We start from the raw sequence: 56,514 nt of genomic DNA on the forward strand, positions 1-56,514 counted from the left end.
GTGCCTCTGGAGTGGTTCGCGGTGTCCGCGGGGGCGCGCATCTCGATGGACTCGGGCACCGAGAACATGGACTGGGTGGCGCGCGCGCTCAAGCGCATCGTCGCGTTCACCCAGGCCGGCGGCGAGATCAACGTGGTCGTGGCGGGCATCAACGTCGGCGCCCAGCCGTACTGGAACGCCGAGGCCACCATGCTCATGCACACCAAGGGCATCCTGGTCATGACGCCGGACAGCGCCATGGTGCTCACCGGCAAGCAGTCCCTCGACTTCTCCGGTGGCGTCAGCGCCGAGGACAACTTCGGCATCGGCGGCTACGACCGGGTGATGGGCCCGAACGGCCAGGCGCAGTACTGGGCACCCGATCTGGCCGGCGCGCACGACGTGCTGATGGAGCACTACGCGCACACCTACGTCCATCCCGGCGAGTCCGGCCCGCGCCGCGCACGCACGAGCGACCCGGCCGACCGCGACGTCACGGTCTACCCGCACCAACTGGCCGACTCGGGCTTCACCACGGTCGGTGACATCTTCTCGGCCGGCACGAACCCGGACCGCAAGAAGGCCTTCGACATCCGCACGCTGATGGCGGCGGTGGCCGACCAGGACCACCCCACGCTGGAGCGCTGGGCCGGGATGGCCGACGCCGAGACGGCGGTGGTGCAGGACGCGCACCTCGGCGGCATCCCGGTGTGCCTGCTCGGGATCGAGTCGAAGTCCGTGCCACGGCGCGGCTTCCCGCCCGCCGACGGCCCGGACACGTACACCGCCGGGACGCTGTTCCCGCGGTCGTCGAAGAAGGTGGCTCGCGCCCTCAACGCCGCCAGCGGGAACCGCCCGGTCGTCGTGTTGGCGAACCTGTCCGGCTTCGACGGCTCACCGGAGTCGATGCGCAGCCTGCAGCTGGAGTACGGCGCGGAGATCGGCCGGGCGATCGTCAACTTCGCCGGACCGATCGTGTTCTGCGTGGTGTCGCGCTATCACGGCGGCGCGTTCGTGGTCTTCTCCAAGGCACTGAACCCGCAGATGACGGTGCTGGCGGTCGAGGGCTCGTTCGCGTCGGTGATCGGCGGGGCGCCGGCTGCCGCGGTGGTGTTCTCGCGGGACGTCGACGCCCGCACCGCCGCGGACCCGCGCGTCACGGGCGTCGAGGCACGGCTGGCATCGGCGGCCTCGGACGCCGACCGCGCGGCGCTCGCGTCCGAACTCGTCGAGGTGCGCACCGCGGTGCGCGCGGAGAAGCTCGGGCAGGTCGCCACCGAGTTCGACACGATCCACAGCATCCATCGGGCCGTCAGCGTCGGCTCTGTCGACGCGGTCATCGACCCGCACGAGCTGCGCCCGCGGATCATCGCCGCGCTGGAGGCAGGGCTGCGCCGCGCCTGAGCGGCGCCGAACTCACTCGGCCAGGCTCACTCCGACGGGGGAGTGAGCTCCTCGCCGCCGATCGTGTCGGCGAAGCCGAGCGGGTCGTCCAGGTCGTCCGCGGTGGGCAGCAGGTCCGGGTGTGCCCAGATCGCGTCCCGCCCGGCGATGCCGTGCTTCTCGGTGACGCTCCACCACAGCGCGGCCGCCTCGCGCAGCCGGCGCGGGCGCAGCTCCAGCCCGACGAGCGTGGCGAAGGTCTGCTCGGCCGGGCCGCCGGTGGCCCGGCGACGGCGGGACGCTTCGCGCAGTGCTTCCGCGCCGGGCATCCGTTCGCCGGCCGCGGCGGCGACGACGGCGTCGACCCAACCCTCGACGAGCGCGAGCAGCGTCTCCAGCCGGCGCAGCGCGGTCTGCTGTTCGGGCGTCGTCTCCGGCTCGAACAGCCCGCCGGACAGGGCGTTCTGAACGCTCTCGGGGTTGGTCGGGTCGACCTCACCCATCGCCCGTTCGATCGCGGACATGTCCACGGTGATGCCGCGCGCGTAGCTCTCCACCGCGTCCAGCAGCCGCTGCCGCAGCCACGGCACGTGGCCGAACAGCCGCTGGTGGGCGGCCTCGCGCAGCGCCAGGTAGAGGCGCACCTCGTCGGCCGGGCGCTCCAGGCCCTCACCGAACGCGCTGACGTTCTCCGGGACGAGCGCTGCGACTCCGTCCGGCCCGAGCGGGATGCCGACGTCCGTGGCGGCGACCACCTCGCGGGCGAGCGCGCCGAGGCCCTGGCCGACCTGGGCGCCGAACATCAGGCCGCCGACCTGGTTCATGATTCCGGCGAGCGGGTTGCCGCCACCCATCGCCTGCAGCTGCTCGGCCGGGATGGCCGAGGACATCGCGGCGACGACGCGCGAGGCGACCGGGTCGCACAGCGAGGACCACACCGGCAGCGTCCGGTCCAGCCAGTCCAGCCGCGTCCACGACTCGACGGACCGCACGCCGGACGGCAGTTCGGTGACCTCGTCCAGCCACAGGTCGGCCAGCCGGATCGCCTCGGCGATCGCGGCGCGCTCCGCCGGGTCGACCGGCTGGTTCTCACCGTTGAGCGTGGAGACCGCCAGTTGCTTGGCGAGGTCCCAGTTGACGGGGCCGCCGGTCCACGAGAGCAGCTTCTGCAGTTCGGCGAACAGCGGCATCTGGCCGGACAGGTCGTCAGACCCGCCGGCGCCGGGTCCGAATCCGAACGGGGGATTGGTCATGGGGTTCACGGTAGTAGCGACGAACCAGTGCTGCTCGGCGTTCCGCGTTGCGCGCAGGGCGAACACCGCCGCGCCGGTAACGTCGCGCCCATGGCATGGGCGCTGTGGCTGTCGGCACCGGTCGGTGCAACCGTGCTCGCCGCGCTGTGGGCGTGGTGGCGGGCGCGGCCGAAGCGTCCGCTCGACACGGACGCCGCGATGCAGGCACACCGCGACTACCTCGCCGCGCTGACCGTGCCGGCGCGCGGAACCGAACGGGTCGGCCCCGACGATTGATCCGGTGCACAGCCGGATCGGGTGCACAGCCGGATCGGGTGCACAGCCGGATCGAGCAGATAGCCTGATCGGGCGCACAGCCCCGGCCGATAGGCTGCCCCGGTGAGCCGACGCCCCCTGGACGCCCTTCTCGACAGGCCGATTCCGGGGATCCGCTGGTTCGTCGCGCTCAGTCGCCGGGTGCGTGCGCTGCTGATCGCGTTGGTGCTGTTCGTGGTGCTGTTCATCCTCGCGCTCACCATGCCGGTGCCGTACGTCGTGCTCTCGCCGGGCCCGACGTACAACACGCTGGGCACCGACGAGGCGGGCAGCCAGATCATCGTGATCAAGGGCACCACCGCGAAGCGCACCACCGGCCACCTGAACATGACCACGGTCGACGTCTCGTCCGAGCCGCTGAGCGCCTTCGACGCGCTCAAGGGCTGGCTGCTGCACGACGAGGTGGTGGTGCCGCGCTCGTCGGTGTACGCGCCGGGCAAGTCCGACAAGCAGGTGAACCAGGAGAACACCCAGGCGTTCGCGCAATCGCAGGACAGCGCGATCGCCGCGGCGTCGTGCGAGCTGGGCTACCCGAAGAAGTTCGGTGTCGTGACGGTGCGCAGCGACGGCGCGTCGTACAAGAAGCTGGAGCCCTCCGACCTGTTCGTGAGCGTCGCCGGCAAGCCGACCACGACCAGTGCGCAGCTGACATCGGTACTCAGCAGCGAGCCGCCCGGCACTGCGGTGCCGGTGGTCGTGACCCGCGAGGGGCAGCGCAAGCAGGTGAGCATCACGCTCGGGCCGGCGCTGAAGGGCCGCACCGGCGGCTCGCTCGGCGTCGAGGTGAGTGAGCAGATCTGCCAGTTGCCGTTCGAGGTCGACCTCGGCCTCGGTAACCAGATCGGTGGCCCGTCGGCCGGTCTGATGTTCGCGCTGGGGATCATGGACAAGGTCGGCACGGTCGACCTGACGCACGGTCGGTTCATCGCCGGCACCGGCACGATCGATCCCGCCGGCACGGTCGGCCCGATCGGCGGCATTCAGCTCAAGATGATCGCCGCGCGCAGGGCCGGCGCGACGGTCTTCCTGGCGCCTGCGGCCAATTGCGCGGACGTGCGGGGCGCCGTCCCGGGCGGGCTGCAGGTGATCAAGGTGAGCAAGCTGCAGGACGCCGTGCAGGACCTGCAGGCGCTCGCGGCCGGCACGGCTGTCCCGCACTGCTGATCGTGCTCGTGCGCGGTGCGTAGTCGATCGCTCGGCTTCTTCGCTCGGCGCCGGTGCAACCGTCCGCACGAGCACTGGCTAGGTCTTGAGCGGGTAGCTGGGCGTGGGGTCGTGTGCGGTGTTGCGGATGGGGGTTTGGTTGCCTGTCCAGGCGGGTGGGATCCAACGCGACCGGAAGCGCGACCCCGACCATGAGCTGACCTGCCGCCGTCGGTCCGCCTTTCACCACGGCAGAAGGCGACCCAGGCAACGGGACGAACCGTCACCGTCGGTCGTCTCTGGTCCCGTGCGGAGGCGACCCGGCAGCGCAAGCACCGCCTGAATCGTGCGCGACCGTCCCTGCGCCAGTCACATAGGACGAGCGTGCGCCCGCCACCACAGGCGAGCGAGCGTCGCCCGTCGCTGTGGGCTGAACGCGATGCCGCGACGCGGCGGTGCCGCGATGCCGTGCCGCGACGCGGCGGTGCCGCGATGCCGTGCCGCGACGCGGCGGTGCCGCGGCCGAGTCTCAGTCAGCCGCGAGGGTGGCGTGCAGAGCTTCGGCGAGGTTGGGTGCCAGGTCGGGGCCGGTGAGCAGGTCGCTGTCGTCCTCGCCGTCGCGCCCGCGCAGCCGCAGCAGTGCCGCAGCAGTGCCGGGCGACTCGCGGAGCACACCTACCACCAGGCGTGCGTCGCGACGCTCGGGGTGCGCGGCGGCCGCAGCGAGGTCGGCTGCCCCGCCTGCTTCGTCCACCTCGTCCTCGGCAGACGGCGGAAGAACCATGATCTCCTGGGCAAGTGCACATCCCGCGACCTCGGCGGGCCAGGCGATCTGGGCCAGCACCTCGTCCAGCGGGCCGTCGGGCAACGGCTCCTGCTCGATGGGGACCAGTGCGTCGTCGCTGGCGGCGTCCAGGCCGAGCCGCTCGGCGGTCGCCGGGTCGTCGGCGGCCAGTTGCGCGGCGCGGACCAGGGCGAACAGCAGGGGCGGCCGGTCCCAGCCGGCAGCCGCGACGTGCGCCTCGATCTCGGCCGTGGTCGCCTCGAGAAGTCCGTGCTGTGGAGCGGTCACGACCCGATCCTGCCGTACGCCCGTCCGGAACCGCGGCGGCGGCCGGTACGTTGACCTCGAAGCTGACCCTTACCGGTAGGAGTACCCCGTGGCCATGCGGCCGCCCATGCCCAGCATGAACCTGTCGCGCCGATCCAAGATCGCGCTGTCGGTCGTGGGCGTGCTCATCGTTCTGCTCATCGTGCTGGTCAAGCTGACCGGGGTGTTCGTCAACTGGCTGTGGTTCGGTCAGTTGGGCTACCGCAACGTGTACAGCAGCGTGCTGTGGACGCGGATCACGCTGTTCCTCGTCTTCGGGCTGCTGATGGCGCTGATCATCGGCGGAAACATGGTGGTCGCCTACCTGTTGCGGCCGCCGTTCCGGCCCATGTCTGCCGAGCAGCAGAACCTGGAGCACTACCGGGTCATGCTCGAGCCGCGGCGCAAGCTGATCCTCGGCTTCGTCATGGCCATCGCCTTCCTGGCCGCCGGAATGTCTGCGCAGGGCGACTGGCAGACGTGGCAGTTGTGGCTGCACGGCGGCAAGTTCGGGGTCAAGGACCCGCAGTTCGGCCGCGACATCTCGTTCTTCACGTGGGACTACCCGACGTACCGGCTGATGCTCGGCTTCGGCTTCACCGCGATCATCTTCGCGCTGCTGCTCTCGATCGTGATGCACTACCTGTCCGGCGCGATCCGGCTCCAGACGCCCGGCCCGAAGGTCACGCCCGCCGCGCGCCGGCACCTGACCGTGCTGGTGTTCGTATTCATGGCGCTCAAGGCCGTCGCGTACTGGTTGGACCGTTACGGGTTGGTGTTCTCCGACCGCAGCAAGTTCACCGGTGCCTCGTACACCGACGTGCATTCGGTGCTGCCCGCGCGGACGATCCTGTTCTGGATCGCGGTGATCCTGGCCCTGGCGGTGCTCGCGTCCCTGTGGCTGCGCAGTGCGCTGCTGCCCGGCATCGGTTTCATCGTGCTGATGGTGCTGAGCGTGTTGATCAGCGGCATCTACCCGGCGATCGTCCAGCAGGTGTCGGTCAAGCCGAACGCCAGCAGCAAGGAAGTGCCGTACATCCTGCGCAACATCGAGGCGACCCGCAACGCGTACGGCATCGTCACGGACAAGAACGTCAAGTACGTGCCGTACACCGCGGCGACGAACCCGCCGGTGTCCGCGCTGACCACTAAGAGCCCCACGATCGACAACGTGCGGATCCTCGACCCGAACGTCATCTCGCCGACCTTCGCGCGGTTCCAGCAGGACGGCAACGTGTACGGCTTTCCGGGCAAGCTGGACGTGGACCGGTACACCGTCAACGGGGTCACGCATGACTACATCGTCGCCGTCCGCGAACTCGACAAGGCGAACCTGACGGGTAATCAGACGAACTGGATCAACCAGCACACCAACTACACGCACGGTTACGGCTTCGTCGCGGCCGAGGCGGACAAGGACGTCACGAACACCGGGAACGTGTCGGACTCCTTTGCCGCCGGCGGGATCCCGCCGACCGGCGCGCTCGATCTGAAGGTGCCGCAGGTGTACTTCGGCGAGCTGCTGCCGGACTACTCGATCGTCGGGGCGAACGGCGCTCCGCAGGAGTACGACGGCAACGGAACCAAGAAGATCCGGTACGAGGGGAGCGGTGGCGTCTCGCTGTCGAACGTCTTCACCCGGCTCGCCTTCGCGGTGAAGTACAAGCAGGGCAACTTCCTGCTGAACGACGCGGCCAGTGCGTCCGGCGCGAAGATCATCTTCGATCGTGATCCGCGTCAGATGGTGAAGAAGATCGCGCCGTTCCTGACCGTGGACAGCGATCCGTACCCGATCGTCGACCAGGACACCGGCCACATCGTCTGGATGGTCGACGGCTACACCACGCTGAACAACTACCCGTACGCCGAGCGGCAGTCGCTGTCGAGCCTGACCAACGACTCGCTGTCGGAGACGGACAAGACGGCGAGCCAGCCGAACGACAGCATCAACTACATCCGTAACTCGGTGAAGGCGACCGTCGACGCGTACACGGGCAAGGTGACGCTGTACCAGTGGGGCAGTGACGACCCGCTGCTCGACGCGTGGATGAAGGTGTTCCCGGGTCTGGTCAAGGCGAACGACGCGATGCCACAAGGGATTCGCGAGCACGTCCGCTACCCGGAGGACCTGTTCGAGGTGCAGCGCGCGACGCTGGCGATGTACCACGTCGACGACGCCGTGACGTTCTACAACGTCGCGGACAAGTGGACGGTGCCGGACGACCCGACCGCGTCCACTGCCGCGCAGCAGCCGCCCTACTACGTGCTGGCCGCGCCGCCGGACGGCAAGTCGAACACGGCCGAGTTCCAGCTGACGTCCCCGATGAACGTCAACAACTCGACGTACCTCGCGTCCTTCGTGAGCGTGAACTCCGACCCGTCGGACTACGGCGCGATCACGGTGCTGCAGTTGCCACACGGCTCGTCTGCGGTGCAGGGGCCCGAGCAGGTCTTCAACAAGCTGAGCAGCAACGGCACGATCACCAAGGACCTGTCGCTGTTCAACACCGCGGGCGGTAACTCCTCCGTCATCCACGGCAACCTGCTGACGCTGCCGATCGGAAACTCGTTCCTGTACATCGAGCCGCTGTACACGCAGGGCACCGGTGGCGGAAAGGGCGTCTACCCGCAGCTGCAGCGGATCATCGCGGTGTACGGCGACAACGTCGGGTACGGCGAGACCCTCGCCGATGCGCTCAGCGACTTCCTGCCCGGCAACTGCACCGGCCACACGCTGGCGAACGTCACGTGCGGCGCGAGCGAGCAGAGTCCGCCGAGCAGTGGTGGCGGTGCCACCACGCCGCCGAACTCGTCGACACCCACGCCAACCGGCTCGTCCACCTCCCCGCCGCCGGCCGGGCAGCAGGCGCTGCTCACCCAGCTGAACACGGCGTACGACGACCTGGTGGCCGCAACCAAGACGGGCGACTTCGCCAAGATCGGTGCGGCGCAGCAGAAGCTGAACGGCCTGGTCAAGCAGTACCTCAGCCAGTACGGCAGCCTGCCCGGCGCGTCGTCGACGCCGAGCCCCAGTCCGTCCAAGTAGGCCGGTTTGGAATGCCGGGTGCCGCCAGGTAGGCTGGTGGTACCGACGCGGGGTGGAGCAGCTCGGTAGCTCGCTGGGCTCATAACCCAGAGGTCGCAGGTTCAAATCCTGCCCCCGCTACAACGCAAGGCAGTAAATTCAAGGGCTCCAGCACTCCGGTGCTGGAGCCCTTGATCATCTGTCCACAATCTGTCCACACTCCGCGGCGCCCGGCATGGCGGTCAGGACGCCAGCCACTGGGCGTATGCCGGTGTGGGGCCACGTGTTCTAGGGCCACCCGTGGGTGAGCTCACCCACTCGCTCATCCACCACGATTGGCTACCGGCGGCGGTGGCGTTCCCGCCGGGCGACTGCATCGTTCACGACCCGCAGCGCCTCGACCACCGCGTCGAGGTCCCGGTCGTAGACGCGGCCGGTGTCGAGCTGCCGGGCGAGGTCGCGCAGCTGGTCGGCCCACTCGCGCCCGCGTGGGTGGACTGGCACCTCCATGACGCGCTCGACCGTCCTCTCGACGCGGACCTCGACAGGCCGCTCGACCACTCGGACGGCAGCCAGCCCGCTGGCAGCCGCGCGACGCTGCTCCCACGCCCGATGGCGACAACCGCTAGAGCAGTAGGTCGGCAGCCGGCCCCTGCCTGCCACGACGATCGCCGTGTCGCACCATGCGCAAGCGACCTCGCGTGCGCGTTGCACGCTCCGTCGCACCTCATCCACGCCACCAAGTATTACGTGCCAACGAATGACGCGGCCAGCTCGCAAGAGGTGTGATCGTTGGACCTTGAGGTCGGAGCGGGCCTCGGAAGCGATCAAGATGCGGCGTCTGGTGCCGATCGCGGAGGGATGGCAGCATCCGTCGGCATGAGGCAGCTCCGGCTGCGGTACGCCGGCGTGTGCCGGGCGTGCGGCGTCGAACTCGATCGCGGTGCGTTCGCCTGGTACGACGCGACAGCCAAGCAGGTCGTCTGCCTCGACTGCGCCGCCGACGCGCCGGCCCACCACGGGGAGGAGGCGCCGTCCACGCATCCGACCCTGTTCGATTCGGCTGCTGTCACCGACGCGGGTAAGGCAGGTGCGTCGGCTCGACGGGAGTACGAGCGGCGGGTTGCCAAGCGCGAGGATCGGATCCGGGCGAGGCATCCGAAGCTCGGTGGTCTGCTCCTTGCCCTGTCAGAGGAACCGCAGAGCACGACGGCGTGGGAGCGCGGCGCCAAGGGGGAGGAGCTACTCGGCCGAAGCCTCGACGGGCTGGCCGATCATGGTGTGAAAGTGCTCCACGACCGCCGGATCCCCGGTACGCGGGCGAACATCGACCACATCGCGGTCAGCCCGGTGGGCGTCTGCGTTCTGGATGCGAAGCGGTACAAGGGCAGACCACACCTGAAGATCGAGGGCGGCCTGCTGCGCCCGCGCACGGAGACGCTGATGGTGGGCACCCGCCGCTGCGACGCCATCGTCGAGGGCATGAACAAGCAAGTACGGCTCGTGGGCGAAGCGCTGGAGTCGGTCATAGCGGACGTCCCGATCGCCGGAATGCTGGTCTTCATCGAGGCCGACTGGCCGCTGTTCGGTGGCGACTTCACCACCCGTGGCGTCAAGGTCCTCTGGCCGAAGAAGGCGCATGATCTCATCCTCAATCCCGGTCCGCTCGACGCTGAGCACATCGACGCGGTCCACCGGCGGCTCGCCGCGACATTCCCGCCCGCGTAGAGCCACCGCGTCCCGATCTACGCCCTCGCGGACTCCTGCAAGAGTTTGCCGCGGTCTTGATCGTGTCGATCAGAGTCTGTACTCGGGATGCACCTTCGGCTCCGGTCGGGCCGAAGGTGCATCGCGCGGGTCGGTGGTCAGGCGGCGTCGGGCGCCTGGGGCGGCTCGAGTTCGGCGAACCTCGCCTTCATCGTCTCGTTGCCACGAGTGAGCTTCTTGACCGTGAGGGCCGTCGCCTTGTCGTTGGCGAGGCGGAGGTTGTTCTCGGATCCGAGGAGCCCCTCCTTGACCTTCTGGAGGCGCTCGATGGCCTTGTCGATGTCGTCGATGGCGGCGTCGAACTTGCGCTTAGCGAGGTTGTAGTTGCGACCGAACGCCGACTTGAAGTCTTCGAGCTCGGCCTCGAAGTTGGTGATGTCGATGTTCTGCTTCCTGACCTGCTCCAGCTCGGCTTTCACGAGGATGGTCTCCTGGGCGGCGTTGCGGAGCAGAGCGATGATGGCCAGGAAGAACTGCGGTCGGACGACGAACATCTTCGGGTACTCGTGCGAGACATCCGTGATGCCCGTGTAGAGCTCGGAGTCCTCTTCGAGCATGGACACGAGGACGGCGTATTCGCAGCCCTTGTCGCGACGGTCCTTGTCGAGCTTGGCAAGGAAGTCGACGTTCTTCTTCTTGGTCGCCGTGGTGTCCGCCTCGTTCTTCATGTCGAACATGATCGAGATGTACTCGACGCCGTCTTCGCTGAAGTCACGGAAGACGTAGTCGCCCTTGGTGCCGCTGGAAGCGTTGTTGTCCTTGCCGAACGCGGCGTTGGGGAACGCCATCGCCCGGACACGGTTAAACTCGGTCTCGCAGTGCTGTTCGAGAGACTCGCCGAGCAGCTTGACGGACTGCTTCGCCTTGAAGTCCCGGTACTGCTCGACCTGTTCCTGCAGGAGCGCGATCTCCTTGGAGTGCGACTCCTTGAGCGAAGCCTCCTTGACCTTCTGCTCGGCCTCCTGGAGCGCGAGCTTGCTCTCGGCCTCGCCAAGCTTCTGCTGGATGGCCGACACAGCCTTCGTGACGGCGAGCTCCTGGCTCGTGCTGGCCTTGTCGAGCTCGCTCCTGAGGCTCGTGATCTCGACGTCCTTCTCGGCCACTTTCTTCTGCGCCGCCTCGGACGCCTTCGCGAGTGCGAGTTCCTGGGCCTGGTCGGCGAGGTCGAGCTCGCTCGTCAGCCGCTGGATCTCGGCGTCCTTCTTCGCTGCAGCCGCCTCGGCCTGCTGGGCGACCTTCGCTTCGGCAAGCTCAATCTCGGCCTTCTTTGCCCGCTCGGCCTCGGCGAGCCGCGCGTGGAGTTCCATCTCGAACTCCGCAGTCCGCACCTGCTGGGCGAGGCCGGCGTAGTCCGCCTCATCGATCTTGAACACGGTCCCGCAGTGCGGGCACCTGATCTCGTGCATGTAGCACCTCCAAGTCGCGACCGTCGCTGCCCGGCGGCCAGGTGCTCAGATCGTCAACGAGCGAGTGTGGCGAGACAAACAACCGCGTGTTTAGCCCCCTAAACGAGAGTCATGTGGGCGCGAGGGAGCATAGGATCTAGATTCTGTGTCGCCAACTTGATGTCTAACGTGGGAGGGAGGAAGCAGTGCAGTCGCTCATCACGATGTCGGAGATCGCCCGTCTCGCGAACGTGACGCGCCAGGCCGTCACGAACTGGCGCCGTCGCCCGGCCAGCTCCCGCTTCCCACCGTCCGTCAAGGTCGTGGCCGGCGTCGAGTACTTCGACCAGGACGAAATCCTCGACTGGCTGGATGAGACCGGGCGCGGGAACAACCGGGAGGCGCGGCTCGACGCGCCGGCGGTGGCGGCGCCCGAGAACCTCGACCTGGACCGCGCGGTGGCGCTGCTCGCGCTGCGTGCGAAGGTCGCTCAAGATCTCGGCCCGCTGACGGCCGGGGAGCGGATCGCGTTGGCCGAGCAGGTCGACCCACACGACAGGTACCTCGTTGCTGAGATCCGGGACGCGGCCGACGACGGTGATCTGGCCGTGTACGTCGACGAGTTGGTCGCCGCGACACGAGGGCCGGGCGAGGCACTCTCGCGGCTGCTCGACAGCCGCCCGGCGCGAGGAGCCCGTGGGTTCGCGCCCGACCTGGTCGCCCTGCTGCAGTCGATCGCGACTGCGTGCCGGACGTACCTCGGCCCGGACGACGTCGCGATCGACCTTCGGCTGGATCCACGCGCGCGCCAGATCGCGGCGGGCTTCGAGTCGGCGGCGCACACCGACAACGCCGACCGATCCATGCTGCGCCACCTGGTCATCGACGGGCTTACCCTCGATGACGTCGACCGGCCACGCGTCCGCGTCGTCTCCTTGCCTGAACGTGACGATTCCGAAGCGCTGCGCCTCGCCGACGATGCGGCTCTCGAGCTTGCCGCTGGACAGGTCGCAGTGATCGTGGGTCCGGCAAGCGCCCTCTGCGACCGGCTCGCCGGCGACCTCTACGACGGCCGACGGAAGACCATCGAGATGGGGGCGCAGGGGGGCTGCGCGCTGATCGCAGCGTTCAAGTTGCCGCGCGGCCTCTGGCGGGAGGCGCACCGTCAGAACCTGGGGCTGTGGGTGCTTCGAGGCGACGTCGCCGCAACGGGGGTCCTGGTCGCCGATCTCTCCGGGCGCGCGGTCGACAACGCCGAGCTTGCCGACGATGTCCTCGGGGCGCTGGAGCAGACGGGAGCCCGCTCCTACCGGTACGGACGCGTCGTCTCGTACAACGAGACGTGGACCAGAGACACGGTCGTCGTGCCGGGCATCGGCGCGGCATCGCCGATCTCGCCCAAGGCCAGGTCACCGCTCGACCGCGTGGTCGAGGCGACCCTGGTGACGCGCGAACCGGTCAACGTGCTGGATCTTCCCGTCTCCGGGCGCAGGATGACCACGCGCCCGGCACCCCGTTCGCTCGGCGAGCTCGTGGATGCCCGGTCCATCAAGATCCAGAACGGATCGCGCGTTGCGGATGAACACTGTGACGCGACGGGCTCGGTGCGGATTCTGTCTGCCGACCCGAGCGCGCCTGCGCGATCGATCGACCCGCTCGTAGCCGTCGACCGCTACTCCCATGCCAACCGAACTGAGCCCGGCGACGTGGTCTTCTTGGCGTCGCCGCCGCGAGCAGTGGTCGACGAGGAGGGTGGCTCACTGGTGGCATCGCCGAGTCGGATCTTGCGAGTCGACGCGCTGCGTGCCGGCATCGGCCCACGCGCACTCGCCGCGGCGATCAACGAGATGACCAGCTCCGAGTGGAGGACATGGCTGATCCCCGAACTCCCGCGCGCAGACATCCAGCCACTGGAGGATGCCCTGGGTGAGATCCGCGCACATCTCGCAGAGCTGCGTCGCCGCGAGGAAGCAGCAACCAACATCATCACCAACTTGATCCAGGGTGTCGCCGAAGGCTCGGTCGCGCTCGGTTCATCGACCACCGAGAGGAAGGCCGGCTGACATGCCACCGCGCAAGAGGACCGATCCCACCGCACCGTCGACCATGAAGGAACTGAAGGACACGCTCTGGAAGGCCGCCGACAAGCTGCGCGGCTCCCTGTCGGCCCATCAGTACAAGGATGTGATCCTCGGGCTCGTCTTCCTGAAGTATGTCTCGGACGCCTACGACGAGCGTCGCGCGACGATCCGAGCGGACCTGTTGGGCGAGGGATACGACGAAGAGCAGATCGCCGACCTCATCGACGACCCCGAGGAGTACCAGGGCTACGGCGTCTTCGTCGTCCCGCCGGAGGCACGGTGGGCCTACCTGTCGGAGAACGCCAAAGGAAAGCCAGCCGCGGCGAGCCAGCCGCAGAAGAGCATCGGATGGCTCATCGATGACGCGATGGACGCGGTGATGCGGAGCAATCCATCGTTGATCGGGACGCTGCCACGCATCTACAACCGCGACAACATCGACCAGCGCCGCCTCGGAGAACTGGTCGACCTGTTCAACAACGCACGGTTCAGCCGGCAGGGTGAACACCGCGCCCGCGACCTGATGGGCGAGGTGTACGAGTACTTCCTCGGCGCGTTCGCCCGAGCGGAGGGTAAGCGGGGCGGAGAGTTCTTCACCCCGCCCTCGGTGGTGAATACGATCGTCGAGGTGCTGGAGCCGGACCACGGCCGCGTCTACGACCCGTGCTGCGGTTCCGGGGGCATGTTCGTCCAGACCGAGAGATTCATTTACGACCACGACGGCGACCCGAAGGACATCGCCATCTTCGGTCAAGAAGCCAACGAGGAGACCTGGCGCCTAGCGAAGATGAACCTCGCCATCCACGGCATCGAGAACAAGGGCCTGGGTGCACGCTGGGGCGACACGTTCGCCCGCGACCAGCACGCCGATCTCCAGATGGATTTTGTGATGGCCAACCCGCCCTTCAACATCAAGGACTGGGCACGCAACGCTGAGGATCCCCGCTGGAAGTACGGCGTCCCGCCGGCCAACAACGCCAACTACGCCTGGATCCAGCACATCCTGTCCAAGCTCGCGCCCCGTGGAAAGGCCGGCGTGGTCATGGCGAACGGCTCGATGTCGTCGAACTCCAACGGCGAAGGCGACATTCGCGCCCAGATCGTGGAGGCCGACCTCATCTCGTGCATGGTGGCACTTCCGACCCAGCTCTTCCGCAGCACCGGTATCCCGGTATGCCTTTGGTTCTTCGCCAAGGACAAGGCCAAGGGCAAGCAGGGCTCGATCGACCGCTCGGGCCAAGTGCTCTTCATCGACGGCCGCAACCTGGGCTACATGGTCGATCGCGCCGAGCGAGACCTGGCGGCCGAGGACATCAAGCGAATCGGCGACACCTACCGCACCTGGCGCGGGACGAAGTCGGCCAAGGGCAAGACGTACGCGGACGTCCCAGGCTTCTGCAAGTCCGCCACGCTCGCCGAGATCAAGGGTGCGAACTACGTGCTCACCCCCGGCCGCTACGTGGGTGCTGCAGAGTCCGAAGGTGACGGTGAAGACATATACGTCAAGATCAAGCGGCTGAGCCGAGAGTTGCTTGTTGCGTTCGACGAGTCCGAGCGAGCGGCGGCGGTTGTCCGCAAACAGTTGGAGTGGCGGTCGTGACCGCGACGTACACGACGCTCAGTGAACTGGCAGAGGTTTTGGTGGGCTACCCCTTCGCGAGCAAGCGGTACGCGGCGACTGGACGCGGCCACCGCTTGCTGCGGGGCGACAACATCGGCCAGGGGGTAGTCCGGTGGGAGAACGCTGTCTGGTGGGATCACGATGCTGATGCACGCTACGAGTTGCAGGTTGGCGACCTCGTACTCGCGATGGATCGGCCTTGGATCGGTGCTGGGCTCAAGTTCGCGAGCCTGCGTGAGGAAGATACGCCCGCGCTTCTGGTCCAGCGAGTCGCGCGGCTCCGAGCGAGGGAAGGAGTGGACCAGAGGTATCTCCACTACCTGATCGGGAGCAAAGAGTTCACTGACTATGTGCTGGCAGTGCAGACGGGCACCGCTGTGCCGCACATCAGTGGCGCACAGATCCAAGGGTTTCGCGCGCCGAAACACTCACCACTTGAGCAGAAGGCGATTGGCGAGGTACTGGGGGCGCTCGACGACAAGATCGCAACGAACGAGCGGGTCGTTCGTCTTTCGGATGAGCTGAGCAGCGCACACTTTCACGCAGCCGCCGCCGGCGGCGACGAGGTGCCGCTATCGTCGCTGGCCCGGTTCGTCAACGGGCGGGCGTACACGAAGGACGCTACGGGGACAGGCCGCGTCGTGGTGCGTATCGCCGAGCTGAACTCGGGGATTGGCGGCTCGACCGTCTGGAATGACATTGACGTTCCAGACGACAACACTGCTCGTCCTGGTGACCTGCTGTTCGCTTGGTCCGGTTCGTTGACCGCTGCGCGCTGGTACAGGCCGGAGGCGATCGTGAACCAGCACATCTTCAAGGTCATCCCCAACGCGGGGACGCCGATGTGGCTGGTGAACCAGGCCGTCCACGAGAAGCTCGCCGAGTTCAAGGCAATCGCTGCCGACAAGGCCACCACGATGGGGCATATCCAGCGTCACCACCTAGATGAACCGGTGCGCATCCCCCCGCCGTCTGAGGTGAAGCGGTTGGACGATCTGATGACGAGTCTCTGGCAGACCGCCTTGACCGCAGAGGTCGAAAACCTGAAGCTCGCCGAGGCTCGTGACGAGCTGCTGCCCCTGCTGATGTCGGGGAAGGTCCGCTTCAAGGATGCGGAGAAGATCGTGGAGGGGGAGCTGCGATGGTGAGCGAGGCCGAGTGGGAGCGGCACGCGCTCGAAGCGCTCTACGAGCAGGGGTGGGTCCCGACGTCCGGCAAAGACCTTGTCCCAGGGGCGGAGGACGGCCGGGAATCGTGGGATGACATCGTCCTTCCCGAGCGGACGCTGACGGCGCTGCGCAAGCTCAACCCGGCCGTGCCCGGCGAGTACCTCATTCAGGCGCTGGCCGAGGTGCGCGCGCCGAAGTCTCAGGATCCGCTTGCCGAGAACTTCCGGCTTCACCAGATTCTGGTGGACGGCTATCGAGGCATCACCTACGTCGATTCCGACGGGGTCGAGCAGAGCCCGACGATTCGGTTCGTCAGCCACAACGTCGACGAGAACGAATTCCTCGCGGTCAACCAGGTCATCATCCGGTCCGCCGAAGTCGAGCGCCGCTTCGATGTCGTGCTCTACCTGAACGGCCTGCCAGTGGTGATCGTCGAGCTGAAGCGTGCGGGGTCGGAGTCCGCAGACATAGCGTCCGCTCACGCGCAGTTGGAGACGTACCTGCGCGAGTTCCCGATGGCCTTCCGGTTCGTCGTGCTCTCGATCATCTCCGACGGAATTATCGCTCGCTACGGCACGCCATTCACCCCGCTCAATCACTACGCGCCGTGGAACCTCGACGACGACGGTCGTCCTTTCACGAAATTGACCTGGGAGAACATGGTCGAGGCCGCGGAGAAGGAGGTCAATCCAGACGACGTCTGGGTCCCCGTGCGGATCGAAATGCTCGACCTGATCCCCGGGGTTCTGAACCAGGAGCGGTTCCTGCAGCTTCAGCGCGACTTCGTTGCTTTCGACGAGGGCGCAGACGGGTACGCGAAGCGGATCGCCAAGCCGCACCAGTACTTCGCCGTCACTAAGGCCGTTGGATCGACTGTCCAGGCTGTCGAGTCCAACGGCAAGGCCGGCGTGGTGTGGCACACCCAGGGCTCTGGCAAGTCGATGGAGATGGAGCTGTACGCCCACGCTGTCGCTCGCCAGCCGAAGCTGAAGAACCCGACACTCGTGGTGGTCACCGATCGCACCGAATTGGACAGCCAGCTCTTCGAGGCGTTCAACCGGTCGCAACTGTTGGCCGAAACCCCCGTCAATGTGACCACGCGCAAGCAACTGCGCGAGGAACTCACCAACCGTGTGACCGGCGGCATCTACTTCACGACGCTGCAGAAGTTCGGTCTGACCGACAGCGAGCGCGGGGCCGGGCTCGACCACCCGCTCCTCACCGACCGCCGCAACATCATCGTGATCGTCGACGAGGCGCACCGCAGCCACTACGACGACCTCGACGGCTTCGCTCGCCACATCCGTGACGCTCTGCCGAACGCCGCGTTCATCGCTTTTACCGGTACTCCGATCTCGACTGCCGAGCGGGATACCCGGGCTGTGTTCGGCGCGGTGATCGATACCTACGACCTCACCCGGGCAGTTGCGGACGGCGCTACCGTGCCGGTCTATTTCGAGCCGCGCCTGGTTGCCGTCAAGCTCGCCGACGACATCACCGACGAAGACCTCGACGCTGCCGCCGATGAAGCCGTTACCGGGCTGGACGAAGTCGAGCGTGAGCGCATCGAGAAGTCGGTCGCGGTCATCAACGCGATGTACGGGGCTCCGGCACGTTTGGAGGCATTGGCCCGGGACATCCTCGACCACTGGGAGAAGCGGTCGGCCGCGATGCTTCCGTTCATCGAGTCGCCGGGCAAGGCGTTCATCGTCGGAGCCACCCGGGAGATCTGCGCCAACCTCTACGAGGAGATCATCAAGCTCCGTCCCGACTGGCATGACGACGGTGTCGACAAGGGCGTCATCAAGGTCGTCTACTCCGGATCCGCTTCGGACAAGGGCGTGGTCGCCAAACACGTCCGCCGCGAGGCACAGAACAAGACCATCCAGAAGCGGCTCAAGGACGCTGAAGATCCACTCCAGATCGTGATCGTCAAGGACATGATGCTCACCGGCTTCGACGCGCCGCCACTGCACACTCTCTATCTCGACCGTCCGATGAAGGGCGCCCTGCTCATGCAGACGCTTGCCCGCGTCAACCGGACGTTCCGCGGCAAGCCCGACGGTCTGATGGTCGCCTACGCGCCCCTCGTCGAGAACCTCAGCAAGGCTCTCGCCGAGTACACCGAGACCGACCAGGCCAAGAGGCCGGTGGGACGCGACATCGACGAGGCCGCCGTGCTCGCCCGCCAACTCATCAGCACCCTCGACGGGCTGTGTGCCGGATACGCCTGGCGCCAGCGGCTCCAAGGTGACACCCGGAGCTGGATCAAGGCCGCCGTCGGTCTCACCAACTACCTGCGTTCACCCGCGACGCCGGGCAACCAGGTGAGCGGTGGCGACGTGGCGCTCGGCGACCGGTTCCGTAAGCTCGCGAACCAGCTTGCCCGGGCCTGGGCGCTCGCCGCCGGTTCGCAGACCCTCGACGACCTTCGCCCCACGGCGAAGTTCTACGAGGAGGTTCGCGTGTGGATGGGCAAGTTCGACGCCCAAGAGCGTCAGGCACAAGGCCGCCCGGTTCCCGAGGAGATCCAGCGACTCCTGTCGAGTCTTGTCGCGACGGCGACAGTGACGGGGGAGGTGGTCGACATCTATGCGGCGGCGGGCATGCCGAAGCCTTCACTTTCGGATCTGGGGCCTGAGTTCGTCACGAAGACCTTGCAGGCCGAGAACCCCCACCTCGCCATTGAGGCTCTGCGCGACCTGCTCACTCAGGAGACGACGAAGGCCACGCGACACAACCTGGTGCGGCACCGGGCGTTCTCCGAGAAGCTTCGCGAGCTGATGAACAAGTACACCAACCAGCAACTGACCTCAGCCGAAGTCATCGCCGAGTTGATCGAGTTCGCCAAGGAGGTCGCGGCCGAGGGTAACCGAGGTTCGCACTTCACGCCGCCGCTCAGTCACGACGAGCTGGCGTTCTACGACGCCGTCGCCGCGAACGAATCCGCGGTCGAGCTACAGGGCGAGGACATCCTGGCTGAGATCGCTCGCCAGCTCGTAGGGGTGATGCGGCAAGACATCAAGACCGACTGGACTGTTCGCGACGATGTGCGCGCCAAGCTGCGTTCATCCATCAAGCGGCTGCTGGTGAAGTACAAGTACCCGCCGGACAAGCAGCCCGAGGCCATTCGCCTCGTCATCGAACAGATGGAGAGCATGGCGCCGCGCTTTGTGGCGTCAACCGCCAGTAACCGTAACGGGGACTACGGCGACGAGGTCAGGAAGGTTCTCGAGGTGTGAGGCCCGCCGACGACATCTGGGAGCCTGTCGAGGTCACGGACTGGGACGCCGAGCTCGAGTCCGATCCGATCTCGGACGAGCCGTTGGGGACCAAGGAGAAGTTTTGGGTTACCGATCCCGGCGGGAAGCGTTGGCTGTTCAAGTTCACTCGTGTGGTCCATGGTGCCGTTCGTGGAGAGGACTGGGCGGAGTGCCTTGTCGCTGAACTGGCTCGGCTCGTCGGCGTGCCCACCGCCGCGGTTCGTCTCGCAACCTGCGGCGGGCGGCGCGGCGTGCTGTCCCGCTCGGTCGTCGGCGAGGGTGAGCGTTTGGAACACGGCAACGAGTTGCTCGCCAGCCTCGATCCCGGCTACGACCGCGAGGCCCCACGCGAGAATCCTGGATACACCATCGAGGCGATCAAGGCTGCGTTGAACGGGATTGCGGCTCCGCGGGACATCCACGAGTTCGCCGACCTGACGGCGTTCGACACGTTCGCCGGCTACCTGATGCTCGACGCCTGGGTCGCCGGCAGAGACAGGCACCACGAGAACTGGGCCGCGATCCGTTCCGAGACCGGCAGGTGGCTCGCGCCGTCGTTCGATCACGGCAACGCCCTCGGCTTCCAGGAGAGCGATGAGAACCGTCGACGGAAGCTGGACGCTCCCGACGGTGTCCGACTCTGGGCGGAGCGTGGCCGCAGCCAGCATTTCGCCGGCCGGCCCCCGCTCGTCCGGCTGGCCGGTGACGGGCTGGCACTTGCAGCGCCCCGCGCCGCCGCCTTCTGGCGTGCGCGGTTGGAGGCAGTCACGGTGGCTGACGTCGAGAATGCGGTGAACTTCGTACCGCAGGAATTATTGTCGGTGGTGGGACGTAGCTTCTGTACGAGGTTGCTGCTCGTGAACCGCGAAAGGTTGCTCCATGTCATCTAGCGCTGTCGCCGAGGCCGTCGCCGTCCCACGGGACGCGGCGCGGCGGCTGCTGCTCATCTGGCAGGACCCGGAATCGCGACGCTTCGTGAAGGTGGGGCAGCTGCACGCATCACCGGGTGGCCGCTTTGAGTTCAGCTACCTTCCCGCCGCCAAAGCGGAGCCGGGCTTCGTCCCGCTTGCCCAGTTCCCACGGCTGGGTGAGGTCTACGAATCGGATGTCTTGCCGGCGTTCTTCGCGAACCGGGTCATGTCGCGCCAGCGCGAGACCTATCCGGAGTACGCGCACCAGTTGGGCTTGAATGACGCGACCGCGACCCCGGTCGAGATCTTGGTCCGCAGCGGCGGCAGTCGCGCCACCGACACCTTCCACATCGTCGACGACCTTCGCTACCACCCCCAGGGCGCCGTAGTCAGCCGATTCCTCGCTTCCGGCGTCCGCCACCTCAGGGGGGCGACCGATCGCATCGCCTCGCTTCGGGCGGAGCAGGAGTTGGTCTTGCGCGACGAGCCGGACAATCCCGTGAACGCGCGAGCGATCCTGATCGACGAGCGTGCGGGAGAGCCAGTGGGTTACGTCCCGGACTGGCTGGCCGACGACGTCCACGAGCTGCGCAGCGCATCGAACGAGGTCCGGATCTTCGTCGAGCAGGCGAACCCCGACGCGCGGCCACACCTTCAGCTGCTGTGCAGGCTGGAAGCGCACGGAGTCCGCACCGACTGAGTAGCAGGGCGCACTCCGGTCGGATCACGGCGCAGTGAGGTGTTTGCTTGCCGCCACCATCGTCGCCAAATCGTCGAAGTAGTTGGCGTGAGTGACCCTCACCGTCTCGAGCGAGTCCGAGCCGATTAGGACGATCTCTATCGTGGGGCTGCCCAAGTTCTCCCGCTCAAGCCTGTCGTACTCGGCGAGGGCGGTGTCGATGTCGGTGCCGAACTCTTGGACCTGGACGAGGCGAGTCAGCTCGCGGTCGAAGACAAGGAGGTATTGCCGGATCCTGCTCACCCGGATCATGCTTCCACCACCGCGGTGCTGAGACGCGAGATACAAAGCGCATCCGCAGCCGCTCGCGTCCATCGCGACCACGCGGTTCACACTGCGCCGAGGCCCTGGATCCGCTCCAGCGCGGCCAGTGCCGTCTCGTCGGCGGTCGGCAGGGTGTGCAGGTACTTGCCGGTCGTGGCGATGCTGGCGTGGCCGAGCCGCTCCTTGACGACCTGCAGGTCGGCGCCGCCGGCGAGTAGCCACGATGCGTGCGAGTGCCGCAGGTCGTGCAGCCGGGGACGCGGTTCGAGGTTCGCGGCCGCGCACGCCGGCGTCCACACCCGCTGCCGGAACCATTGGCCGGGGACGTGGCCGTCGCTGTCACGTACTCGCGGTTGCCGCGGGGAGTCGAGGCCGGCAGCGCGGCGGGTGGACCGGTACTCGGCGAAGGCGGCGCGGCAGTGCTCGCAGCGGCAGCGGCCGGCGGTGTACGCCGAGAGCGTGCCGTGCACGTAGCGGCGCCCCGCCGGGTTCGGTTCGGTCAGCCCGAGCTGGTCGACCGACATCAGCAGGCGTCGCGGCGCGGGGGCAAGGAAGTGCGCCAGGTTGAAGAGCAGCTCATCGTCGTGAATGTCGTACTCGTCGATGTGCCGGACCAGCTCCGCGACGAGCGTGGGGGACAGCTTGAACCTGCGCGGTCGCTTGTTCTTCGGGTACGGCTTGACGAGGAAGCGGCCGCCGTCGGGGTGGTGCGCGGGGTTCAGTTCGACGACGGAGCGGCGCACGGTGAGGATGCCGGACGGCCGGTCGAGGTCCATCGGTCGCAACTCGGTGAGCTCGCCCCAGCGCAGCCCGGACCCGATCGCGGTCTGGATGAGCAGCCGGGCGACGCCCGACGGCAGCGCCTCCTGCAGCGCTCGCATCTCCGCGGGTGTCAGGATCCGGTACTCCTTCACGGGCACCGTGGGTGTCTTGACGCCCTTGCACGGGTGCAGCGCCACGACAAAGTCGTTGAGGGCGGTCGTGAACACCGCCGACAGGATGATCTTCAGGTGACGGATCTGCGCCGGACTCACGCCGGCGTCGCTCAACTCGGTCACCCACTGGCGCACGTGCATCGGCAGGATCTCGCGGATCTTCATCGTCCCGAACCAGGGCAGGATGCGCCGGTCGAGGCAGTAGCGGTAGCTCTCCCGCGTACTCGGCTCGAGCACGTGGTTCGGGAACCAGCGGCCGTTCACGTACTCGGCGAACCGCAAGCTCCGGTCGGCCGCGTCGCCGCCACGCCCAGACCGCTCCAGCGCCTCGGCCGCCTGGATCGCGAGCGTGGCCGCGCGCTTGGTCGCGAACGTGCCTGCCGACCGCTGGTGCCCGCGTGCGTCGCGGTACTGCGCGGTCCAGCGCACTCCGCTGGCGAGCACCCGCTTCTTCGGCGTGGCCACCGCGCTCACCCCTGTCCACGATCTGTCCACAAAACAGCCGACACGAGCCAACATCAGCCGACACGCGCCGACACTGGTGCGGCTCAGAAACCCTTATCGGATAAGGGTATTCGGGAAATGGATGAGCGGCAAGATGAGCGGAAGATCGCGCTCATAACCCAGAGGTCGCAGGTTCAAATCCTGCCCCCGCTACAACGACGAAGGCCCCGGATTCCGGGGCCTTCGTTCATTTCTAAGATCGTCGCAGTTGATCTTGGAATTCCCGATGACCGTCAAACGACCGTCAGCCTTGCGCCAGTTCCGGCCCACCGCGGCCGGTCGACACGCGTCCAGCCGCTCCGCGGGGAAGCGGCAGCAGGCGCACCGACGCCGCCCTTGCGGACCAGCTGTCAAGCAGGGACCCGAGTGACCGGGCGGGTCGCCGATCGGCCCCAAGATCCGTCGATCTGCGCGGGCCGGCACGAGTGATACGCGGCGCGCAGATGAGGTCATATAGGCGGCCCTGACCTGGAACGGCCGTGCACTTCGTCGTCGGAATCCGGTACGAAGTCCTTGGGCGCGGGCCACCAGCGCCGAGCTGAAACAGCCGTCGTTATCGCCTCACCCTCTCCGCGCGGCCGAGCACGCACGAGGCGATCGGTCCAATGACGCTAGCCTGCGGCCAGTGCCGACGCAGGCGCAGGAGCCGAGGGGCAATGTGAAGGACGTACTACTACTGATTGTTGGTGCCGTGCTCGGGGTGGCGGCAACCGAGTTCTGGGCAACGTCGCGCCGGATATCAGACGGGGTGCGGCGTCGGCGCGCAGCTGAGAACCGTCAAGAGCGTGAGGCTCAGCAAAGTCAAGCCATCGTTCAGAGATTCGCGGATGCTGGGGTCGGCCTCTATAGGACCGCGACATTCTCTCGAGCGATCACGATCCCGTTCTTGCATGACGCAAGCCTTCCGATAAGGGGGCCCCTGCCGCCGGATGCAGATCGCTTCCTCACCGTGACGGACCCAAAGCGGACCGATTTTCGTGTCGATCAAAAGACGATCCGCCGTCAACTGCTTGCGGGCGCGAATCTCTGGGACGGGAACGTTCTCTACATGCGCCGACCACCGGACCGAGCGCAGCAGTACCCCCTTCTGGAAGCAGGAGTCTGCAACTACTTCTCGTACGTGACCGAGAAGGACCGGGCGATGCGGCGAACCGGCAACTGCCTAGGGCAGTGCGCGCCAGAATCGCCGGACACGACCCGGTGATTTGGGTGGCTGCCCGCCACCGTAGTGAAACGGATCGCCGTCATCGCCGACCCCGAACACCGCCATGTTTGACGGCAACGGCCCGCCCGTGAGCAGTGGCCGCGGGTCGACACCGTGTTCCATGGCGCGATCGCGACGGTGGTGGTGGTGTTCGAGTGAACCAGTGGGGAACCAGGTACCCGCGTCGCCAGTAACTGCCTTGCTTGCCGCCACTCTTCACGTCGCTGGGTTCGCCCAGCGATGCTGTGGCGGCGCTGTTCAGCATCGCCTTCAACGCGTTCTTGGTGGCGTTGTCGGAGGGATGCCCACCGACGACCAGGAGGTCGAGGTCCTCGGAGAAGCGCCTTATGATGCGCAGCTTCTCCAGGCTCGTCCCTCCTTTGAAGATCACCTCGCCTGGATGCGACAGGGTGATGGCGCGGAGCGCTTCGCAGACCCAGTAGTCCTTCTCGACAGCGAGAGGCAGGACGCCGAGCTGCTCGGCGGCGGCGAGGATCGCCGCAGCGAACTGTTCAGGCGCGGCGTCCCGCCACCGTCTCGCTTCAGGATTCGTCACGAGACATCCCGAAGCGCTCGAATCGCCTCAGCGGTCGTGCGCTCGTCCGGTTCGGGCACCTTCTCGGCGAGGTCCGGCCGGTCGGCGAATCGAAGCAGCCGGCGCAGCCGCGCACGAACCTGGCCCGGCTCGGTCTGCGAGGCACGCGCCACCCGATCCGCCCGAGCCTGCCCGGAGACCAAAAGGTCACGCAGCCGCGTCCACGCTTCGGCGGGGGGAACTTCGACAGCCCGCTCCCAGGATTCGAGAATCTCGAGCAGCGCCACCTCGGTGGGGTTGAGCCCCGCCTTCACGCGGCCCGTCCGGGCCGGCCGTGCAGCGAACTTGACGCTGCCGACGCCCTCTGGGGCCCGGGTCGGGACCGCAATCTCGGCTCGACGCGGCACCTGCGTCGACAGGTGCAGCAGGTTCGCTGCGTATAGGCCGGCCGGCCCGACCCCGGGGCCCGGCGCCAGCTCGCGAACGAGCGCATCGGTCGGGGGCGGGCTCATACCCAGCGGTGACTTGGTGCCGCGCCAGTACAGGCCGCGCCGGACACGGCGCAAGTCGCCCTCGGCGACGAGGTCGGCCAGGAGATGCTTCTTCGTCGACGCTGCGCCGGCGATCTCCTCAGGACGCCAGAACCGGTTGCGGGAACGCACGATGCGCTGACGCTCACGCAGCGGCGTGGTCCTGTCGCGCAAGCCCGCGGCCGAGCTGGCCATGGCATCCTCCCTTCCTGCAAGACGATACGTGAAAGTTCCCTATCTGCCAACAAGGCAGTACGTGAAAGTTCCCTAATTGCATCGTGGCCCCCGGAGCGCGGCCTTGTGTCTCGCGCGGAGAAGGTCGGTCATCGCCCCGTGTGCTTCACTCGGTCAGTGCCGTCCGATGATCCCGCAGAGCTGATCAACCGGCTTGTATCCGGTATGTCTTTGCCGGAGCAGCGCGAACTGATGACGACGTTGCTGGACCAGCGGAGCGCCGGCTGGCTGAGCGACCTGCGTGAGCAACGAGTAGTACTGCGGACGTGCCTTCATGGAATGGATGATCATCTCGTTACCGCTGTCAAAGAGGGGGACCGTGAGTTCCAGCAGGCGGCTGCGGGTGTCGAAGCCGAGACGGAACTCCGCGATGGGTGGTTCTTCTGTCTCGGGCTCGCGAACAAGGGCGTGCTCGGCGGCGTAGATCGAATCCTCGGGGTCTATACCGTGCTTGAGCGCCGAGTCGTGGACATGCACTAGGCCACGTGGATCCAGGCGCGAACCGCCTCGCGGATCGCTTCCGACCGGCTGATGCCGCCCTGCCGTGCCTTCTCACCGAGCGCCTCGAGCAACTCGTCGTCCATGCGAACTGGAATCACTGTGCTCTCCCCTTCGGCGTCGGGGTTGAGTTTGGGCCGGCCGCGCTTACGAAGCTGTTCAACGTCGTAACCACGTTCGGCACGCTCGACCGCCTTCGCGATCAGCTCCTCGGTAACGGGCGTGCCGCCGATGGTCCCGCCTTCGTACTTCTTCGCCATGAGATTACTGTAATACAGTTCCTAGTCGCAAACAAGGAACCTCTGGTCGGAGCGGAGTCTGCCAGCCTCCTCGCATGAACAGCGATTACGGGTGGTTTCCGACCGCCAATCCGATCTCGGACACCCCGGCGCGAGAGCTGCCGCACGATATCGCCTCGGTCGCCCGATTGTGGGTCAGCACCGTGTACGACGACCTGCGCTGCGCCGGACCGGATCGCGCCACGCGCTCGCTGAAAACCGCGGCCGCCGACAGCAGCGGTGCACGCTTCGTCACCCGCACTTCAGAGACACCGTCGGCTCGCTGATGCCGTGCTCGGCGATTGCGAGCGGTCGCATGTGGAAGCTGACGATCCGACCTGCGCCGGAGTGGATGCGCACGCCTGGCGTCACTCCGGCAGAGCCGGCGAGCAGGAATTGCCCGCCACTAGCGCAAACGGCCACACTTCTATTGTGCAACTCGCCACGCTCCCGTTGAGCAACTCGCCACTCCGGTGACTGTGGGTCCTGCCAAGGCGCGTCGGCGCATCCGCAAGACTCCACGGTGTCGCCGTCTTGCGCGGTCATCGCGTGACCTCAGGCAGGAGGACGGCAGCAAGCACCGCGGCGGCGAGGCAGATCGCGGCGTCGATGCCGGTCGCTGCCCGGAGCCCGATCAGTACGCCATGGTCGTGGGCGACGCCGGTTGCTACGGCGGACATGATCGGAGTGCCGAGGGTGATGCCGAGCTGTTGGCTCATGGTCGCAAGTCCGGTCGCCAGTCCCTGTTCGTCGTCGGGCCGGCCGCTGGTCGCGGTGACCATGAACCCGACGATGGCCACGAGGTTTGCGATGCCGCCCAGGAACGTCGCGGCGAGCACGAGGGCCAGCCAGGCGTCGGCCCGGCCGATGGCGATCATGGGCCCGGTGGCGACCGCCTGCACCGTCAATGCGATGGCCATCGCGGCCTGGTTCCCCGCACGCCCGATCAGGCGTGGGCCGAGCATTCCGCCGAGGACGGTGCCGATTCCGAGGACTGCGAACGACAGGCCGGCCTGCAGCGGGCTGAACCCGAGAACGTGCTGCAGATAAAGGGTTAGCAAGAACACCAGTGACGTCTCGGTGGCGAAGGCCAGGACCCCCACGACGTTGCCGGTGGCCACGCTGCGATGCCGCAGGACCCGGAGAGGAACGAGAGGGTCCCGCACACGCTGCTCGATGAGCGTGAACGCGACCAGCAGCAGTGCGGCGGCCAGGAGGGGGAGCCATGCGTGCCGATCGCCCCAGCCATGTTCCCCAGCCTGTGTGAGTCCGTACGTCAGGGCAGTGAGCGCGGCGGTGACCGTTGCGGCACCGAGTACATCGAGTGGACGCCGCGCCGTGGACGGCGTTTCGTCCAGCACACGCGGCCCGAGCGCGAGCACCCCCACAGCGATGATGACGTTCAGGAAGAACGCCCACCGCCAGCTGATCAGGTCCGTGAGCAGCCCGCCGGCAACTGCTCCGGAGGTGAACCCGGCCGCCATCAGAGCCCCGTTCAGACCGAGGGCACGGTCGCGGCGAGGCCCTTCAGGGAAGATCGTCGTCAGCAGTGACAGCGCCGCCGGAACGACAGCCGCGGTGGCCAGGCCTTGGGCGAGGCGGGCGACGATCAGCAGGGACGGTGACTGTGCGAGACCACCGGTGAGTGACGCAAGGCCCAGCAGCCCGATGCCTGCCAGGAACTGGCGACGCCGCCCGAACAGATCGGCGCACCGGCCGAACAGGAGCGTGAATCCGGCCGCACAGATCGCGAAGGCGGTCGAGATCCACTGCAGGCCGGCGAGGCTGAATCCGACGTCGGCCCCGATGCGCGGCAAGGCGACATTGAGGATCGAGAAATCGACGGCGAGAACGAAACTCGCCGTGAGCAGCACTGCCAGGGCGGCCCTGGCCCGCCGGTCGCCGAGATCCGTGGGCGTCTGCGAGAGCGATCGCAGGCGGCTGGCGACAGAGGCTTCGGTGTGCGTGGTCATGGTCACGACGATCGGTGCGCACCGGCAGTGCCCGCCACGCCCGGTCGGGGGTACCTCTGGCAGGGGCAGGCGGCCCGGGTCGCGGCGCGGGACACTGTACGGATGCCAGAGATCGCTTATGGCCGGCTGGCGGCCGCGGTGGGCGGATCGCCGGTCAATCATCTCGGTGAGTTCCTGCGGAGCCGCCGGGCAGCTGTCACGCCGGAAGCGGCCGGGCTCGTGACGTGGGGCAGCCGGCGCGTCCCTGGGCTCCGGCGTGAAGAGCTGGCGCAACTCGCCGGCGTCTCGATCAACTACTACACCCGGCTCGAGCAGGGACAGTCGGCTAACGCATCGGACGCCGTGATCGACGCGATCGCCTCCGCGCTACAGCTTGACGAAGCCGAACGCGCCCACCTGCGGGCACTGGCCCGCCCCGCGCCCCGGCGGCCCGCGCGGCCGCCACGAGCCGAGACACCGAGCCCGGGCGCGCTACGGCTGCTCGCTGCGATGTCTGATGTGCCGGCCATGCTGCTCGGGCGACGGGCGGACATTCTCGGCTGGAACACCCTCGGCCACGCCCTGCTCGCCGGCCACCTCGACCCCGCCGCGCCACAGTCTGCCGCGACCCGCCCCAACCAGCTACGGCTGCTGTTCCTCGACCCGCACACCCGCGAGCTCTACCGGGACTGGGCAGAGGAAGCCGCTATGGCAGTCGCCTCGCTGCGCTTCCAGGCCACCGGTCAGCAGGACGAGCGGCGCTTGGCAGAACTGATCGGCGAACTCAGCCTGCGCAGCGCCGAGTTCGCCAGGCTCTGGACCAGACAGGACGTGCGGCTGTGCTCGAGCGGCACCCGCAGACTCCACCACCCGGTCGTCGGCGACCTCGAACTGCGCTTCGAGGCGCTGCACCTGCCTGACACCGCCGGCCAACGGCTGCTGACACACACCGCCGAACCCGGCAGCAGCTCGGCCGCCGCCCTGGCCCTGTTGGCCTGACCAGCACGAAGTCCCTCACACCTCGTTGCTGTTCGCTGCGGGGCAGGGTGCGTTACGCCCGCCTCGCCAGGTGTAGTCGAAGCGGCGCGCAAATTCGGTGTAGCCGGCTCGGGTGAACGCGGCGCGCATGGGATGGTTGCCCAGGTCTGTGTCGGCGCGGATCTGGGGAGCGCCGGAGCGGGCGAGCAGCCCAGTTGCATGGGCCAGCAATGCGTCGCTGTAGTGGTGACCTCGGTGGTCGGCTGCGACTCCCAGTTCGGCGATGATCGGACGGTCGCCGTTGACGAGGGCGGGAACGACGTAGCCGACCAGGGCGCCTTCACGATCGACCCCGATCGTGAACCAGTCGGGTCGACCGTCACTGTCGAACGCGGCCTGTAGTCGCAGCTCCGCCTCGGGGCGAACACCCGATCGTTCGCGTTCGGCGATCATGTTGTGATCGAGGGACTGATCGGCGACGGCTGCGAACAGCTCGATCAGGTCCGCTCTGCGCACTGTGGTCGCGGCTCGCATCGCCGGTTCGCGCGGCGCGACCGGTAGCGGCGAGGTCGGGGTCCACTCGACACGAACGCGCTTGACCTCGAGGGTGAATCCGGCCGACCGGAGCGCCTCGGCCAGCACCGGCCTGGTGTCCGTGAGGTCGGCGATCTGACCGTTGATCTGCACGCTGCACAGGGCGAACTCGGCGCCGATCGCCAGGCGGCTGTGCTCCAAGAGCTCTGCGACGGAAGCGGCGTCCGTCTCACCCAGTACGTCCACCATCTCCGGCGCAGCGTCTGGACCGGCCGACCACCACACCGCTGCCGCCACCAGCTTCTCGCCGTCGTGAGCCCGCCACAGCCAGTCCGGACGAGTCGTCCGCTCCCGAAGGCCATGCACGATCATCGCTGCCCAACGATCGGGCGCCGCGGCCAGTCCAGCCAGCAGCGCTACCTCGTCGGAGGACGGCGAGTTCATGGCCGAGAACGTCGTAGGCACTGACCGACCACCCCTTTCTCCAGACGATGAATCACGTCGAGTTTCGTTGATCGTTCGGTGCCGGCGCCGCGTCCTCGAGCCCTGAGGACATGCAGTTTCATCCGGGGCGAACTGCGCTGCGGCGTCGATGCTAGCGCGCGGGTGATCAAGGTTGTCGGTGGATTGCGTGCGTGGTCATCGGTAACGCGCAGGTGACTACGGCACGAATTTGTGCCTTCTTACCGTCTGGTTGGCGACCCTGCAGGATTGGTCGCAGATTCGCGTTGGGGAGAAGAACGTGTGGGTGAGTGAGGGCGCGCTGGCGGGGATGGCGCTGACCGCGTTCGGAATGGCGCTGACGCCGGGACCGAACATGATGTACCTGGTTTCGCGCAGTATCAGCCAGGGCAGGCGGGCCGGCGTGATCTCGCTGCTCGGGACCGGAGCGGGATTCCTCGTCTACATGACGATGGCCAACTTCGGGTTGGCGGCCGTGTTCGTCGTCGTGCCGTGGGTGTATGTCGGGTTCAAGGCCGCCGGAACCGCCTACCTCGGCTACCTGGCCTGGACAGCATTGCGGCCCGGCGGCGCCGGGGTGTTCGAGACCCGCGAACTGCGCTGCGACTCGAACTGGCGGCTGATCCGCATGGGCTTGCTGACCAACCTGCTCAACCCCAAAGCGGCCATCTTGTATCTCGCGCTGATACCGCAGTTCGTCAACCCACACGCCGGGCACGCCGCGCTGCAGGGCTTCGTGCTCGGCAGCGTCCAGATCTCGATCAGCCTGAGCGTCAACGCGCTGTTCATTCTCACCGCCGGCGCCATCGCGCGGCTCATGGCGTCCCGGCCCGGCTGGGCCAAATTGCAGCGGCGCATCACCGGCACCCTCCTGGCGACGGTCACCGCCCTGCTCCTGAAAGAAGTTCCGGCCCGAGCGCGGCTGTGAGACCGATCGCACGAACAGGCACGGGAGGCCGGCGGTATGCACCCTGAGATCCTTACGCAGCGCGACTATGTCGCTGTTCCGCTCGGCGACGCTCCGGTCCGTGAGGTCTTTCCCGGTATCCGGCTGCGTCCGCTGTGGAAGGGCCCGACCGGCGCGCACGCGAATGTGCTGGAGATGGACCCCGGAGCGTCATGGCCACGTCCTGACGTCCATGAACCCGGGCCGGAAGAGGTGTATGTACTGGCCGGGACGTTCAATGACGGCGCTCGTGACTATCCGGCCGGGACGTTTCTGCATGCACCGGCAGGGTCGTGGCACATCCCAGCGACGACGACCGGTTGCACGCTCTTCCTCTTCTACCCGGAAGGCTAGGCGGCAGGCCGCGCCTGGTAGGCGGCACCTACCGAGGCAACGAGCAGACTCTCCAACGTGTTCAGGGCCAGGTCGCCTTCAACACCGGGACGCCGCGACACAGCGATGTCGACTTCCGGCAGGTCCGGGAGCAACGTAGCGGCGGCATCGGCGCTGCACCCTGCAGGCACGCTTCCTGGCAGGAGGGCCGCCGCGCCGAGACCGGTCACGACGGCAGCCTGGACCGCGGCCATGCTGTTGCTCTGGAACGCGACGCGCCAGCGCCGGCCGGCGCGCTCGACTGCGTCCAGCACCGGACGCCGCCACCGGCAGGGTGGACTGAACATGACCAGTGGCAGCTCCGCGCCGGTCAGGTCGAGCCCAGGTGAGGACGCCCAGGCCAGCGGCGCTTGATGGCGCCAACGGATGCACGCCTCCGGCATCACCGTAGGGTCGCCGAACGCCAGGTCGAGCTGCCCGCGCACCGCGAGCCGCTTCAGCTCGGCCGCAGCGCCGGTCCGCACGCGCAGCTGCACCTGCGGGTGCAGCACCGCGAAATCGGCGAGCACCACCGGCAACGCCGTGACAACCAGGTCCTCCAGCAGGCCGATGGTGCGCCGCCCGGGTGCGGCGGCGGCCGGGCCAGCGGCGACACCGTGGCGTGCCTCCTGCTGCATCGCGAGGATGCGTTCGGCATATCCCAGCAGTCGTTCGCCGGCTGCGGTCGGTCGGACGCCCTGCTTGCCTCGCACGAGCAGCCGGTCGCCGATGGCCCGCTCGAGCCGCTGGAGCCGCTGGCTCACCGTTGGCTGGCTGACGGCGAGGATGGTCGCCGCCTGGCTGATGCTCCCGGCACGGACGCTGGCGACGAACGCGCGCAGGTCGGGGATGTTGAGGTCGCCGTCCACCCTGCGAGGCTAGTCCGGACGGGCGGCGCATGTATTGGCATTGTCGATATCTGTCATCCAAACATTGCGGTTCCGGAGCGGCGACATCTGCCCCTACGGTCGAGCGCATGCTCGAGTATCACCACGTCGATGTCTTCACCGGCCGGCCGTACGCCGGGAACTCCCTTGCGGTGTTCCTCGATCAGCAGAGCCTGACCGTGGCGCAGATGCTCGCCGTCACGCAGGAGTTGCGGCACTTCGAAAGCATCTTCCTCACCCGTGCCGCGGACGGTGTGGTGGATGCGCGCATCTTCGACCTGATCGAAGAACTCCCGTTCGCCGGGCATCCCACGATCGGGGCGGCAGCGGTCCTTCATCAGGTGGCCGATGCGAGTTCGGCGGGTCCGCGCGGGTGGCGGCTGCGGCTGGCAGCACGGACCGTCACCGTCACCACCTGCCGCGTGGACGAGCGGACGGTGAGCGCCGAGCTGGCCCAGGGCGCCCCGGAGGAGCTGCCCGAATCGCCGCGACCGGACGCGCGGGAACTGGCCGCGGCCGTCGGGCTCGAGAGCGCCGATCTGAGGCGGGACCTGCCGTGCGAAGTCGTCTCCACCGGGTTGAGGTACCTGATCGTTCCGGTCGTCGCCGGGGCGCTGGCGCGTGCGCACTACACCAGGGCGGACATGGACGCGTTCCTGGCCCGCCATGGCGCGCAGTTCTGCTACCTGCTCGACGTCGACGGCCTGGAGGGCCGGCACTGGAACAACGACGGGCTCATCGAAGACGTCGCGACCGGCAGCGCGGCCGGGTGTGTCGCGGCGTACCTGCTGCGCCATGGCCGCGCCGCGAGCGGGCAGCCGCTCCTGCTGCATCAAGGCCGGTACGTCGGGCGGCCGAGCCGGATGCGCATCGCCGCACACGGCAGCGCGGAGCACGTCCAGGACGTCACCGTGTCCGGCGAGGTCAGCTTCCTCGGCACCGGTCGCCTCGACGTCCTTCCCGCCACCGACACAGGCAGCCGGTCATGAGCCGGGCAGCTGTCACCTACGGTGCGGACGAGATCCGCCGGGCGGTCTGTCTCGAGGACCTGATCGAGCCGATGCGCGAGGCGTTCCGCATCGAGGCCGCCGGGGTGGGGGAGTCGACCATTTCGGTGCTCAGCCCCCGCGGCGAGGACGGGGACGTGCACGTCAAGACGGCCTGGGTTCCGGGGCACCCGTGGTTCGCCGTCAAGGTCGCTACCGGCTTCACCGTGGACGGCGGCAACGATCGGCGCGTCCAGCCAGGGGGCTACGTGGCGCTGCACGACGCCTACGACGGAACGCTGCACGCGCTGCTCGTGGACGAGCATCACTTGACCGATCTGCGTACCGCCGCCGCGTCGGCTGCAGCCACTGACGCACTGTCGCCGGCGTCGGCGAACACCCTCGCGGTTCTGGGTACCGGCACGCAGGCGCTGTGGCAGGTGCTGGCGACCGCACGTGTGCGACCGATCACCAGCGTCACGGTGTGGGGACGGCGCAGCGACGCGGCGCATCGTCTCGCCGCAACCATCACAGCGAAGAACCCACGTCTGCACACCGTCGTCGCCGAAACAACAAGGGACGCCGTCGACGCGGCCGACATCGTCCTGACCACGACGAGCAGCCACGCACCGGTGTTGCACGGCGAATGGCTCCGTCCCGGGCAGCACGTGACGGCCACCGGTGCCGATGACCCGAGCAAGACCGAGCTGGACGTTGACTGCTTCGCGCACGCCGACATCGTCGCCATCGACTCGCCCAAGCACACCCCGCAGATCGGCGGAGACCTACGCAGGGCCATCGCCGCCGGCGCCCTCGACGCACCTGCAGGACGGCTCGCGTCCCTCGGCGACATCATCGGCCGCGTGCACCCCGGCCGCAGCGATGCCGCCCAGGTCTCCATCGCCAAGCTCGTCGGCATCGCCGGTCAGGATCTGCTGGCAGCCGAGGTCGCGCTGCGCCGGCTGGCGGGCGAACCGCCGGAAGGTGTCCCAGACGCCGCGACCGGACCGGGACCCACGTGAGCGGCGAGCCGTGACGTCGTCCGTGATCGCGATCGTCGGTGGCCGCCTGCTACCGATGCACGGCGCACCCATCGAGGCGGGGACCGTTGTGGTCCGCGACGGCCGCATCGCCGCGGTCGGGCCGTCCGCGAACGTCCCGCTGCCTGCCGAGGCCGAGATCGTTCGTGCCGAGGGGTGCTGGGTGCTGCCCGGACTGATCGACGCGCACACCCACGCCGGCATCGAGGAGCAGTCCGTCGGCGAACCCGGTGACGACCTGAACGAGGCTTCCCGACCCGACGACGCCGAGCTACGCGTGATCGACGGCATCAACCCCGCCGACCAAGCCTTCGAGGATGCCTTGGCTGCCGGCGTGACCACGGTAGCTGTGCTGCCCGGTTCGGCCAGCCCGATCGGTGGCCAGACGGCGCTGGTCAAATGCCAGGGCCGGACCGTGGACGAGATGATCGTGCGAAGCCCGGCCGGCGTCAAGAGCGCGCTGGGGGAGAACCCGAAACGGGTCTGGGCAACCCGCCATGCCGGCGCCGCGACCCGGCCCGGAATCGCCGCACTCATCAGACGCGCCTTCACCGCCGCGCAGCAAGCTGCATCCGATCCCCCCCAGGAGAGCAGCGGGACGCCGGCCGCCGCCCTCTGGCGCGTGCTCGACGGTGAACTGCCATGGCACCAGCACGCGCACCGCGCGGACGACATCGCCACCGCGCTGCGGCTCGCGGACGAGTTCGGGTACCGCCTCGTCATCCATCACGGCACCGAGGCGCACCTTCTCGCCGACATCCTCGCAGCACGGGACATCCCGGTGGTCTGCGGGCCGCTGATCGGCACTCGCGGCAAGGTGGAACTGGCCGGGCGCACCTGGCGCACACCGGCCGTGCTGCACGCAGCCGGCGTGCGGGTCGCGATCACCACGGACCATCCCGGCGTACCCATCCAATTGTTGGTCCTGCAGGCAGCGCTCGCCGTCAAAGCCGGTATGGACAGGGCCGCTGCGCTGCGGGCCATCACGTCGGTTCCCGCCGAGATCTACGGTGTCGCCGATCGGATCGGCTCGCTGACCGTCGGCACGGATGCCGACGTCGTGCTCTGGTCCGGCGACCCGCTGGACGTGATGAGCCGGCCGCTGCTGGTCTACGTCGAGGGCCGTGTCGCGTATCGCGACGCCGACTGGTGAGAACTCAGTCCGCGAACTCGCGAGCCTCGGCGTCCTGCACGATCCAGTCCGGATCCGTCGGTGCCCGGATCTGGTCGGCAAATCGTGCGGCGCCCGGGAACCGGTGACCGGACAACTCCCGGGCGGCGGAGTCGATGTCGTACTCGGTGCGCTGCGGATGCAGTCCGTCTGCGTCCGCCAGCGTCCAGTAGGCCGCCGGACCGTCGTGCGTGTACGGCAGCCCGACGCTCCCACAGCCCTGGACGACGCGATCAGCCACACGCCGGCCGTACTGCAGGTGCGTATGGCCATGAACGATGGTCTGTTCCGGCACGCCTTCGCAGGCCGCCGCAACTCGAGTGTGCGGCGTCGCGGGCGTCAACAGCTCGACGTCTGAGCGCGGGCTTCCATGGCACAGGCGGATCGGACCGAGCGAAGGCACGGTCAGTGTCAATGCCGTGGGCTGCTCTCGCAGCCGGTCGACGTCATCGCCGTGCGCTCGCACGATCCACTCGTGAGTTTCACGCTCGATCGGCCGCTGACCGACGGCCATTTCGATCACCGCCCGTTCGCCGTTTCCGGCCAGCCGATAGACGGGTACCGGCAACTCGTCGAGCAGGACCATCACCCGGCGGGGTTCGGGACCCCAGGTGAGGCAACCGAGCGAGCACAGCGCCGTGACGCCGTGCTCGGCCAGCGTCGCGATCACCGCGCGCAACGCCCAGGCATTGCCGTGCACGTCCGAGATCAGCGCGACGCGCTCGTGCGATCCGACCGACACCGCCGGTAACGCGGTCATGGCCGCGGCTCGCAACCGACGGCGGACCCGTGCGCTGGTCCGATGCTCTCATGCACTGGGCGCCGCCTTGTCGAGCCGCTTCTCCAGCACCTGACCGGGCCAGTCCCGCACCGTGAACGTCTCAGTGCGCGTGAATCCGCAGCTTTCGTAGAAGCGCACCAGCGCCCCGCCGTTGCCGGCGAAGCAGTCCACTCGCAGCAGACCCAGGCGCCTCGCGGAGGCCTCCTGCTCGGCCACCTGCAACAGGAACCGACCCGCTCCACGGGCGAACGGTTCACGCGAGCCGATCAGCACCATCACATAGAGTTCCGGCTCACGCGCCACATGCACGTACCGATGCGCGTCCCCCAGAACGATCGCCGCGGCGGGCCTACCGTCCCTCTCGGCCACCCTCAGCCCACCACCGGCCGCCCACGTCCTGATCGAGCTCACGCGCTGCGGGATCTCGGAGAACGGGGTCGAGCCCCACTGCTCGGTCGCGCCGCGCTGCACCATCCAGCGGATCGCACCGTCGAACAGGTCGAGCAATACCTGGGTGTCCGCGGCGTCGCCACGGCGGACGGTGAAGTGTGTCTGCACGGATCTCCTTTCTGACTGTCACCGCGCGGCGGCCTGGTCAGCATGGGTCGTACGGCCGCGGCCGGGTCGCCCGGGGTGCTGGGCTCGCGAGTGGCGCGCCGCGATGAACAGCAGCGCCGCCGCTGTCGTAGCTGCTCCGATCCAGGCCGCGGTGCCGTACCCAGAAGCGCGGGGATAGACGCCGGTCGTGTAGCCGGCGAGGACCAGGCCGCCGATAGCACTGCCGATGGAGAAGCCGACCGCGCGCACGACTTGATTGACGCTCATGGCGCTGGCGGTCTCGTTCTTCGGCGTCACGGCCAAGATGACGGCGGGCATGGCCGCCGAGAAGGCTCCTACGCCGAGGCCCAGCAGGCTCATCGCGAGAATCGGTTCGGCGAGGTGTCCGCGGACAAGAGCGAAAAGCACGGTCGCCGCCAGCACCAGCACGACGCTGCAGGAGAGCAGGGCGCGGGCACTGTAGCGCGCTCGCAGCGGGGCTGAGGTCTTCCCTGCGATGAACCCCAGAGCGGAGAACGGCACGAGGACGAGCCCGGCCTGGAAGGTGTCGAGTCCGAAGCCGTAACCCGCGCCGATCGGTGTCTGGACGTAGCGGGTGATCAGGCTCAGCAGCAGGTACATGCCGATACCGGCGGTCAGCATCGCGAGGTTGGCGGCGGCGACGGCAGGATCCCGCAGCAGCCGGATGTCCACGAGCGGATGCTCCACCCGCAGCTCGACCACGATCCACGCCCCCAGCAGCAGCAGCGAGCCGGCGAGGATCACGCCTGCGAGAGCAGGATGTTGACGCCAGAGATCGGTCTGGCTGATGACGATCAACAATGCCAGCAGCCCGCTGCTGAGCAGCGCGGCGCCGGGCAGGTCGACGCCCGCGGGCGCGCGAGACGGCGCGGGCGGCAGCACCATCAGGGCAATGACGAGGACGACGGCCGTGACGAGCAACCCGAGGGCGTAGGCGGCGCGGATACCGGCCACGTCGGTGAGCAGCCCGGACAGCGGGTAGCCGATCCCGATGCCCGCGGTGGAGGCAACCGCGAGCAACGCGATCGTGCTCGCCGAGCGCGCCTCGCAAAGGTGGTCGCGCGCAGTCGCCATCATCAGGGCGGTCAACCCCAAGCCGACGCCCTGCCCGGCGCGGCCGAGCAGCAGCAGCGCGAACGGCAGCGGGACAACAGTCAGCGCGCTGCCGGCGACGACCACGCTCAGCGTGGTCAGGATGACGGCACGGCGCCGCGGCCCGGAGCCCAGGCGTCCGAGCAGCGGCGTGGCGACCGCGCCTGAAAGCAACGCGATCGTCAGCGTCCATTGCGCGGCTGCCAGCGACACGTGGTAGTACTGCGCGACAGCGGTGATCAACGGTGCACCGAGGGTGCCCACCACGGCGACCACCAGGCCGATGGACACCACGGTCACGACGAGAAACCTGGCCTCCGTGCGTTCCTGGACGGCGCTCAACGGTTCGTCTCGCGCGTGACGTGCTCGAACAGTCCCGGCTTGATGCGGGTCCGGGCCTGCCGTGCCCACCGTTCGTCCACGTCGGCCAAGCCGAGGGCAGCGCTGGTGTTCAGCAGCATGCCGAACGCCAGGAACGTCTTGATCGTCACCGGATCGAGCCCGGCTGTGTCCGACACGGCCTGCCAGAGTCTGCCGAAACTGGCACGCACTGCGTCACGGATTTCGGGTTCGCCGGCCGCCGCAGCCGCCATCCCTTGAAGCTGCAGCAGCAGCGTGGTGCGGTCCGCGAGCATCGCGTTGTACTCACGGCCCATCGCCGCCAGAGCATCGACACCGGTCGCGTCTGCCGCTGCCGCCCGCAACGCCAGCGTCAGCCGCTCGAATGCCGCATCGACACAGGCCAGGAACAGCTCCCGTTTGGTGCTGAACAACCGGAACACGTACGTCTGGGTGATTCCGGCGCGGTGAGCGATCGTCTCGGTGGATGCCCCGTGCAAGCCGCGCGTGGCGAACTCGAGCTCGGCCACGCGCAGTACCTGTTCACGGCGCTGCTGCGCGGTCATCCGGGTAAGTGGCATGCGTAGGAAATTAGTAGGTAGTAACTACTCATCACCACGGTTGTGTCTGCTTTCTCATATCGACAGCGACTGCCGCATCCGGATCGGGGACATCGTGACCGGTACGAACGCGACGGCAAGGATGGCTGCGCCCACCCACAAGGCGGCGCGCGCACCGGCAAGCTCACCGATCACCCCGGAGGCAGCGGATCCGATGGCCAGTGCCCCGGTGAGTACGAAGCGGAACGTCGCGGTCATCCGACCCAACAGCCGCGCCGGCGTGGCCTGCTGGCGCAGGCTAACTCCGAGCACGTTGTCCACTCCGATCTTGAACATCGCGAGCAGCCACCCGCCGGCCGCCAGCCACAGCCACGGTCCGCGCTCGAGATGCGCGACGCCCAGCGCGCACGGCGCCAAGCACGGACCGAGTCGCGTCAGTACCCGGCCGAGGCCGAGCGCGTCGGCGAGCCGCCGGGCGCAGCGCGCCCCCAACAGGACACCTGCCGCGCCGGCCGCCCAGAACGCACCCAGCACCCCGCCGGGCAACGCGAGCTCACGCATGAACACCACCGGCAGCATCGTGTTGACGATCTGCATACCGAAATTGCTGATCGCCGCGGTCAACGCCAGCGCGCGCAGTTCCGCATCACCGAAGACGTGCCGCAAGCCCGCCGCGATCTGCGGCCACATCCGCACGCGGGCAGGGGCGTGGCCCGCCGCACCACGGCTGAGCGCGCGAAGCCGCAGCGCGGACCCCATGTAGTTCGCCGCAGCGACACCAAGAGCGACAGGCGCGCCGAGCAACTGGACGAAAGCGCCGCCAGCCCCTCTGCCGGCGACGTTGCACGCAGCGATCAGACCGGCCACTGCGCCGTTGGCCCGCAGCAGCGCGCCGTGCGCCACGAACCGCGGAATCGCGCTCTGCGAGCCGACGTCGAAGAACACCGTGGCGCACCCGGCCAGCAAGACAACGGCATACAGCTGCCAGAACGTGAGCACACCGAACAGCTGCGCGACCGGCACCGAGGCGAACAGCACGGCTCGTGCGAAGTCGGCAGCTGCCAGCACGCTCCCGGCCTGCAGACGGTCCACCCAGGACCCGGCCGGCAAGCCGATCAGTAGGAATGCCGCGGTGCTCAACGTTGCGAGCGCACCAACCTGCCCGGCACCGGCATGCAGGGCGATCACCGCGAACAACGGAACCGCGACGTACCCGATGCTCGTCGCCACCTGGCTGGCGACCGAAGCCGCGAACAGCGTGCGAAAGTCCGGCACCTGCCACGGTGACTCCTCGATGGCGCTGGTCGAGCTCTCGGCATCGGACCGAGCCGGTGCGCGTTCGCTGGGCGACCCAGTCAAGGCACCGCTCGCGCGGAACACGAGTCGCACCCCTGCACGCCGCCCGAAGGCGCCGCTGGCCCGTGCACCGGCGGTGTGGCAGTCGGCAGCGCGCGCGATCGGCGACGGCTGATGGCCACACCGGCAACGCAGAGCGCCCCACCTGCCAGCCCCAGTGCCGTCGGCACCTCATCCAGCGCGGCCCACGACATCAGAACCGCGATCGCCGGCAGGCACAAGGTGGTCGCTGCCAACCGTCCAGCGTCGGACCGGGCAAGCGCGTACGCCCACGTCGTGAACGCAATCGCGGACGGGCCGACTCCGAGATACACCAGGCCGAGAACCGCACTCGCCGGCGCGCCGGACAGTTCACCGACCGCCTGCCCGGCGAACGGCATCGACGCGGCCAATCCGGCCACACATGCCACCCACGTCGCCGTCACCGCGTCGACGGTCCGCAGAGCGACCTTCTGCAGCAAGACGGCAGCGGCGTACAACACCGCCGCCAGCAACGCCAGCAGCACTCCGAGCGAGTCCACGCCAGCATGAGAATCGCTACCGGCCGCGATGAGCACCACGCCACCGAACGCGACCAGCATGCCCGCAACCACCGGCCGAGGGAACCCATCGCCGAACGCCACGCCCGCGACCACCGCAACCAGGATCGGCGCAATGTTCACCAGCATTGCCGCGGTCCCGGCGTCCAGATGCTGCTCGGCCCAGTTGAGAGTGAACCCGTAGCCCGCGAACCAGAGCACGCCGTAACCGAGGACTAGCCGCAACGCCCGCCCCCGCGGCAACGGCCGCCGATATCGCAGCGCAACCAACCCCAGGACGATCGCGCCGACCAACAACCGGACGAACACCATCGCGCCGGGCGCGAGCACCGCACCGACCGATCGGATCTCGACGAACGCGCTCGCCCACAACAGCAAGGTCGTCACGACAGCGACTGCCGCGGTCCGGTTGCTCGACACAGCCTGACACTGACATCGGCAATGCATAAGCACAATCGACAAATACTGCCGCAATCATTAGCCGCGCTGTAATGTCTGTGCCGTGGATGTGCACCGGCTCCGCGTGCTTCGCGCCGTCATCGCGGCCGGCTCCATCCACGGCGCCGCTGCCAGCCTCGGCTACACACCCTCGGCCATCAGTCAACACATCGCGATCCTGCAGAAGGAGACCGGGCTGACCCTTCTCCGGCGCTCCGGCCGTGGCATCGAACCGACGATGGCGGCCCGCGCGATCGCAGCCGAGTCCGCCCGGATCTTCGAAGATCTTTCCGGCCTCGACTCCCTGGTCACCGACTTGAGGGCAGGTCGCGAGGGCACCCTGTCGGTCGACTACTTCGCCTCGGCCGGCGCCACCTGGATGCCGCCCGCCGTCGCTATGCTCGCTCGCGAATTTCCCGGTTTGCGCCTCGATCTGCGCCTCATCGATCTGCGCGAGCCCGACGCACGACCGCCTGATGTCGAGATCGCTGTTGACGGCACCGAACCTGCGAACCGTCCTGGGTACCACGTGCGCCCGCTGCTCACCGAGCCGTACCTTGCGGTTGTCCCGATCACGTCCAGATTGGCCGCCTGCAGCCACATCGACCTGATCGAGTTGCGCGAGCAGAGCTGGGTCGACAACGACTCCGGGCACGGCGTCTGCCGGCAGATCGTGCTCGACGCCTGCACTGCGGCCGGTTTTTCTCCCGCGTTCCACATTGAGACCCAGGACTATCCCACCGCGATCAGGTTCGTCGCGGAGGGCATCGGCATCACCGTCGTCCCGCGCATGGCGGTGGATTCGCTACCCGCCTCGACGGTGGCAGTCCCGATCACCAACCCCACACCGCACCGCAGCATCTCCGCCCGAGTGCGTGACGGTGCCGCCGACCATCCCGCCGTCGTGAGATTGCTGGCACTCCTGACCGAGCACAGCGCGGGCCACACCCCGTCAGATCGCGGGCGTGGGCGGAAAAGGTCTGTCCGCGGCTAGCAGCTTCTCGAGGCCGCCGAGCGAGTGGGCCGAGCTAAGGTCTTGGCTGCGGCGGGTAGCCCGAGACCGGGCCCACCTCGGCACGTTGTGGCAGCCGCTGATGGGTGCTGACCGCGAGGCGGTTCCACACATTGATGGTGGCGATCGCCATGAGCAGGTGGACGACGCCGGCCTGATCGAAGTGCTCGGCGACATCGTCCCAGGTGGTGGCGGGAACGCCGGCGTCCCCGATTCGGGTCACTGCCTCGGTGAGTTCCAGTGTGGCGCGTTCCTGATCGGTGAACACCTCGGGGGCCTCCCGCCAGGCGGCGAGCACGTCGAGACGCCGCTGGTCCTCGCCCGCCGCGCGCGCATCGCGCAGGTGCATGTCCAGACAGAACGCGCAGCCGTTGAGCTGTGACGCGCGGATCTTGACGAGCTCGTAGAGCCGCGGATCCAGGCCGCTCTCGCGTACGTAGCGCTCCAGCGCGAAGACCGCCTGATGCGCCTTTGGGTCGACGCTGTGGATGTCCAGCCGCTGGGTCATCGCATCACGCACGGTTGTGTCCTCTCGGGTCGTCCTCTTTCGCGGATCGCTGCCGTTCTCGCCACTGCCGTCCGATAACGCGGCTACGACGATGGGGCGTCGGCTGGCCCGGGCGTAGCGCAACGTCTCCCAGGTACCTGAGCTGTCATGTGTCGGTGTGAGCGGGAATCCGACGACGACGTCTGCCCGGTCGACCAGCCAACGATTGCGCGCGGTGTAAGCGGCCGGGCCCAGCCCTTCCGGATGATTGAGTTCGACGAGATCGTCGAGACGACCGGCCTGCTCCGCCGCTTTGATCGCTGCTGCGGCAGCAGCGGGCTGGGCCGCCACGGTGACCGGTACGGCCACGACGATCCGGCCGCGGTCAGATCGGTCGGCGAGCCACGCGAGCGCGAGGGTGTCAATGCCGGCCGCGCCGCCGAGCAGCCAGGTCGTTTCTTGCGCGCAGAACGGCCCGAGGTGGTCGGCCAGCGAAGCTTGAACAGTATTCGGTGCGGCGTCAGGCACGGCGCGGGTTCCGGTCACGGCGATGGAAAGCGGCGACATCGTTTCAGACCGCCATCGAAAGAGCGGCACGTGCGGTCGTGCGCCACCCGCCCCGTTCCGTCACGACACTTCTGCCCACCGGATCCGGCTGCGACGTCACGCGGTCGGCCGTCATGCGAACACTCTCTCCTCAGGTTGGGAACCGTGTGCGTGCACCGGCCAGGCGCCCGGCGGCTCACGAAGGCAGATCGGGCGCAAGGTCACGGTAGAGAGTGCCGGCCGCGTGCAACGAGTCGAGGTACTCGCGCACCTCGACGATGAGTTCGTCGCGGATGATGAAGACACCGCAGTACTCGTTGTCGTAGTGGCGCCCGGTCGCGGCGGCGACGCCTTGCACCCGCCACTCGAGAACGGCGCGCTCACCCTCAGCGGTGATCGCGCCGAAGGTGAACTTCTGGCTGCCCGGGCGGAACAACTCGCCGGCGCTCAGCAGGAACGCCATGATCTGCTCGCGACCTCGTCGCACTCCGGACAGCGGCAGGTCGCCGTGTAGTGACCAGGTTGCGTCGGTGGCAAAACTTGCCGAGATGGCGTCGATGTCTCCGGCAACGAGAGCATCGAGGTACCGCTGCAGCACGCTGCGGCTGTTCTCGGTGGTGGTTCGGTTCACGTCGTGACCTCCAGGACGGCGTTGCCGCGGATTTGTCGGGCGAGCAGGGCAGCCAGCGCGTGCTGGGTCCTGCTCCAAGGGGCGCGTAGGCCGATCTCGGGGTGAAGGCGCCCGTCGAGGACCATGCGGACCAGAGTGGCCAGGTCCTCGGCGTCGCTTCCCTCGTTGTCGGAGTACAGGAACTTGCGCACGGTGGCGCTCCGCCCGCCGGTCCAGTCGAAGAAGTCGAACACCGGTGCGCGACGGCTGGCCTGTCCCATCCAGACGAACAGGCCCCGTGGCTGCAGGCGCTGCCAGGCGGCTTGAAATACCTCGCCACCTACCGACTCGATGACGACGTCGAACGGGCCGGGTGCCTGGTCCAGGTGCGTGACGATTCGCTCTGCCCCGAGCGCGTGCAGCCGCTCGCCGCGCTGAGCACAGGACGTGAGCGCAGTGACCCGAGCACCGGCGGCCGCGGCCAGTTCGACGAAATAGTGCCCGACACCTCCGGACGCCCCCGTCAGTAGAATCTTGCGGCCGGGCAGCGAGCCGATCAGGCGCACCAGACGGAGCGCGGTCAGGCCCGCTAGTGGCAACGCCGCCGCGGTACACAGGTCCACCTCGTCCGAAAGGACGGCGAGCTGACCGACCGGGACGACGACGCGTTCGGCCCAGCCCGACTGCTCGGGGTGCGCGACCACGCGGTCGCCGGCACGTACCGGCCCGTGACCGGTCAGGACGGTGCCGGCGACGTCCTTTCCTGGCCGCCAGCCCGGGGCGGGCTGATGGAGCAGGAACGTCTCGCCGCGATTGATCGAGAAGGCGCCGACTTGCACGAGCACCTCGCCGGCGCCGGGCACCGGTTCGGGTACGTCGGCGACGGTGACCGAGCCGGTGCCGTCGGGAACCATTGCGCGCATTCGACTCCTCCTTTGCTGCGCTCTCGACGAAACCACGCTTGGCCGCTGCCGGGAAGTAGGCACTAGTTTGTGCGGTAGGCACCCGAAAGTGAGTGAAAGGTGTAGGCATGGACCGCAGTCATACGGTCTCGCGCGACGGACGCTTCGATGTGCTCGCCGAGGCCTGTCCGACACGCCAAGTCGTCAATCGGATCGGCGACCGGTGGAGCCTGCTCGTGCTCTACGCGCTGGAACACGGAACCCTGCGTTTTCAGCAGCTGCGTAGATCGGTGGACGGGGTGAGCCAGAAGATGCTCACCCAGACGCTGCGCAACCTGGAGCGCGACGGCCTGGTGCGACGCGAAGTGTTCGCCAGCGTGCCACCGCGCGTCGAGTACAGCCTGACCGAGCTCGGCAAGGGCCTGGCGCGCCGGGTCCGCGGCATCCGCGAGTGGGCATACGAGCACATGGACGAAATTGAAGGCGCGCGGGTCAGTTACGACGCGCGAGCGTAGGGCTCAGGATTCGACGCCGTGCTCGGAGCCGTAGCACCGGGGATCCTCACCCGTTCGCAACGGCATCTTGGTAGGCGCGAAGAGCCTCGGGGCTGTCGATACTGCCGTGGTGGTGGAGCTGCACCCAGCGTCCGATGGCCTCGCTGTAGGCGAAGAACCGGCTGGTCCGGATCAAGAGCGGTTCCGGCGCTCGACCGGCGACGGTATAGCTGCCGGTCTCGCGGCCGGCGAAGACGGCACTGGTGGGCTGTAGGTAGACGACGGCGTCACCGAAGGTGACCTGCACGCGCGTTCCGCTGTCAAAGATCCGCTGATAGAGGGCGACCGCTTGCGTGCCGCCGCGCAGGATGCCGCCGACCGGGTTGTTGAGCTGAGCCAGCTCGTGAGGTGACCAGACCGCAGCCATGGCGTCGATGTCGCGATGGTTCAGCGCGTAGTAGAACGTCTCCAACGCCGCGACTGCCCCGGCGGGCGAGGGGTCCGCCGCGGCGGCGAGCCGGTTGCGCGACTGCGGGCCGAAGCCATAGTCGGTGACCGTGATCATGGTGTGCTCCTTGGCAGATCTGTTCACTGGCTGCGCGGTCGTGGCGCGTGCGACGTCACAGCGCGCGGCAGGAGTGCTTGCAGGCCGCGAGTCGTATCGGTCATCGCCCGCGGGTCGCCAGTCAACGCCGCCAGGACGAATCCGCCCTGTACACCGGCAACGATGACGGTCGCCACGGCCGTGGTGTCTGTGCTGTCCACCAGTTCGCCTGCCGTCACAGCCTGATCGAGTAGTTGCGCCAGGGTGCGCTGCAACCCGGTGAAGTACGCGGCGATCGGTGCCGCGACGCCATCGTCGCGGCCGGGGTCGAATGCTAGCCGGCCCAATCGACAGCCGCGCAGCGCATCCCGATCCGCATCCAGATAGGCGCACACCTTGGCAAGTGGGCTCGCTTCGGCGCCGCCGAGCATCCGATCGGTCTCGGCTTGCAGGTCGGCGGCCAGTGACGCGGCAGCTGCGGCAGCCAACGCGGGCTTGCCGCTGAAGTGGTGGTACATGCTTCCTTGCCCGACCCCGCTCGCATTCAGGATCGCACCAGGCGAGGTGGCGTTGACGCCGCGCTCCCAGATCAGCCGCTTGGTCGCCTCGATCAACAGGTCGCGCGCGGGCATCGCATCGGAGCCGGTCACGGCGTGCTCAGCTCTCGCTCGGCACCCTGCCCGCAAGCGTGGGACAGCCGAGGCCTCGCACTGGGCGGCACTGCGAATGGCATGGCATACATACTAGTACGGATGTTGTCCTGACGCCAGGCGCATGCGTCGCGTGATTCCTTCCAATCGGGAGCCATCCCGGGTGACCGAATGAGGGGCGGATAACCATCAGTGACTCTCCGGTTGTCCGCGAGATGGTCATAGCAGGTGCGGGTGGAAGCCAGGGTGCGTCGGAGCCGGCAACCGCGCCAGTGTTGCGAGCGCTGGTACGCCGCCGGCGGCACTGCAGTCCATTGCCACCTGACCCATCGCCGTCGGTTCGGCCGGCGCCGAACTGCCATGACCTTACGGTCGGGCGATGCATCCACTGTCCGTGCCCGCGGGTTCGACCGTTGCCAGCGAGCACATCCCGATCGAGCCCAGCATTCTGTACGTGGGCACGCCGGTTGCGCTGCTGTCGACGGAGAACGTCGACGGCTCGTTCAACCTTGCCCCCATGTCCTCTGTGTGGGCGCTCGGCGACACAGTCGTTCTCGGTCTGAGCAAGGCCGGCCAGACCGGACTGAATCTCGCCGAGCGACCCGATGTCGTCGTCAACTTTCCGGATCCCGTGCAATGGGAGGCGGTGGAGCGTTTGGCTCCGCTGACGGGACGAGATCCGGTGCCGGAGTCGAAGCGCGATCGTTGCCGTTTCGAACCAGACAAGTTCGCTGCCGCCGGTCTGACCCCGCAGGCCTCGGAATTGGTCCGGCCGCCACGCGTCCTCGAATGCCCTCTGCAGTTCGAGGCACGGTCGACGGTCGTCCGCTCCGATGCGGCGGATGAGTTCCTGATCATCGAGGCCGCGGTGTTGCGCGTCCACGCCCGACGCGAGCTGGTTGTGCCCGGCACCGACCATGTCGATCCCGACTGCTGGAGCCCGTTGATCTACAACTTCCGGCACTACCACGGCCTGGCGCCGCGTGTTGGATTCAGTTTCCGGTCAGAAACTGCCCGCCGGTAGGCCCCCGCTATGAATCTGGCCGGGAACCCAACGGATCGCGGCCAGAAAGTTGTCGGGGATTTGATCAGGTCATCATTCACTCATCGGTTACGAGCCGTCAGGACGTGACACGAGGGTCGAGGCCAGCCGAGGGAGCTTGACGGCCCGGTCTCGTGCTGACCGCGGGGAGGCGCCACCATGGCGGCCGACGGTGGTGCGGCCCACTGGTCGGGCCGCACCACCGGGTTCGGGTCAGCCGCGGTTCACGACCACCTTGCGCATGCTGTAGTCGAACGCGAAGCCTTGCGACAGGTCGTCCTCGCCGACCGCCGTGCTGTCGAACACGCAGAACTGCACGAACGCCTGGCCGCTGCCCAGTGCCGGGGCATCTGCGGCGTTCCAGAACCACGGGTCCGGCTTCACCACGAACGACGCGTTGTGACTGACGCCGTCGCAGTTCAGGCTCAGGCCGGGACCGTCCGCGTTCCAGTTCGTGCTGTAGAAGGTGCGCGCGTACTGGCTGCTGGTGTGGTCGGTCGCATTGACCTCCGGCCCCTGCTTGACGCCGATGTACAGGTGGGTGCCCTCGTTGCCGCCGTAGCAGCGGTACTTGGCGTGGACGACCGCGGTGCCGCTGTCGGCGTTCGCGTGCACGACGGGCGCTACCCACTCGACGACGGGCGGCGCATAGGCGGCCGCGGGCTTGGCCACGGCCGGCGCGGTCGCCGCGGCGACCGCCCCCGCGGCGAACAGTGTTACGGCGGCTGCCTTGGCGATGCGCATCCTCAATTCCCCTTCCCCGGCGGGGCCCTCCCGGCCGGAAGCGGCCAGCCTGCCAAATCAGCTGTGCGTGAGCCAGTACTCAGCTGTGTAGTGGCACAAGATGACCGGACGTTCGGCACGCACGCGGAGAAACCGGCCCGCCTCGCGACGACGTGACGGCATGACAGCACCAGTTTGCTGATCAGGGTTGACGCGAGGACCGCGGACGCGGGATCCGGTCGCGGCACGCGCAAGCAGCTGCGCGTGCCGCCGGAACGCGTGGCTGCCGGCTCCGGTGCGAGTTACGGCCCGACGTGGACTCGCATGACGCCACCGTTGACGCCCGGGGCGGCGGAGCCGACGGTGACGTACATGGCACCGTCCGGTCCCTGCGCGATGCCGCCGGGAACCGGCAACTGTCCGAATCCGAAGTGATCCTGAGTGCCGGGGTGCGCGAACGGTATCCGCACGACGTCGCCCGGCGGGGTGGCGTCCACTCCACCGGCGAACATCTCGGTCGCCCAGAAGTTGCCCTGGCGGTCGAACGTGCAGGCGGTGATCGTGGTCAGGCCGCTGGCCCAGACCGTCGGAGCGGTCGGATAGTCGGCGTTCGGGTCCACGCGCCACACGTTCGACAGGCCGCCTGTTCCCGGCGGGACGAACAGGTTCGACACGAAGTCGAGCGCGCCCACGTAGAGGTAGCCGTCCGGCCCCTGCGCGATACAGGTCGGCGTGGAATCACGGAACGCGCCGAAGTCCTCGTTCGGAATGTAGGACACCACCCGCGCGGTGCCGTCGGGCATGATCTCGCTGATCGTGTTCGCCCCGGCGTCCGCGACGAAGGTGCGGATCCCCTCTGTCCGCGCGTCCTTGGTGACCAGCACGCCGTACGGGTTCGAGTCCGGGAAATCGTCCGGGAACAGGCTCTGGTGCTCGCCCGTCCACTGGTACATCTGTGAGCCGACGTCGGACTTGGACATCGCCGCGCCGGTGGCGCCGTCGAGGCGGTACAGGTGGCCGGCCTGCGGGTCGTTCACCGCATTGCCGGTCGCGGCCAGAACGCCGGGGGTGGACTCACCGGTGATCATCAGCACCTGACAGCCGTTGCGGACTCCGTGGCTGTTCTTCATGCAGCCGTTGCCGATCGCGCTCAGCCCTGCCGGGCCGAGCACGTCCGGTGGCGCGGTCGGATCCTCCGAGACGTACAGCGAGTTGAAGCCGGTGCTCCACGTCGGTGTGGTCCGCCCCCAGGCGAACTTGTCCACCTTGCCGGTGTGCGTGAGCCCTGCGGGTCCGGCGCCCGCAACGCCGGACTCGGCGACGTACATGCTGCCCTTGCCGTCGAACGCGATCCCGCGCGGTGCCGCGAGCCCGCCCAGGACCGGCGTGATCGACGCGCTGGAACCTGCTGCTGCCGCCGGCGTGGCGGCGACCAGCCCGGCCAGCAGCGCCGTGATCGAGAGTGCTGACGCGACGGCACGGTTGCGGTGAGTATTCATGGCCATCCCCCGGATGTGTGACCTCGGACGTGCTTGGCGATGTGCCTACGCCCGACGGCGCTTCGTGACAAGGGAACGGCTGCCGCCCCGGCGCGCGATGGCCGGTTCGAGCTCGAGTCGCCGCGCGGAGCCGACCATCGCGGCACGTCGGGATCCGGGGTGTCCGACGCGGCTACCGGACTCGGTGGCGACAGTCCGTCGAACGTCCGCTACCCTTCGGCTTAGGTTAGGCAACCCTAAGCATTGGAGCGAGGATGTTCGCGAACTACCTCATCGGCCTGCGCGAGGGGCTCGAGGCCGCTCTGGTCGTCAGCATCCTCATCGCCTACCTGGTGAAGACCGGCAACAAGCACCGCCAGCGCCCGCTGTGGGCGGGAGTCGTCATCGCCGTCCTGGTGAGCGCCGGATTCGGCGCGCTGCTCACCTACACCAGCAGCAACCTCAGCTTCGAGGCGCAGGAAGCCTTCGGCGGGTCGCTGTCCATCGTCGCGGTCGGCTTCGTCACCTGGATGGTGTTCTGGATGCGTCGCACGGCGCGCACGTTGTCGAGCGAGTTGCGCGGCCGGCTCGACGCGGCACTCGCGATGGGCAGTCTCGCGCTGTTGTTCACCGCCCTGCTCGCGGTCGGGCGCGAGGGGCTGGAGACCTCGCTGTTCGTCTGGTCGGCCGTGCAGGCAACGGGTGACTCGACCTCGCCGCTGGTCGGCGCGATTCTCGGCCTGCTCAGTTCGGTCGTGCTCGGCTACCTGTTCTACCGCGGCGCGGTACGCATCGATCTGGGCAAGTTCTTCACCTGGACGGGCGCGGGCCTGATCCTGGTGGCCGCCGGCGTTCTCGCGTACGGCGTGCACGACCTGCAGGAGGCCGGCTGGCTTCCCGGCCTGAACTCACTCGCATTCGACGTCAGCGGCACCGTCGCGCCCGACTCGTGGTACGGCACGATCCTCAAGGGGACGGTCAACTTCACCCCCGCGACCACCTGGTTGCAGGCGATCCTCTGGCTGGCCTACCTCGCCCCGGTGACGGTGCTGTTCTTCCGTCCCGCGAAGGCGGTGGCCACGAGTTCACCCCCGCAGCCGGCGGCCGCCAATGCCGCCGCCGGCTGACCCGCCCGCCGATCACTGTTCCTGCCCCGGAGGTTGTCCGTGTCCCGTTCCGCTGCCCTCACCGGCCTGTCTGCTGTCACCTTTTCCGTGCTGCTCGGTGCATGTGGCTCCGACTCATCGAGCGAGAGCTCGGCTGTCGCGGTCAAGGCGACGAACGACAAGTGCGAGGTCGAACAGACCCGCTTCGATACGGGGAAGATCACGTTCAAGGTCAAGAACGCCGGCTCCAAGGTGACCGAGGTCTACGTCTACGGCGCGAACGGAGACGAGTTCGACAAAGTCATCAGCGAGGTCGAGAACATCGGCCCGGGGACCTCGCGCGACCTGACCGTGACACTCGCTCCCGGCAACTACGAACTCGCCTGCAAGCCCGGACAGACAGGACCCGGCATCCGCCGGGCGATAACCGTCGGTGGTGACGCCGCCGGAGCGCCCGGAGCGAGCAGGTCGGACGACGCGATGTACGACCGCGAGATCGAACTCAAGACCGACGGCTCATCCGTCACCGGACTCAGCGGGGGCGCGAAGCAGGGCGAGAAGATCGAGTTCAAGCTCGAGAACGAGACGGACGGGCCGCGCACGCTCGAGATCAAGAGACCCTCTGGCGGCGTCGCGGGCGAGGTCGACGTCCAGCAGCGCAGCGAAGGCGAATTGATCATCAAACTCGACCAGCCGGGCACCTGGAAGATCATCGTCGAAGGCGGATCCGGCGACCTCACCGTCGACCTCGTCGTCTCGTAGCCTGGCGTGAACGGCGCCCGCTTCGGGCGGGCCGTGGACGGCGGGAACTGCGAAGCCCGCGCCCACTGCCAGCTGCGTGAAGCCGAGCCCGTCGTCGATCACTCCAGGCGCAGGATCTCGGCGGGGTTGGCCCGTTCGGCCAGCAGGTGCGTCGCGTAGGAGCCGATGACGATCACCGCGACGGTCACCGCGGCGGTCGCCAGCAGGGTCGGCACCGGGAGTACGAACGCGGTTGGCGGTGGTAGCGCGGGGTACAGGTCCAGGCCCTTGTAGATGAACGCATATGCGCCGGCGCCGGCTCCGGAGCCGGCCAGCCAGCCGAGGCCGACCGCGATGGTCAGTTCGACCAGTAGTGACCAGACGTGGGTGACCTGCCGTAGCCCCATCCGCCTGGAAAGCACATAGGACACGGTGCGGCGGCGAGTGCGCGCAGCCAGGGAGAAGACCAGTCCGGCGATGGCGACGGCACCGATCAAGATGGCGAGCGCGCGCAGGTAGCCGAAGATCCAGGTGACGGGCAGCAGGCCGGTGGTGCCGACGACAACATCGGAGGTGACTTGGGTGAGCACGCTGTAGGGCTTGGTGTTGAATGCCGCGACGGCGGCGGAGAGTCGGGCCTGTGACGTCCATACCTGGTTGAGCAGCTCCTCCTCGGTGTGCACGTGGACCAGGGTGGAGCGCTCGACAACGAGCATCGGACGGGCGCCGTTGCGCAGCCCGGGGAACACGGCGCTGGTGGCGACCACGTCCAGGGCCAGGCGTGTCTGCCCGATCGTGACGCTGCTGGCGTCGGTGTGCTTCGGGGCGTTGACCAGGATCGCCGGCGCCGGCTGACCAGAAGGAACGTCGTGCAGCGCGGACAGATCGCGACGCTGGCTGCCGCTGAGGAACGCGAACTGCGCGAAGCTGCCCGGGTCGACGCCGAGCACGTAGGCAGGCAGCCCGCCGGGCAGTTTCGGTCCGGTCTGGTAGATCGAAACGACGGTGCCGCTGCCGTGCGTGTCCGGGTTCGTGTCGCGGACGCCGTAGACGAACAGCACGTGCGGAGCGCCGAGGTTGGTCTGGTACTTGTTCGTGACCGCGGCGTTGACGCTCTGCGTGACGGTGCTGCCGTAGGTGAGCAGGCAGCACGGCAGAGCGGTGCCCACGACCAGCCCGGTGACGATCACACCGGAGCCGGCGAGGCGGCGCAGCGCGAGGTAGCCGCCGGGCCCGAGCCGGCGCGCGGCCCGACCAACGACGGGCAGCAGCCAGTAGACGATCCGGCCGAACAGGACCAGCGCCGCGGTCGCGCCGACGATCGGGAAGACGAACGCCAGCGGGCTGATGTCGACGATCGTGCGGTGCACCGAGACCACGGACTCCGAGCGGATCCGCAGCCCGAGGCACACCGCCACCGCGACGCCGGCGAGCTCCCACGGAAGGTGCGAGGACAGGCCCGCGGCCCGGCCGGTCCGGCGCTCCCGCCCTGCGGCGACGCCGATCGCCGCGATCAGTGCGGTACCCGCACCGACCGCGCCCGCAGCCACGCCCAGCGCCCGCAGCGGCGTGCCTGGCGTGAGCAGGCCGGCCGGCCCGACGAGACGCACCAGCCCGAGGGTCGCCAGGTAGCCCAGCACGAGCCCGGCGATCAGTGCGGGCAGCGCCTCCAGCAGCGCCTTCGCCCCGAGCAGCGGCGGACTGACGCCACGGGCCACCAGCAGCCGGATCTCCCGCGCGCGGTGCGTCGCCCAGAACACGCCGGCGCCCGCGACCAGCAACCCGGCCACCACGACGCCGGCGATGTCGATCGGCACCACCGAGCCGGCCACACCGTCCTGCGACTCGTGCGCGATCGCCAGCTTCTTGGCCAGGTTGGAGTCGACCTCGGCGCGCATCCCGGTGCTGCGGGTGATGGCCGTGGCCGCAGCGGCCGCGCGTCGCTGCGCCCGATCGAAGCCGGGCAGCGACACCGTGTCGTGCGAGACCGGCGCCGTCCACGTGATGACGAGCGGGACGTCGCTGACGGCCGCGACGGTCGCCGGGTCGGTGATCAGGAACGGGCCGTGCCGGTAGTTGGTCGGCGTCGCCGCGATCACCTGGTCTGAGGCGGCGGTCGGCTCGATCTGGTTCTGCCAGGCGCAGAAGAAGCGCGGCACGTGCGCAAGTGCGAACGGGCTCGGCGCCATGTCTTGATAGATCCCGGCCACCGGGATCGGCGCGCCGGCGCCCGTGCGTACCACGTCCCCGGGGCGTGCGCCGATCTTGGCTGCAAACACGTCCGGGAACCACGCGCCCGGCCGGCCGGTGTCGGGCGTCAACTTGTGCACGTGCGACAACGCGCCCGGCTTGGCGAACAGGTGCACCGTCGATTCCTGCACCCGCGCCGACCCGACGTCGGCGACGAGCGGTGACGGCAGGCGCTGCGCGCGGAAGGCTCGGTTGCCGGCCTGGGTGGCCGCCGCCGCCCGCGCAAGTGGCACCGCGGCGGCGGTGACCGTCGGCAGGGTGTACTCCGGGCACGCCGATGCGGCTTGCGCCTGCAGGCTGGCCGTACCCAGCGTGGAGACGAACAGCGGGCCGGACGCTGCCGCGATCGACAAGATCGCCGAGGCGCCCAGGATGGCGAGAAACACCGCCGGCAGGCGCAGCAGCAACAGCGGCGCCCGTGTCCACGGTGCCGAGCCCAGAGCCGCCAGGTGATCGGCCCGGCCCGCGAAACGGCGGCGCGAGTTCGCTGCGGTCCTCATGCGCATCACTCCGATCACAGGATCTCGGCGCGCCGGGCACGCTCGGCCAGCGGGTCCGCGCCAACGGACGCGACGAGCATGACCGCGCCGGTCACCGCCGCTGCCGCGACATGCGGCAATGCAGGGCGTGCGAACAGTATCGGCGGCGGCAGGAGTGTGCGTGTCACTGCAGCACACCGTCGGCCATCGACAGGCGGCGATCGGCATGGTCGAGGGCGTGACTGTGATGACTGACGAGCACGCACGAGCCGCCGTCCGTGGCGTGATCGCGCAGGCACCCGAGCACGACCTCGGCCCACCCGTGGTCCTGGTGCGCGGTCGGCTCGTCGGCGAGCAACAGGCAGGTCGGCCGCGATCCCACCGGCGTGCTCGAGCTCGCCGGCGTCAGGGTCCTCCCAGCCGCAGAGCACCGCCAGCAGGTTGGACTTGCCCGAACCCGACGCGCCCGAGATGCCGAGGATCTCGCCGCTGTCGATGGTGATGTCCACGCCGCGCAGCGCGTTGACGATCTCCGCGTCGCCGCGGAAGGACGTGGTCAGGGCCGCGCCGCGCACGACCTGGCCGCCGCGTTCCGCGACTGCGATCACCATGACTCGACGGTCCTTCCGTGGTCCAGGCCGAGCACGTGGTCGGCCCGGGCGATAACGCGCGGGTCGTGGGACGCGATCGCGATCGCCGCGCCGGTGTCACTGAGCACCCCGAACCCGTCGAGGACCTGTTCGACCGCGACGGAGTCGAGCTCGGCCGTCGGCTCGTCGGCTACGACGAACGGTGGGCTGCCGACCATCGCGCAGGCCATGGCCACGCGCTGCTGCTCGCCGCCGGACAGGCGGTGCGGCGTGTGGTCCAGGCGGTCCCTGCAGGCCGAGGCGGCCGAGCATCTCGGCGACCTCGTCGTCGTTCACCCGCTGACCCCGCAGCCGGGCCGAGAGGCGGAGCTGATCGGCCGCGCTCAGATACTCGACCAGGTTCTCGATCGGGTCGGCGAAGATGTAGGCGATCGAGAAGCGCCGCAGCCGGCGCCGCTCCCGGGCACTGGCGTTCGCGACCGACGCGCCGGCGATCTCCAGCGAACCGGTATCGGGCCGGTCGACACAGGCCAGGATGCGCAACAGCGACGACTTGCCCGAACCGGACGGGCCGGCGATCACGGTGAGAGAACCGCGCGGGAACTGCTTGTTCACGCTCTCGAGCGCCTGGATCCGCTCCCGATCGATGCGGTACTGCTTGTCGATGTTGTGGCAGGAGGCACCCAGTTGCAGTGTCCGCGTCGACATGATCAACACTCCGGAAGCGCGCGCGCTCAACGCGACATCGGGACGGCCAGACGCGCGGACAAGAACGCGACGATCTCGTCCCGCGCCCGCGCGGTCGGTTCCCCATCCTGGTCGATGAGATGCGCGGTCACGACGCTGTGCGCGCAGCCGACGACGTCACGGAAGAAGGGCGGCGGCTCCGAATAGGCTGCCTCGTCGGGTAGGACCCGCCCGTCGAAGGCGGGGCCCAACAGCGCGCGGTACGCGGCGAAGCGCTGCCCGGTGCACCAGCGGTCACCCGCGAACCGGTACGCGAGGACGGTCAGCCCGTCGCGGCGGACGCGCTCGGCCACCGCGGACGCATCGCTGTCGCTCAACTCAAGGCCGGCCGGATCGTCCAGCGGGAGCGACGGGTGGTTGACGACCGGCGCGATCACCGCGGGCTCCAGAGCCATCGTCAGAGCGAAGTTGCCGGTGAAGCACAGCCCGACCGCGCCGACGCCAGGGCCACCACACTCGGCGTGCGCGAGACGGGCCAACCCGCGCAGCCAGGCCGTGACCGGACTGGTGCCGCCGCCGGCGAACGCGCGGAATTCCTTGCTCACACATGCGCGGCGGACGACCTCCCGTCCCTCGGCAACGGTCGGCCATGCGCCGTCGACCCCGAACAGGGACGGCACGTACACGCTCAGGCCCGCGTCACGGATCCATCTGGCGAACCGCGCTACGTCCGGGCTGATGCCGGGCATCTCCGGCATCAACACGACCGCGGGACCGGACCCGGTCACATAGACGGTCTTGGCGACGCCGTCGATATCGACAATCCGCCGCGTGAAATCGGTCAACGGGTCCTCGCGCTGCGCGCGTGTCGCTGTCACGAACTGACCCTGGCAACGGGCGTCGCGGATGACCATAGGCGAGATCGCCAATCTTCGAGGTAATATCGCCACGCGTCGAGGAGGTTCGCATGAGCCCGCTGCGGGTCGGAGTACTGGCCTATCCGGGCTGTTTCGCCTCTGAGGTGTTCGGCGTGCCTGATCTGCTGGCGATGGCGA

55 protein-coding genes, 1 tRNA gene and 2 pseudogenes (2 of these 58 cut by a window edge) are annotated in these 56,514 nt (G+C 68.3%); 26 read left to right on the forward strand and 32 right to left on the reverse strand.

The window, feature by feature from the left end; all coding sequences use genetic code 11:
- Window positions 1-1,383 carry the final stretch of an ATP-binding protein gene (locus M6B22_RS16810; protein ID WP_269442724.1) on the forward strand. The gene continues 4,146 nt to the left of window position 1, outside the view, so the window shows 1,383 of its 5,529 coding nt (coding positions 4,147-5,529); its start codon lies beyond the left edge, outside the window; the stop codon is at window positions 1,381-1,383.
- 26 nt (window positions 1,384-1,409) lie between these two features.
- Here M6B22_RS16810 and M6B22_RS16815 read toward each other — a convergent pair whose 3' ends face one another.
- Complete coding sequence (locus M6B22_RS16815) at window positions 1,410-2,615, reverse strand: zinc-dependent metalloprotease (protein WP_269442725.1); 1,206 nt, start codon at window positions 2,613-2,615, stop codon at window positions 1,410-1,412.
- 90 nt (window positions 2,616-2,705) lie between these two features.
- Between M6B22_RS16815 and M6B22_RS16820 the strand changes: the two genes are divergently transcribed.
- Window positions 2,706-2,891 (forward strand): hypothetical protein, encoded by a 186-nt coding sequence (locus M6B22_RS16820; protein WP_269442726.1) that lies wholly within the window; start codon window positions 2,706-2,708, stop codon window positions 2,889-2,891.
- Window positions 2,892-2,993: 102 nt separating this feature from the next.
- On the forward strand, window positions 2,994-4,094 hold the full coding sequence (locus M6B22_RS16825; protein WP_269442727.1) for a YlbL family protein: 1,101 nt from the start codon (window positions 2,994-2,996) through the stop codon (window positions 4,092-4,094).
- A 508-nt stretch (window positions 4,095-4,602) separates the two neighbouring features.
- Here M6B22_RS16825 and M6B22_RS16830 read toward each other — a convergent pair.
- Window positions 4,603-5,145 carry a PPA1309 family protein gene (locus tag M6B22_RS16830; protein WP_269442728.1) on the reverse strand — a complete coding sequence of 181 codons (543 nt, stop codon included), beginning with the start codon at window positions 5,143-5,145 and terminating at the stop codon, window positions 4,603-4,605.
- Between the two features lie 94 nt (window positions 5,146-5,239).
- Here M6B22_RS16830 and M6B22_RS16835 point away from each other — a divergent pair, with 94 nt between their 5' ends.
- Window positions 5,240-8,209, forward strand: coding sequence for a UPF0182 family membrane protein (locus tag M6B22_RS16835; protein WP_269445839.1), 2,970 nt, complete (start codon window positions 5,240-5,242; stop codon window positions 8,207-8,209).
- A 46-nt stretch (window positions 8,210-8,255) separates the two neighbouring features.
- A tRNA-Met gene (locus tag M6B22_RS16840) sits at window positions 8,256-8,329 on the forward strand.
- A 198-nt stretch (window positions 8,330-8,527) separates the two neighbouring features.
- On the opposite strand, the gene M6B22_RS16845 is transcribed toward M6B22_RS16840, so the two are convergent.
- Window positions 8,528-8,698, reverse strand: a complete 171-nt coding sequence (locus M6B22_RS16845) for a hypothetical protein (protein ID WP_269442729.1) — start codon at window positions 8,696-8,698, stop codon at window positions 8,528-8,530.
- Between the two features lie 369 nt (window positions 8,699-9,067).
- Here M6B22_RS16845 and M6B22_RS16850 point away from each other — a divergent pair, with 369 nt between their 5' ends.
- Window positions 9,068-9,916: a nuclease-related domain-containing protein gene (locus M6B22_RS16850; RefSeq protein WP_269442730.1), complete on the forward strand. Its 849-nt coding sequence runs from the start codon at window positions 9,068-9,070 to the stop codon at window positions 9,914-9,916.
- 137 nt (window positions 9,917-10,053) lie between these two features.
- Here the strand turns inward: M6B22_RS16850 and M6B22_RS16855 are convergent, their stop codons facing one another.
- On the reverse strand, window positions 10,054-11,361 hold the full coding sequence (locus tag M6B22_RS16855) for a DUF2130 domain-containing protein (protein ID WP_269442731.1): 1,308 nt from the start codon (window positions 11,359-11,361) through the stop codon (window positions 10,054-10,056).
- Window positions 11,362-11,546: 185 nt separating this feature from the next.
- On the opposite strand from M6B22_RS16855, the gene M6B22_RS16860 reads away from it, so the two are divergent.
- From M6B22_RS16860 to M6B22_RS16885, 6 genes are all read left to right on the forward strand, one after another.
- The gene (locus M6B22_RS16860) at window positions 11,547-13,403 is read left to right on the forward strand and encodes a hypothetical protein (protein ID WP_269442732.1); all 1,857 of its coding nucleotides are present in this window, start codon (window positions 11,547-11,549) and stop codon (window positions 13,401-13,403) included.
- Between the two features lies 1 nt (window position 13,404).
- Window positions 13,405-15,021 (forward strand): class I SAM-dependent DNA methyltransferase, encoded by a 1,617-nt coding sequence (locus tag M6B22_RS16865; protein ID WP_407935536.1) that lies wholly within the window; start codon window positions 13,405-13,407, stop codon window positions 15,019-15,021.
- On the forward strand, window positions 15,018-16,190 hold the full coding sequence (locus M6B22_RS16870; RefSeq protein WP_269442734.1) for a restriction endonuclease subunit S: 1,173 nt from the start codon (window positions 15,018-15,020) through the stop codon (window positions 16,188-16,190). The genes M6B22_RS16865 and M6B22_RS16870 overlap by 4 nt, the downstream gene beginning before the upstream one ends.
- Window positions 16,184-19,453: a type I restriction endonuclease subunit R gene (locus M6B22_RS16875; protein ID WP_407935537.1), complete on the forward strand. Its 3,270-nt coding sequence runs from the start codon at window positions 16,184-16,186 to the stop codon at window positions 19,451-19,453. Before M6B22_RS16870 ends, M6B22_RS16875 begins: the two co-directional genes overlap by 7 nt.
- Window positions 19,450-20,364, forward strand: a complete 915-nt coding sequence (locus tag M6B22_RS16880) for a HipA domain-containing protein (protein ID WP_269442736.1) — start codon at window positions 19,450-19,452, stop codon at window positions 20,362-20,364. The genes M6B22_RS16875 and M6B22_RS16880 overlap by 4 nt, the downstream gene beginning before the upstream one ends.
- A gap of 91 nt (window positions 20,365-20,455) precedes the next feature.
- Window positions 20,456-21,085 carry an HIRAN domain-containing protein gene (locus M6B22_RS16885; protein WP_269442737.1) on the forward strand — a complete coding sequence of 210 codons (630 nt, stop codon included), beginning with the start codon at window positions 20,456-20,458 and terminating at the stop codon, window positions 21,083-21,085.
- A gap of 24 nt (window positions 21,086-21,109) precedes the next feature.
- Here M6B22_RS16885 and M6B22_RS16890 read toward each other — a convergent pair whose 3' ends face one another.
- Complete coding sequence (locus tag M6B22_RS16890) at window positions 21,110-21,376, reverse strand: hypothetical protein (protein ID WP_269442738.1); 267 nt, start codon at window positions 21,374-21,376, stop codon at window positions 21,110-21,112.
- Window positions 21,377-21,453: 77 nt separating this feature from the next.
- Window positions 21,454-22,788: a tyrosine-type recombinase/integrase gene (locus M6B22_RS16895; protein WP_269442739.1), complete on the reverse strand. Its 1,335-nt coding sequence runs from the start codon at window positions 22,786-22,788 to the stop codon at window positions 21,454-21,456.
- A 664-nt stretch (window positions 22,789-23,452) separates the two neighbouring features.
- Here M6B22_RS16895 and M6B22_RS16900 point away from each other — a divergent pair.
- A complete protein-coding gene (locus tag M6B22_RS16900; protein ID WP_269442740.1) occupies window positions 23,453-24,031 on the forward strand; it encodes a hypothetical protein in 579 nt (192 codons plus the stop codon).
- A 40-nt stretch (window positions 24,032-24,071) separates the two neighbouring features.
- Here M6B22_RS16900 and M6B22_RS16905 read toward each other — a convergent pair whose 3' ends face one another.
- The 4 genes from M6B22_RS16905 to M6B22_RS16920 all read right to left on the reverse strand — a co-directional run bounded on the left by M6B22_RS16905 (window position 24,072) and on the right by M6B22_RS16920 (window position 26,088).
- Complete coding sequence (locus tag M6B22_RS16905; protein ID WP_269442741.1) at window positions 24,072-24,587, reverse strand: nucleotidyl transferase AbiEii/AbiGii toxin family protein; 516 nt, start codon at window positions 24,585-24,587, stop codon at window positions 24,072-24,074.
- Window positions 24,584-25,291 (reverse strand): hypothetical protein, encoded by a 708-nt coding sequence (locus tag M6B22_RS16910; protein ID WP_269442742.1) that lies wholly within the window; start codon window positions 25,289-25,291, stop codon window positions 24,584-24,586. Before M6B22_RS16910 ends, M6B22_RS16905 begins: the two co-directional genes overlap by 4 nt.
- 153 nt (window positions 25,292-25,444) lie before the next feature.
- The gene (locus M6B22_RS16915) at window positions 25,445-25,807 is read right to left on the reverse strand and encodes a hypothetical protein (protein WP_269442743.1); all 363 of its coding nucleotides are present in this window, start codon (window positions 25,805-25,807) and stop codon (window positions 25,445-25,447) included.
- A complete protein-coding gene (locus tag M6B22_RS16920) occupies window positions 25,807-26,088 on the reverse strand; it encodes a ribbon-helix-helix domain-containing protein (RefSeq protein WP_269442744.1) in 282 nt (93 codons plus the stop codon). The genes M6B22_RS16915 and M6B22_RS16920 overlap by 1 nt, the downstream gene beginning before the upstream one ends.
- 74 nt (window positions 26,089-26,162) lie before the next feature.
- On the opposite strand from M6B22_RS16920, the gene M6B22_RS16925 reads away from it, so the two are divergent.
- Complete coding sequence (locus M6B22_RS16925; RefSeq protein WP_269442745.1) at window positions 26,163-26,393, forward strand: hypothetical protein; 231 nt, start codon at window positions 26,163-26,165, stop codon at window positions 26,391-26,393.
- Between the two features lie 255 nt (window positions 26,394-26,648).
- On the opposite strand, the gene M6B22_RS16930 is transcribed toward M6B22_RS16925, so the two are convergent.
- Window positions 26,649-28,079 carry an MFS transporter gene (locus tag M6B22_RS16930; RefSeq protein WP_407935538.1) on the reverse strand — a complete coding sequence of 477 codons (1,431 nt, stop codon included), beginning with the start codon at window positions 28,077-28,079 and terminating at the stop codon, window positions 26,649-26,651.
- A 102-nt stretch (window positions 28,080-28,181) separates the two neighbouring features.
- On the opposite strand from M6B22_RS16930, the gene M6B22_RS16935 reads away from it, so the two are divergent.
- Window positions 28,182-29,057, forward strand: a complete 876-nt coding sequence (locus M6B22_RS16935) for a helix-turn-helix transcriptional regulator (RefSeq protein WP_407935539.1) — start codon at window positions 28,182-28,184, stop codon at window positions 29,055-29,057.
- Window positions 29,058-29,072: 15 nt separating this feature from the next.
- On the opposite strand, the gene M6B22_RS16940 is transcribed toward M6B22_RS16935, so the two are convergent.
- Entirely contained in the window at window positions 29,073-30,014 is a 942-nt protein-coding gene (locus M6B22_RS16940) for a GNAT family N-acetyltransferase (protein WP_269442748.1), read from the reverse strand.
- A 328-nt stretch (window positions 30,015-30,342) separates the two neighbouring features.
- On the opposite strand from M6B22_RS16940, the gene M6B22_RS16945 reads away from it, so the two are divergent.
- Together M6B22_RS16945 and M6B22_RS16950 are read left to right on the forward strand one after the other, a co-directional pair.
- The gene (locus M6B22_RS16945; protein WP_407935727.1) at window positions 30,343-30,960 is read left to right on the forward strand and encodes a LysE family translocator; all 618 of its coding nucleotides are present in this window, start codon (window positions 30,343-30,345) and stop codon (window positions 30,958-30,960) included.
- 36 nt (window positions 30,961-30,996) lie between these two features.
- Window positions 30,997-31,332 (forward strand): cupin domain-containing protein, encoded by a 336-nt coding sequence (locus M6B22_RS16950; RefSeq protein ID WP_269442750.1) that lies wholly within the window; start codon window positions 30,997-30,999, stop codon window positions 31,330-31,332.
- Here M6B22_RS16950 and M6B22_RS16955 read toward each other — a convergent pair.
- The gene (locus M6B22_RS16955) at window positions 31,329-32,219 is read right to left on the reverse strand and encodes a LysR family transcriptional regulator (protein WP_269442751.1); all 891 of its coding nucleotides are present in this window, start codon (window positions 32,217-32,219) and stop codon (window positions 31,329-31,331) included. The two genes, M6B22_RS16950 and M6B22_RS16955, sit on opposite strands and share 4 nt — an antisense overlap.
- 107 nt (window positions 32,220-32,326) lie before the next feature.
- Here M6B22_RS16955 and M6B22_RS16960 point away from each other — a divergent pair, with 107 nt between their 5' ends.
- Genes M6B22_RS16960 through M6B22_RS16970 form a run of 3 tightly spaced genes read left to right on the forward strand, consistent with a single transcriptional unit; the run spans window position 32,327 to window position 35,416 of the window.
- A complete protein-coding gene (locus tag M6B22_RS16960; RefSeq protein ID WP_269442752.1) occupies window positions 32,327-33,226 on the forward strand; it encodes a PhzF family phenazine biosynthesis protein in 900 nt (299 codons plus the stop codon).
- Window positions 33,223-34,245, forward strand: a complete 1,023-nt coding sequence (locus M6B22_RS16965; protein WP_269442753.1) for an ornithine cyclodeaminase family protein — start codon at window positions 33,223-33,225, stop codon at window positions 34,243-34,245. The genes M6B22_RS16960 and M6B22_RS16965 overlap by 4 nt, the downstream gene beginning before the upstream one ends.
- 55 nt (window positions 34,246-34,300) lie before the next feature.
- Window positions 34,301-35,416 carry an amidohydrolase gene (locus M6B22_RS16970; protein ID WP_407935728.1) on the forward strand — a complete coding sequence of 372 codons (1,116 nt, stop codon included), beginning with the start codon at window positions 34,301-34,303 and terminating at the stop codon, window positions 35,414-35,416.
- Window positions 35,417-35,420: 4 nt separating this feature from the next.
- Here the strand turns inward: M6B22_RS16970 and M6B22_RS16975 are convergent, their stop codons facing one another.
- The 6 genes from M6B22_RS16975 to M6B22_RS17000 form a co-directional block, all read right to left on the reverse strand.
- Window positions 35,421-36,194, reverse strand: a complete 774-nt coding sequence (locus M6B22_RS16975) for a metallophosphoesterase family protein (RefSeq protein WP_269442755.1) — start codon at window positions 36,192-36,194, stop codon at window positions 35,421-35,423.
- Between the two features lie 48 nt (window positions 36,195-36,242).
- Complete coding sequence (locus tag M6B22_RS16980; RefSeq protein WP_269442756.1) at window positions 36,243-36,722, reverse strand: GNAT family N-acetyltransferase; 480 nt, start codon at window positions 36,720-36,722, stop codon at window positions 36,243-36,245.
- A gap of 69 nt (window positions 36,723-36,791) precedes the next feature.
- Window positions 36,792-38,228, reverse strand: a complete 1,437-nt coding sequence (locus M6B22_RS16985) for an MFS transporter (protein WP_269442757.1) — start codon at window positions 38,226-38,228, stop codon at window positions 36,792-36,794.
- Window positions 38,225-38,806: a TetR/AcrR family transcriptional regulator gene (locus M6B22_RS16990; RefSeq protein WP_269442758.1), complete on the reverse strand. Its 582-nt coding sequence runs from the start codon at window positions 38,804-38,806 to the stop codon at window positions 38,225-38,227. The genes M6B22_RS16985 and M6B22_RS16990 overlap by 4 nt, the downstream gene beginning before the upstream one ends.
- Before the next feature lie 54 nt (window positions 38,807-38,860).
- Window positions 38,861-40,081, reverse strand: coding sequence for an MFS transporter (locus M6B22_RS16995; protein WP_407935729.1), 1,221 nt, complete (start codon window positions 40,079-40,081; stop codon window positions 38,861-38,863).
- 59 nt (window positions 40,082-40,140) lie between these two features.
- Window positions 40,141-41,127: a DMT family transporter gene (locus M6B22_RS17000; protein WP_407935540.1), complete on the reverse strand. Its 987-nt coding sequence runs from the start codon at window positions 41,125-41,127 to the stop codon at window positions 40,141-40,143.
- A gap of 55 nt (window positions 41,128-41,182) precedes the next feature.
- Between M6B22_RS17000 and M6B22_RS17005 the strand changes: the two genes are divergently transcribed.
- Window positions 41,183-42,112: a LysR family transcriptional regulator gene (locus tag M6B22_RS17005; protein ID WP_269442761.1), complete on the forward strand. Its 930-nt coding sequence runs from the start codon at window positions 41,183-41,185 to the stop codon at window positions 42,110-42,112.
- A gap of 34 nt (window positions 42,113-42,146) precedes the next feature.
- Here the strand turns inward: M6B22_RS17005 and M6B22_RS22255 are convergent, their stop codons facing one another.
- The 3 genes from M6B22_RS22255 to M6B22_RS17020 form a co-directional block, all read right to left on the reverse strand.
- A complete protein-coding gene (locus tag M6B22_RS22255; protein ID WP_407935730.1) occupies window positions 42,147-42,638 on the reverse strand; it encodes a carboxymuconolactone decarboxylase family protein in 492 nt (163 codons plus the stop codon).
- A 721-nt stretch (window positions 42,639-43,359) separates the two neighbouring features.
- Window positions 43,360-43,794, reverse strand: a complete 435-nt coding sequence (locus tag M6B22_RS17015) for a nuclear transport factor 2 family protein (RefSeq protein WP_269442763.1) — start codon at window positions 43,792-43,794, stop codon at window positions 43,360-43,362.
- Complete coding sequence (locus M6B22_RS17020) at window positions 43,791-44,696, reverse strand: zinc-binding dehydrogenase (RefSeq protein WP_269442764.1); 906 nt, start codon at window positions 44,694-44,696, stop codon at window positions 43,791-43,793. The genes M6B22_RS17015 and M6B22_RS17020 overlap by 4 nt, the downstream gene beginning before the upstream one ends.
- A 107-nt stretch (window positions 44,697-44,803) precedes the next feature.
- On the opposite strand from M6B22_RS17020, the gene M6B22_RS17025 reads away from it, so the two are divergent.
- Window positions 44,804-45,190 (forward strand): winged helix-turn-helix transcriptional regulator, encoded by a 387-nt coding sequence (locus tag M6B22_RS17025; RefSeq protein ID WP_269442765.1) that lies wholly within the window; start codon window positions 44,804-44,806, stop codon window positions 45,188-45,190.
- Window positions 45,191-45,236: 46 nt separating this feature from the next.
- On the opposite strand, the gene M6B22_RS17030 is transcribed toward M6B22_RS17025, so the two are convergent.
- Together M6B22_RS17030 and M6B22_RS17035 are read right to left on the reverse strand one after the other, a co-directional pair.
- Window positions 45,237-45,734 carry a YybH family protein gene (locus M6B22_RS17030; RefSeq protein ID WP_269442766.1) on the reverse strand — a complete coding sequence of 166 codons (498 nt, stop codon included), beginning with the start codon at window positions 45,732-45,734 and terminating at the stop codon, window positions 45,237-45,239.
- Between the two features lie 23 nt (window positions 45,735-45,757).
- On the reverse strand, window positions 45,758-46,345 hold the full coding sequence (locus M6B22_RS17035; protein ID WP_269442767.1) for a TetR/AcrR family transcriptional regulator: 588 nt from the start codon (window positions 46,343-46,345) through the stop codon (window positions 45,758-45,760).
- A gap of 397 nt (window positions 46,346-46,742) precedes the next feature.
- On the opposite strand from M6B22_RS17035, the gene M6B22_RS17040 reads away from it, so the two are divergent.
- Complete coding sequence (locus tag M6B22_RS17040; RefSeq protein WP_269442768.1) at window positions 46,743-47,387, forward strand: flavin reductase family protein; 645 nt, start codon at window positions 46,743-46,745, stop codon at window positions 47,385-47,387.
- Between the two features lie 231 nt (window positions 47,388-47,618).
- Here the strand turns inward: M6B22_RS17040 and M6B22_RS17045 are convergent, their stop codons facing one another.
- Window positions 47,619-48,149: a hypothetical protein gene (locus M6B22_RS17045; protein ID WP_269442769.1), complete on the reverse strand. Its 531-nt coding sequence runs from the start codon at window positions 48,147-48,149 to the stop codon at window positions 47,619-47,621.
- A 281-nt stretch (window positions 48,150-48,430) separates the two neighbouring features.
- A complete protein-coding gene (locus M6B22_RS17050) occupies window positions 48,431-49,627 on the reverse strand; it encodes a ScyD/ScyE family protein (protein ID WP_269442770.1) in 1,197 nt (398 codons plus the stop codon).
- A 254-nt stretch (window positions 49,628-49,881) separates the two neighbouring features.
- On the opposite strand from M6B22_RS17050, the gene efeU reads away from it, so the two are divergent.
- The gene (efeU, locus tag M6B22_RS17055) at window positions 49,882-50,733 is read left to right on the forward strand and encodes an iron uptake transporter permease EfeU (protein ID WP_269442771.1); all 852 of its coding nucleotides are present in this window, start codon (window positions 49,882-49,884) and stop codon (window positions 50,731-50,733) included.
- A gap of 39 nt (window positions 50,734-50,772) precedes the next feature.
- Window positions 50,773-51,474, forward strand: a complete 702-nt coding sequence (locus tag M6B22_RS17060) for a cupredoxin domain-containing protein (RefSeq protein ID WP_269442772.1) — start codon at window positions 50,773-50,775, stop codon at window positions 51,472-51,474.
- Window positions 51,475-51,572: 98 nt separating this feature from the next.
- Here the strand turns inward: M6B22_RS17060 and M6B22_RS17065 are convergent, their stop codons facing one another.
- From M6B22_RS17065 to M6B22_RS17090, 6 genes and pseudogenes are all read right to left on the reverse strand, one after another.
- On the reverse strand, window positions 51,573-54,203 hold the full coding sequence (locus M6B22_RS17065; RefSeq protein ID WP_269442773.1) for a hypothetical protein: 2,631 nt from the start codon (window positions 54,201-54,203) through the stop codon (window positions 51,573-51,575).
- Between the two features lie 14 nt (window positions 54,204-54,217).
- Entirely contained in the window at window positions 54,218-54,370 is a 153-nt protein-coding gene (locus M6B22_RS17070) for a hypothetical protein (RefSeq protein WP_269445855.1), read from the reverse strand.
- Window positions 54,367-54,564 (reverse strand): hypothetical protein, encoded by a 198-nt coding sequence (locus M6B22_RS17075; RefSeq protein WP_269445856.1) that lies wholly within the window; start codon window positions 54,562-54,564, stop codon window positions 54,367-54,369. The genes M6B22_RS17070 and M6B22_RS17075 overlap by 4 nt, the downstream gene beginning before the upstream one ends.
- A 61-nt stretch (window positions 54,565-54,625) precedes the next feature.
- Window positions 54,626-54,793, reverse strand: a pseudogene (locus M6B22_RS17080) (ABC transporter); the annotation flags it as partial.
- Window positions 54,787-55,480 (reverse strand): annotated as a pseudogene (locus M6B22_RS17085) (ABC transporter ATP-binding protein). The pseudogenes M6B22_RS17080 and M6B22_RS17085, both read right to left, overlap by 7 nt.
- Before the next feature lie 26 nt (window positions 55,481-55,506).
- The gene (locus tag M6B22_RS17090; protein WP_407935731.1) at window positions 55,507-56,304 is read right to left on the reverse strand and encodes a dienelactone hydrolase family protein; all 798 of its coding nucleotides are present in this window, start codon (window positions 56,302-56,304) and stop codon (window positions 55,507-55,509) included.
- Window positions 56,305-56,426: 122 nt separating this feature from the next.
- On the opposite strand from M6B22_RS17090, the gene M6B22_RS17095 reads away from it, so the two are divergent.
- Window positions 56,427-56,514, forward strand: partial view of a GlxA family transcriptional regulator gene (locus M6B22_RS17095; protein WP_269442776.1) — the 5' end (the start) only. Its footprint extends 956 nt past the window's final position; 88 of the gene's 1,044 nt are visible here — the first part of the coding sequence; the start codon lies at window positions 56,427-56,429; the stop codon falls past the right edge of the window.

The sequence above is a fragment of the Jatrophihabitans cynanchi genome (genome assembly GCF_027247405.1).
In the GTDB taxonomy this organism is placed as follows: domain Bacteria; phylum Actinomycetota; class Actinomycetes; order Mycobacteriales; family Jatrophihabitantaceae; genus Jatrophihabitans_B; species Jatrophihabitans_B cynanchi.

Coding starts and splice junctions, on each gene's coding strand:
- M6B22_RS16935 (WP_407935539.1), top strand. CDS start 28,182: ATGCCAGAGATCGCTTATGGCCGGCTGGCGGCCGCGGTGGGCGGATCG.
- M6B22_RS16835 (WP_269445839.1), top strand. CDS start 5,240: ATGCGGCCGCCCATGCCCAGCATGAACCTGTCGCGCCGATCCAAGATC.
- M6B22_RS16890 (WP_269442738.1), bottom strand. CDS start 21,376: ATGATCCGGGTGAGCAGGATCCGGCAATACCTCCTTGTCTTCGACCGC.
- M6B22_RS16960 (WP_269442752.1), top strand. CDS start 32,327: ATGCTCGAGTATCACCACGTCGATGTCTTCACCGGCCGGCCGTACGCC.
- M6B22_RS17065 (WP_269442773.1), bottom strand. CDS start 54,203: ATGAGGACCGCAGCGAACTCGCGCCGCCGTTTCGCGGGCCGGGCCGAT.
- M6B22_RS16920 (WP_269442744.1), bottom strand. CDS start 26,088: ATGGCGAAGAAGTACGAAGGCGGGACCATCGGCGGCACGCCCGTTACC.
- M6B22_RS16865 (WP_407935536.1), top strand. CDS start 13,405: ATGCCACCGCGCAAGAGGACCGATCCCACCGCACCGTCGACCATGAAG.
- M6B22_RS17035 (WP_269442767.1), bottom strand. CDS start 46,345: ATGCCCGCGCGCGACCTGTTGATCGAGGCGACCAAGCGGCTGATCTGG.
- M6B22_RS16845 (WP_269442729.1), bottom strand. CDS start 8,698: ATGGAGGTGCCAGTCCACCCACGCGGGCGCGAGTGGGCCGACCAGCTG.
- M6B22_RS16975 (WP_269442755.1), bottom strand. CDS start 36,194: ATGACCGCGTTACCGGCGGTGTCGGTCGGATCGCACGAGCGCGTCGCG.
- M6B22_RS17030 (WP_269442766.1), bottom strand. CDS start 45,734: ATGATCACGGTCACCGACTATGGCTTCGGCCCGCAGTCGCGCAACCGG.
- M6B22_RS16875 (WP_407935537.1), top strand. CDS start 16,184: ATGGTGAGCGAGGCCGAGTGGGAGCGGCACGCGCTCGAAGCGCTCTAC.
- M6B22_RS16820 (WP_269442726.1), top strand. CDS start 2,706: ATGGCATGGGCGCTGTGGCTGTCGGCACCGGTCGGTGCAACCGTGCTC.
- M6B22_RS17040 (WP_269442768.1), top strand. CDS start 46,743: ATGCATCCACTGTCCGTGCCCGCGGGTTCGACCGTTGCCAGCGAGCAC.
- M6B22_RS17050 (WP_269442770.1), bottom strand. CDS start 49,627: ATGAATACTCACCGCAACCGTGCCGTCGCGTCAGCACTCTCGATCACG.
- M6B22_RS17000 (WP_407935540.1), bottom strand. CDS start 41,127: ATGCATTGCCGATGTCAGTGTCAGGCTGTGTCGAGCAACCGGACCGCG.
- M6B22_RS17025 (WP_269442765.1), top strand. CDS start 44,804: ATGGACCGCAGTCATACGGTCTCGCGCGACGGACGCTTCGATGTGCTC.
- M6B22_RS16815 (WP_269442725.1), bottom strand. CDS start 2,615: ATGACCAATCCCCCGTTCGGATTCGGACCCGGCGCCGGCGGGTCTGAC.
- M6B22_RS22255 (WP_407935730.1), bottom strand. CDS start 42,638: ATGACCCAGCGGCTGGACATCCACAGCGTCGACCCAAAGGCGCATCAG.
- M6B22_RS16965 (WP_269442753.1), top strand. CDS start 33,223: ATGAGCCGGGCAGCTGTCACCTACGGTGCGGACGAGATCCGCCGGGCG.
- M6B22_RS16940 (WP_269442748.1), bottom strand. CDS start 30,014: ATGAACTCGCCGTCCTCCGACGAGGTAGCGCTGCTGGCTGGACTGGCC.
- M6B22_RS16925 (WP_269442745.1), top strand. CDS start 26,163: ATGAACAGCGATTACGGGTGGTTTCCGACCGCCAATCCGATCTCGGAC.
- efeU (WP_269442771.1), top strand. CDS start 49,882: ATGTTCGCGAACTACCTCATCGGCCTGCGCGAGGGGCTCGAGGCCGCT.
- M6B22_RS16910 (WP_269442742.1), bottom strand. CDS start 25,291: ATGGCCAGCTCGGCCGCGGGCTTGCGCGACAGGACCACGCCGCTGCGT.
- M6B22_RS16990 (WP_269442758.1), bottom strand. CDS start 38,806: ATGCCACTTACCCGGATGACCGCGCAGCAGCGCCGTGAACAGGTACTG.
- M6B22_RS16950 (WP_269442750.1), top strand. CDS start 30,997: ATGCACCCTGAGATCCTTACGCAGCGCGACTATGTCGCTGTTCCGCTC.
- M6B22_RS16930 (WP_407935538.1), bottom strand. CDS start 28,079: ATGACCACGCACACCGAAGCCTCTGTCGCCAGCCGCCTGCGATCGCTC.
- M6B22_RS16970 (WP_407935728.1), top strand. CDS start 34,301: ATGCACGGCGCACCCATCGAGGCGGGGACCGTTGTGGTCCGCGACGGC.
- M6B22_RS17020 (WP_269442764.1), bottom strand. CDS start 44,696: ATGCGCGCAATGGTTCCCGACGGCACCGGCTCGGTCACCGTCGCCGAC.
- M6B22_RS16855 (WP_269442731.1), bottom strand. CDS start 11,361: ATGCACGAGATCAGGTGCCCGCACTGCGGGACCGTGTTCAAGATCGAT.
- M6B22_RS16850 (WP_269442730.1), top strand. CDS start 9,068: ATGAGGCAGCTCCGGCTGCGGTACGCCGGCGTGTGCCGGGCGTGCGGC.
- M6B22_RS16945 (WP_407935727.1), top strand. CDS start 30,343: ATGGCGCTGACCGCGTTCGGAATGGCGCTGACGCCGGGACCGAACATG.
- M6B22_RS17045 (WP_269442769.1), bottom strand. CDS start 48,149: ATGCGCATCGCCAAGGCAGCCGCCGTAACACTGTTCGCCGCGGGGGCG.